Origin of the sequence: Halomonas flagellata, from assembly GCF_022487945.1 — a bacterium.
Taxonomy (GTDB): Bacteria; Pseudomonadota; Gammaproteobacteria; order Pseudomonadales; family Halomonadaceae; genus Halomonas; species Halomonas flagellata.
Genome location: NZ_JAKVPY010000009.1, coordinates 57672 through 110688, shown reverse-complemented (window position 1 = coordinate 110688; position 53017 = coordinate 57672). Strand labels below are relative to the sequence as shown.

69 protein-coding genes (2 of these 69 only partly in view) are annotated in these 53017 nt (G+C 67.0%); 46 read left to right on the top strand and 23 right to left on the bottom strand.

What is annotated here, in order from left to right; translation table 11 throughout:
* The 3 genes from parE to serB all read left to right on the top strand — a co-directional run.
* Positions 1 to 878: the 3' portion of a DNA topoisomerase IV subunit B gene (gene parE, locus MKP05_RS09635; RefSeq protein WP_240568097.1), read on the top strand. The gene continues 1003 nt to the left of window position 1, outside the view; only the last 878 of its 1881 coding nucleotides appear in the window; its start codon lies beyond the left edge, outside the window; the stop codon is at positions 876 to 878.
* A gap of 282 nt (positions 879 to 1160) precedes the next feature.
* Entirely contained in the window at positions 1161 to 3422 is a 2262-nt protein-coding gene (gene parC, locus MKP05_RS09630) for a DNA topoisomerase IV subunit A (RefSeq protein WP_240568096.1), read from the top strand.
* A gap of 172 nt (positions 3423 to 3594) precedes the next feature.
* Positions 3595 to 4815, top strand: coding sequence for a phosphoserine phosphatase SerB (gene serB / locus MKP05_RS09625; protein ID WP_110282137.1), 1221 nt, complete (start codon positions 3595 to 3597; stop codon positions 4813 to 4815).
* 168 nt (positions 4816 to 4983) lie between these two features.
* Here the strand turns inward: serB and MKP05_RS09620 are convergent, their stop codons facing one another.
* Positions 4984 to 6144, bottom strand: coding sequence for a site-specific integrase (locus MKP05_RS09620; RefSeq protein WP_240568095.1), 1161 nt, complete (start codon positions 6142 to 6144; stop codon positions 4984 to 4986).
* Positions 6141 to 6353: a DUF4224 domain-containing protein gene (locus MKP05_RS09615; protein WP_240568094.1), complete on the bottom strand. Its 213-nt coding sequence runs from the start codon at positions 6351 to 6353 to the stop codon at positions 6141 to 6143. The genes MKP05_RS09620 and MKP05_RS09615 overlap by 4 nt, the downstream gene beginning before the upstream one ends.
* Between MKP05_RS09615 and MKP05_RS09610 the strand changes: the two genes are divergently transcribed.
* A complete protein-coding gene (locus MKP05_RS09610) occupies positions 6352 to 6564 on the top strand; it encodes a hypothetical protein (RefSeq protein ID WP_240568093.1) in 213 nt (70 codons plus the stop codon). The two genes, MKP05_RS09615 and MKP05_RS09610, sit on opposite strands and share 2 nt — an antisense overlap.
* Before the next feature lie 91 nt (positions 6565 to 6655).
* Here MKP05_RS09610 and MKP05_RS09605 read toward each other — a convergent pair whose 3' ends face one another.
* From MKP05_RS09605 to MKP05_RS09530, 16 genes are all read right to left on the bottom strand, one after another.
* On the bottom strand, positions 6656 to 8176 hold the full coding sequence (locus MKP05_RS09605; protein ID WP_240568153.1) for a DNA cytosine methyltransferase: 1521 nt from the start codon (positions 8174 to 8176) through the stop codon (positions 6656 to 6658).
* 5 nt (positions 8177 to 8181) lie between these two features.
* On the bottom strand, positions 8182 to 8925 hold the full coding sequence (locus tag MKP05_RS09600; RefSeq protein ID WP_240568092.1) for a 3'-5' exonuclease: 744 nt from the start codon (positions 8923 to 8925) through the stop codon (positions 8182 to 8184).
* Positions 8922 to 9446: a hypothetical protein gene (locus MKP05_RS09595; protein ID WP_240568091.1), complete on the bottom strand. Its 525-nt coding sequence runs from the start codon at positions 9444 to 9446 to the stop codon at positions 8922 to 8924. The genes MKP05_RS09600 and MKP05_RS09595 overlap by 4 nt, the downstream gene beginning before the upstream one ends.
* Positions 9443 to 9973 carry a hypothetical protein gene (locus MKP05_RS09590; RefSeq protein WP_240568090.1) on the bottom strand — a complete coding sequence of 177 codons (531 nt, stop codon included), beginning with the start codon at positions 9971 to 9973 and terminating at the stop codon, positions 9443 to 9445. Before MKP05_RS09590 ends, MKP05_RS09595 begins: the two co-directional genes overlap by 4 nt.
* Positions 9973 to 10596 carry a hypothetical protein gene (locus MKP05_RS09585; RefSeq protein WP_240568089.1) on the bottom strand — a complete coding sequence of 208 codons (624 nt, stop codon included), beginning with the start codon at positions 10594 to 10596 and terminating at the stop codon, positions 9973 to 9975. Before MKP05_RS09585 ends, MKP05_RS09590 begins: the two co-directional genes overlap by 1 nt.
* Before the next feature lie 33 nt (positions 10597 to 10629).
* A complete protein-coding gene (locus MKP05_RS09580; protein ID WP_240568088.1) occupies positions 10630 to 10956 on the bottom strand; it encodes a hypothetical protein in 327 nt (108 codons plus the stop codon).
* Positions 10953 to 11150: a hypothetical protein gene (locus MKP05_RS09575; RefSeq protein ID WP_240568087.1), complete on the bottom strand. Its 198-nt coding sequence runs from the start codon at positions 11148 to 11150 to the stop codon at positions 10953 to 10955. Before MKP05_RS09575 ends, MKP05_RS09580 begins: the two co-directional genes overlap by 4 nt.
* 117 nt (positions 11151 to 11267) lie before the next feature.
* Positions 11268 to 12068: a DUF2303 family protein gene (locus tag MKP05_RS09570; RefSeq protein WP_240568086.1), complete on the bottom strand. Its 801-nt coding sequence runs from the start codon at positions 12066 to 12068 to the stop codon at positions 11268 to 11270.
* A gap of 47 nt (positions 12069 to 12115) precedes the next feature.
* A complete protein-coding gene (locus tag MKP05_RS09565) occupies positions 12116 to 12475 on the bottom strand; it encodes a YfdP family phage-associated protein (protein ID WP_240568085.1) in 360 nt (119 codons plus the stop codon).
* 40 nt (positions 12476 to 12515) lie between these two features.
* Positions 12516 to 12929 (bottom strand): pyocin activator PrtN family protein, encoded by a 414-nt coding sequence (locus tag MKP05_RS09560; protein WP_276316578.1) that lies wholly within the window; start codon positions 12927 to 12929, stop codon positions 12516 to 12518.
* A complete protein-coding gene (locus MKP05_RS09555; RefSeq protein ID WP_240568084.1) occupies positions 12916 to 13203 on the bottom strand; it encodes a phage antirepressor KilAC domain-containing protein in 288 nt (95 codons plus the stop codon). The genes MKP05_RS09560 and MKP05_RS09555 overlap by 14 nt, the downstream gene beginning before the upstream one ends.
* A complete protein-coding gene (locus tag MKP05_RS09550; protein WP_240568083.1) occupies positions 13200 to 13784 on the bottom strand; it encodes a deoxynucleotide monophosphate kinase family protein in 585 nt (194 codons plus the stop codon). Before MKP05_RS09550 ends, MKP05_RS09555 begins: the two co-directional genes overlap by 4 nt.
* Positions 13784 to 13972, bottom strand: a complete 189-nt coding sequence (locus tag MKP05_RS09545; protein ID WP_240568082.1) for a hypothetical protein — start codon at positions 13970 to 13972, stop codon at positions 13784 to 13786. Before MKP05_RS09545 ends, MKP05_RS09550 begins: the two co-directional genes overlap by 1 nt.
* Positions 13969 to 14295, bottom strand: coding sequence for a hypothetical protein (locus MKP05_RS09540; protein WP_240568081.1), 327 nt, complete (start codon positions 14293 to 14295; stop codon positions 13969 to 13971). The genes MKP05_RS09545 and MKP05_RS09540 overlap by 4 nt, the downstream gene beginning before the upstream one ends.
* Entirely contained in the window at positions 14292 to 14498 is a 207-nt protein-coding gene (locus tag MKP05_RS09535) for a hypothetical protein (protein ID WP_240568080.1), read from the bottom strand. The genes MKP05_RS09540 and MKP05_RS09535 overlap by 4 nt, the downstream gene beginning before the upstream one ends.
* A 99-nt stretch (positions 14499 to 14597) precedes the next feature.
* Positions 14598 to 15341, bottom strand: coding sequence for an XRE family transcriptional regulator (locus tag MKP05_RS09530; RefSeq protein WP_240568079.1), 744 nt, complete (start codon positions 15339 to 15341; stop codon positions 14598 to 14600).
* 114 nt (positions 15342 to 15455) lie between these two features.
* Here MKP05_RS09530 and MKP05_RS09525 point away from each other — a divergent pair, with 114 nt between their 5' ends.
* The 29 genes from MKP05_RS09525 to MKP05_RS09385 all read left to right on the top strand — a co-directional run bounded on the left by MKP05_RS09525 (position 15456) and on the right by MKP05_RS09385 (position 34883).
* Positions 15456 to 15656 carry a Cro/CI family transcriptional regulator gene (locus MKP05_RS09525; RefSeq protein ID WP_240568078.1) on the top strand — a complete coding sequence of 67 codons (201 nt, stop codon included), beginning with the start codon at positions 15456 to 15458 and terminating at the stop codon, positions 15654 to 15656.
* Positions 15657 to 15837: 181 nt separating this feature from the next.
* Positions 15838 to 16353 carry a phage regulatory CII family protein gene (locus MKP05_RS09520; RefSeq protein WP_240568077.1) on the top strand — a complete coding sequence of 172 codons (516 nt, stop codon included), beginning with the start codon at positions 15838 to 15840 and terminating at the stop codon, positions 16351 to 16353.
* On the top strand, positions 16346 to 16555 hold the full coding sequence (locus MKP05_RS09515) for a TraR/DksA family transcriptional regulator (RefSeq protein ID WP_240568076.1): 210 nt from the start codon (positions 16346 to 16348) through the stop codon (positions 16553 to 16555). The genes MKP05_RS09520 and MKP05_RS09515 overlap by 8 nt, the downstream gene beginning before the upstream one ends.
* On the top strand, positions 16555 to 17589 hold the full coding sequence (locus MKP05_RS09510) for a PriCT-2 domain-containing protein (RefSeq protein ID WP_240568075.1): 1035 nt from the start codon (positions 16555 to 16557) through the stop codon (positions 17587 to 17589). Before MKP05_RS09515 ends, MKP05_RS09510 begins: the two co-directional genes overlap by 1 nt.
* Positions 17589 to 19304 (top strand): primase-helicase family protein, encoded by a 1716-nt coding sequence (locus MKP05_RS09505; protein WP_240568074.1) that lies wholly within the window; start codon positions 17589 to 17591, stop codon positions 19302 to 19304. Before MKP05_RS09510 ends, MKP05_RS09505 begins: the two co-directional genes overlap by 1 nt.
* A 351-nt stretch (positions 19305 to 19655) precedes the next feature.
* The gene (locus MKP05_RS09500; protein ID WP_240568073.1) at positions 19656 to 20036 is read left to right on the top strand and encodes a hypothetical protein; all 381 of its coding nucleotides are present in this window, start codon (positions 19656 to 19658) and stop codon (positions 20034 to 20036) included.
* Positions 20037 to 20308: 272 nt separating this feature from the next.
* Positions 20309 to 20881 carry an N-acetylmuramoyl-L-alanine amidase gene (locus tag MKP05_RS09495; protein WP_240568072.1) on the top strand — a complete coding sequence of 191 codons (573 nt, stop codon included), beginning with the start codon at positions 20309 to 20311 and terminating at the stop codon, positions 20879 to 20881.
* 35 nt (positions 20882 to 20916) lie between these two features.
* Positions 20917 to 21192, top strand: a complete 276-nt coding sequence (locus MKP05_RS09490; RefSeq protein ID WP_240568071.1) for a hypothetical protein — start codon at positions 20917 to 20919, stop codon at positions 21190 to 21192.
* Between the two features lies 1 nt (position 21193).
* Positions 21194 to 21394: a DUF7940 domain-containing protein gene (locus MKP05_RS09485; RefSeq protein ID WP_240568070.1), complete on the top strand. Its 201-nt coding sequence runs from the start codon at positions 21194 to 21196 to the stop codon at positions 21392 to 21394.
* 313 nt (positions 21395 to 21707) lie between these two features.
* Positions 21708 to 22016 (top strand): hypothetical protein, encoded by a 309-nt coding sequence (locus MKP05_RS09480; RefSeq protein ID WP_240568069.1) that lies wholly within the window; start codon positions 21708 to 21710, stop codon positions 22014 to 22016.
* A 1-nt stretch (position 22017) separates the two neighbouring features.
* A complete protein-coding gene (locus MKP05_RS09475) occupies positions 22018 to 22326 on the top strand; it encodes an HNH endonuclease (protein ID WP_240568068.1) in 309 nt (102 codons plus the stop codon).
* Positions 22327 to 22530: 204 nt separating this feature from the next.
* On the top strand, positions 22531 to 23046 hold the full coding sequence (locus MKP05_RS09470; protein ID WP_240568067.1) for a phage terminase small subunit P27 family: 516 nt from the start codon (positions 22531 to 22533) through the stop codon (positions 23044 to 23046).
* Positions 23009 to 24742, top strand: a complete 1734-nt coding sequence (locus MKP05_RS09465; RefSeq protein ID WP_240568066.1) for a terminase large subunit — start codon at positions 23009 to 23011, stop codon at positions 24740 to 24742. The genes MKP05_RS09470 and MKP05_RS09465 overlap by 38 nt, the downstream gene beginning before the upstream one ends.
* Entirely contained in the window at positions 24739 to 26043 is a 1305-nt protein-coding gene (locus tag MKP05_RS09460) for a phage portal protein (protein ID WP_240568065.1), read from the top strand. The genes MKP05_RS09465 and MKP05_RS09460 overlap by 4 nt, the downstream gene beginning before the upstream one ends.
* Before the next feature lie 12 nt (positions 26044 to 26055).
* Positions 26056 to 26931 carry a head maturation protease, ClpP-related gene (locus MKP05_RS09455; RefSeq protein ID WP_240568064.1) on the top strand — a complete coding sequence of 292 codons (876 nt, stop codon included), beginning with the start codon at positions 26056 to 26058 and terminating at the stop codon, positions 26929 to 26931.
* A complete protein-coding gene (locus tag MKP05_RS09450) occupies positions 26924 to 28318 on the top strand; it encodes a phage major capsid protein (protein WP_240568063.1) in 1395 nt (464 codons plus the stop codon). Before MKP05_RS09455 ends, MKP05_RS09450 begins: the two co-directional genes overlap by 8 nt.
* A 318-nt stretch (positions 28319 to 28636) precedes the next feature.
* Positions 28637 to 29098, top strand: coding sequence for a hypothetical protein (locus tag MKP05_RS09445; protein WP_240568062.1), 462 nt, complete (start codon positions 28637 to 28639; stop codon positions 29096 to 29098).
* Positions 29085 to 29600 carry a class I SAM-dependent methyltransferase gene (locus tag MKP05_RS09440; RefSeq protein ID WP_240568061.1) on the top strand — a complete coding sequence of 172 codons (516 nt, stop codon included), beginning with the start codon at positions 29085 to 29087 and terminating at the stop codon, positions 29598 to 29600. The genes MKP05_RS09445 and MKP05_RS09440 overlap by 14 nt, the downstream gene beginning before the upstream one ends.
* Entirely contained in the window at positions 29594 to 30229 is a 636-nt protein-coding gene (locus MKP05_RS09435; RefSeq protein WP_240568060.1) for a hypothetical protein, read from the top strand. The genes MKP05_RS09440 and MKP05_RS09435 overlap by 7 nt, the downstream gene beginning before the upstream one ends.
* Entirely contained in the window at positions 30226 to 30684 is a 459-nt protein-coding gene (locus MKP05_RS09430; RefSeq protein WP_240568059.1) for an endonuclease VII domain-containing protein, read from the top strand. Before MKP05_RS09435 ends, MKP05_RS09430 begins: the two co-directional genes overlap by 4 nt.
* Positions 30677 to 31006 (top strand): head-tail connector protein, encoded by a 330-nt coding sequence (locus tag MKP05_RS09425; protein WP_240568058.1) that lies wholly within the window; start codon positions 30677 to 30679, stop codon positions 31004 to 31006. The genes MKP05_RS09430 and MKP05_RS09425 overlap by 8 nt, the downstream gene beginning before the upstream one ends.
* Entirely contained in the window at positions 31007 to 31339 is a 333-nt protein-coding gene (locus tag MKP05_RS09420; protein ID WP_240568057.1) for a phage head closure protein, read from the top strand.
* Complete coding sequence (locus MKP05_RS09415) at positions 31332 to 31838, top strand: HK97-gp10 family putative phage morphogenesis protein (RefSeq protein ID WP_240568056.1); 507 nt, start codon at positions 31332 to 31334, stop codon at positions 31836 to 31838. The genes MKP05_RS09420 and MKP05_RS09415 overlap by 8 nt, the downstream gene beginning before the upstream one ends.
* A gap of 2 nt (positions 31839 to 31840) precedes the next feature.
* On the top strand, positions 31841 to 32038 hold the full coding sequence (locus tag MKP05_RS09410) for a hypothetical protein (protein WP_240568055.1): 198 nt from the start codon (positions 31841 to 31843) through the stop codon (positions 32036 to 32038).
* Positions 32038 to 32403 (top strand): DUF3168 domain-containing protein, encoded by a 366-nt coding sequence (locus MKP05_RS09405; RefSeq protein ID WP_240568054.1) that lies wholly within the window; start codon positions 32038 to 32040, stop codon positions 32401 to 32403. The genes MKP05_RS09410 and MKP05_RS09405 overlap by 1 nt, the downstream gene beginning before the upstream one ends.
* Positions 32404 to 32476: 73 nt before the next feature.
* Complete coding sequence (locus MKP05_RS09400; protein ID WP_240568053.1) at positions 32477 to 32956, top strand: phage tail tube protein; 480 nt, start codon at positions 32477 to 32479, stop codon at positions 32954 to 32956.
* A 9-nt stretch (positions 32957 to 32965) separates the two neighbouring features.
* On the top strand, positions 32966 to 33319 hold the full coding sequence (locus MKP05_RS09395; protein WP_240568052.1) for a phage tail assembly chaperone family protein, TAC: 354 nt from the start codon (positions 32966 to 32968) through the stop codon (positions 33317 to 33319).
* A 14-nt stretch (positions 33320 to 33333) separates the two neighbouring features.
* Entirely contained in the window at positions 33334 to 33615 is a 282-nt protein-coding gene (locus tag MKP05_RS09390; protein WP_240568051.1) for a phage tail assembly protein T, read from the top strand.
* A 293-nt stretch (positions 33616 to 33908) separates the two neighbouring features.
* Complete coding sequence (locus MKP05_RS09385; RefSeq protein WP_240568050.1) at positions 33909 to 34883, top strand: phage antirepressor N-terminal domain-containing protein; 975 nt, start codon at positions 33909 to 33911, stop codon at positions 34881 to 34883.
* A 45-nt stretch (positions 34884 to 34928) separates the two neighbouring features.
* Here MKP05_RS09385 and MKP05_RS09380 read toward each other — a convergent pair whose 3' ends face one another.
* A complete protein-coding gene (locus tag MKP05_RS09380) occupies positions 34929 to 35237 on the bottom strand; it encodes a hypothetical protein (RefSeq protein WP_240568049.1) in 309 nt (102 codons plus the stop codon).
* 121 nt (positions 35238 to 35358) lie between these two features.
* Here MKP05_RS09380 and MKP05_RS09375 point away from each other — a divergent pair, with 121 nt between their 5' ends.
* The 10 genes from MKP05_RS09375 to leuA all read left to right on the top strand — a co-directional run bounded on the left by MKP05_RS09375 (position 35359) and on the right by leuA (position 46817).
* On the top strand, positions 35359 to 35691 hold the full coding sequence (locus tag MKP05_RS09375) for an HIRAN domain-containing protein (protein ID WP_240568048.1): 333 nt from the start codon (positions 35359 to 35361) through the stop codon (positions 35689 to 35691).
* 76 nt (positions 35692 to 35767) lie between these two features.
* A complete protein-coding gene (locus MKP05_RS09370) occupies positions 35768 to 37501 on the top strand; it encodes a hypothetical protein (protein WP_240568047.1) in 1734 nt (577 codons plus the stop codon).
* 8 nt (positions 37502 to 37509) lie between these two features.
* Positions 37510 to 37827 (top strand): hypothetical protein, encoded by a 318-nt coding sequence (locus MKP05_RS09365; protein WP_240568046.1) that lies wholly within the window; start codon positions 37510 to 37512, stop codon positions 37825 to 37827.
* Positions 37828 to 37913: 86 nt separating this feature from the next.
* Positions 37914 to 38384: a hypothetical protein gene (locus MKP05_RS09360; protein ID WP_240568045.1), complete on the top strand. Its 471-nt coding sequence runs from the start codon at positions 37914 to 37916 to the stop codon at positions 38382 to 38384.
* A 12-nt stretch (positions 38385 to 38396) separates the two neighbouring features.
* Complete coding sequence (locus MKP05_RS09355; protein ID WP_240568044.1) at positions 38397 to 40424, top strand: hypothetical protein; 2028 nt, start codon at positions 38397 to 38399, stop codon at positions 40422 to 40424.
* A complete protein-coding gene (locus tag MKP05_RS09350) occupies positions 40417 to 41328 on the top strand; it encodes a hypothetical protein (RefSeq protein ID WP_240568043.1) in 912 nt (303 codons plus the stop codon). Before MKP05_RS09355 ends, MKP05_RS09350 begins: the two co-directional genes overlap by 8 nt.
* 581 nt (positions 41329 to 41909) lie before the next feature.
* A complete protein-coding gene (locus MKP05_RS09345) occupies positions 41910 to 42275 on the top strand; it encodes a hypothetical protein (protein ID WP_240568042.1) in 366 nt (121 codons plus the stop codon).
* 61 nt (positions 42276 to 42336) lie between these two features.
* Positions 42337 to 43002, top strand: a complete 666-nt coding sequence (locus tag MKP05_RS09340) for an SOS response-associated peptidase (RefSeq protein ID WP_240568041.1) — start codon at positions 42337 to 42339, stop codon at positions 43000 to 43002.
* A gap of 740 nt (positions 43003 to 43742) precedes the next feature.
* Positions 43743 to 44576, top strand: a complete 834-nt coding sequence (locus MKP05_RS09335; RefSeq protein ID WP_240568040.1) for an ion transporter — start codon at positions 43743 to 43745, stop codon at positions 44574 to 44576.
* A gap of 534 nt (positions 44577 to 45110) precedes the next feature.
* Positions 45111 to 46817: a 2-isopropylmalate synthase gene (gene leuA, locus MKP05_RS09330; RefSeq protein ID WP_240568039.1), complete on the top strand. Its 1707-nt coding sequence runs from the start codon at positions 45111 to 45113 to the stop codon at positions 46815 to 46817.
* 211 nt (positions 46818 to 47028) lie between these two features.
* Here the strand turns inward: leuA and epmB are convergent, their stop codons facing one another.
* On the bottom strand, positions 47029 to 48066 hold the full coding sequence (gene epmB, locus MKP05_RS09325) for an EF-P beta-lysylation protein EpmB (protein ID WP_240568038.1): 1038 nt from the start codon (positions 48064 to 48066) through the stop codon (positions 47029 to 47031).
* A gap of 108 nt (positions 48067 to 48174) precedes the next feature.
* Between epmB and efp the strand changes: the two genes are divergently transcribed.
* Together efp and epmA are read left to right on the top strand one after the other, a co-directional pair.
* Positions 48175 to 48741 carry an elongation factor P gene (efp, locus tag MKP05_RS09320; protein ID WP_110282132.1) on the top strand — a complete coding sequence of 189 codons (567 nt, stop codon included), beginning with the start codon at positions 48175 to 48177 and terminating at the stop codon, positions 48739 to 48741.
* Between the two features lie 215 nt (positions 48742 to 48956).
* Positions 48957 to 49931: an EF-P lysine aminoacylase EpmA gene (gene epmA, locus MKP05_RS09315; RefSeq protein ID WP_240568037.1), complete on the top strand. Its 975-nt coding sequence runs from the start codon at positions 48957 to 48959 to the stop codon at positions 49929 to 49931.
* Here epmA and asd read toward each other — a convergent pair.
* The 3 genes from asd to rsgA form a co-directional block, all read right to left on the bottom strand.
* Positions 49928 to 50773: an archaetidylserine decarboxylase gene (gene asd / locus MKP05_RS09310; protein WP_240568036.1), complete on the bottom strand. Its 846-nt coding sequence runs from the start codon at positions 50771 to 50773 to the stop codon at positions 49928 to 49930. The two genes, epmA and asd, sit on opposite strands and share 4 nt — an antisense overlap.
* A 206-nt stretch (positions 50774 to 50979) precedes the next feature.
* Complete coding sequence (locus tag MKP05_RS09305) at positions 50980 to 51810, bottom strand: sulfurtransferase (RefSeq protein WP_240568035.1); 831 nt, start codon at positions 51808 to 51810, stop codon at positions 50980 to 50982.
* A 57-nt stretch (positions 51811 to 51867) separates the two neighbouring features.
* Positions 51868 to 52887 carry a small ribosomal subunit biogenesis GTPase RsgA gene (rsgA, locus tag MKP05_RS09300; protein ID WP_240568034.1) on the bottom strand — a complete coding sequence of 340 codons (1020 nt, stop codon included), beginning with the start codon at positions 52885 to 52887 and terminating at the stop codon, positions 51868 to 51870.
* 98 nt (positions 52888 to 52985) lie between these two features.
* On the opposite strand from rsgA, the gene orn reads away from it, so the two are divergent.
* Positions 52986 to 53017: the 5' portion of an oligoribonuclease gene (gene orn / locus MKP05_RS09295; protein ID WP_240568033.1), read on the top strand. 562 nt of this gene lie beyond the right edge of the window; the window shows 32 of its 594 coding nt (coding positions 1–32); it begins with the start codon at positions 52986 to 52988; the stop codon falls past the right edge of the window.

The window sequence follows — 53017 nt, the reverse complement described above, 5'->3', positions numbered from 1 at the left end:
TGTCGTCGCGCACCGTGGCCGGGTTCGTCTCCGGGGTGGTCAAGGACGCCTTCTCGCTGTGGCTGAACCACCACGTCGACCAGGCCGAGGCGCTGGCCGAGCTGGTGATCAGCGTCGCCCAGCGCCGCCAGAAGAGCGCCAAGAAGGTGGCGCGCAAGAAGGTCACCTCGGGGCCGGCGCTGCCCGGCAAGCTGGCCGACTGCTCGGGCCAGGACCCGGCCGGCAGCGAGCTGTTCCTGGTGGAGGGTGACTCGGCCGGTGGCAGCGCCAAGCAGGCACGCAACCGCGAGACCCAGGCGATCCTGCCGCTGCGCGGCAAGATCCTCAACACCTGGGAGGTGGAGGCCCACGACATCTACGGCTCCCAGGAGGTCCACGACATCGCCGTGGCGATCGGCATGGACCCGGGCAGCGACGACCTCTCCAAGCTGCGCTACCACCGCATCTGCATCCTCGCCGACGCCGACTCCGACGGGCTGCACATCGCCACCCTGCTGTGCGCGCTCTTCGTGCGCCACTTTCCGGCGCTGGTGGACGCGGGCCATGTCTACGTCGCCATGCCGCCGCTCTACCGCATCGATCTCGGCAAGGAGGTGCACTACGCCCTGGACGAGAGCGAGAAGGCAGCGACCCTGCGCAAGCTCGAGGGCAAGCGCGGCACCCCCAATGTCCAGCGCTTCAAGGGCCTGGGCGAGATGAGCCCGCTGCAGCTGCGCGAGACCACCATGGCCCCCGAGACGCGGCGCCTGGTGCAACTGACCCGCGAGGTCGGCGACGGCACTATGGAGATGATGGACATGCTGCTGGCGAAGAAGCGCTCCGCCGACCGCAAGAGCTGGCTGGAAGATTACGGCAACCTGGCCGACATAGAGGTATAGCGCCGAGCGGTTGGTCGCCAGCGCTGGCGGTCCCTTTGGGGTCAGACCCCGGCGGAGGGATATTCCGCTAGCAACGTGCACCATGACGGGCTGGATGGTCTTGGCCGGGGTCTGACCCCAAAGGGGCCATGCCGCCGACATGGGAAGGCCAGTACCGCAGCAGCACCAAGCGGATTCGCCCCCTGCCGGGGTCTGACCCCAAGGGCGCGGCCTCGGCGGCTGGATCGAATGGGCTCTGGTGCTGCACGGCAACGGCCATGAAATCATGAAAGGGGTCAATCGATGACCATGGATATCCAGGTGGCGGAGGGCGATGTCGAGCGCCTCTCGCTGCGCGAGTACACCGAGAAGGCGTACCTCGACTACTCGATGTACGTCATCCTCGACCGGGCGCTGCCGCACATCGGCGACGGCATGAAGCCGGTGCAACGGCGCATCGTCTACGCCATGCGCGAACTGGCGCTCTCCGCCAGCGCCAAGTACAAGAAGTCGGCGCGTACCGTCGGCGACGTGCTCGGCAAGTTCCACCCCCACGGCGACAGCGCCTGCTACGAGGCGATGGTGCTGATGGCCCAGCCGTTCAGCTACCGCTACCCGCTGGTCGACGGCCAGGGCAACTGGGGCAGCCCCGACGATCCCAAGTCGTTCGCCGCCATGCGCTACACCGAGGCACGGCTGTCGAAGTTCGCCGAGGTGCTGCTCTCGGAACTCGGCCAGGGCACCGTCGACTGGACCCCCAACTTCGACGGCACCATGAACGAGCCGGTGGTGCTGCCGGCACGGCTGCCCCATGTGCTGCTCAACGGCGGCACCGGCATCGCCGTGGGCATGGCCACCGACATCCCGCCGCATAACGTGAACGAGGTGGTCGAGGCCACCTGTCACTTGCTGCGCCACCCCGAGGCGACCACGGCGGATCTCGGCCAGTACCTGCCGGCGCCGGACTTCCCCACCGAGGCCGAGATCATCACGCCGCGGGCCGACCTGCGCAAGCTCTACGAGAGCGGCCGCGGTTCGGTGAAGCTGCGTGCCCGCTACGTCATGGAGGAGGGCAGCATCGTGATCACCGCGCTGCCCTACCAGGTCAGCGGCGCCAAGGTGCTCGAGCAGATCGCCGCCCAGATGCAGGCCAAGAAGCTGCCCATGGTGGCCGACCTGCGCGACGAGTCGACCCACGAGGAGCCGACCCGTCTGGTGATCGAGCCTCGCTCCAACCGGGTCGACATCGAGGCGCTGATGGCGCACCTGTTCGCCACCACCGATCTCGAGAAGAACATCCGCGTCAACATGAATGTGATCGGCCTCGACGGCCGCCCGCGGGTGCTGCCGCTGCCCGACATGCTCGGCGAATGGCTGCGCTTCCGCCGCACCACCGTGCGCCGGCGCCTCGAACATCGCCTGGGCAAGGTGCAGGACCGCCTGCATATCCTCGAGGGTCTGCTGATCGCCTACCTCAACATCGACGAGGTGATCCGCATCATCCGCGAGGAGGACGAGCCCAAGCCCGCGCTGATGGCGGCCTTCGGGCTCAGCGACCGCCAGGCCGAGGCGATCCTCGAGCTGCGCTTGCGCCACCTGGCCAAGCTCGAGGAGATGAAGATTCGCGGCGAGCAGGACGAGCTCGAGGCCGAACGCCAGCACCTCGAGGCGCTGCTCGGCAGCGAGGCCAGGCTCACCGACCTGATCGAGGAGGAGCTGCGCGCCGCCGGCAAGGAGTACGGCGACGCCCGCCGTTCGCCGATCGTCGAGCGCGAGGAGGCCCGGGCGCTCTCCGAGGTCGAGCTGGTCGGCGCCGACCCCGTCACCGTGGTGCTCTCCGAGAAGGGCTGGATCCGTAGTGCCAAGGGTCACGAGATCGACCCCGCCGGGCTCTCCTACAAGGCCGGCGACCGCTTCGCCCTGGCGGCCCGGGGCAAGACCAACCAGCCCTTGGTGCTGCTCGACGACACCGGCCGTGCCTATACCCTGGCCGCCCACAACCTGCCCAGCGCCCGCGGCCAGGGCGAGCCGGTCACCAGCCGGGTCAACGTGGTGGCCGGGGCGCACATGGCGGGGCTGATGCTGGCACCGCCCACGGCGCGCTTCCTGCTCGCCTCCGACGGCGGCTACGGCTTCGTGGCCCGCCTCGAGGAACTGGTGGGCAAGAACAAGTCGGGCAAGGGGGTGCTCAGCGTGCCCAAGGGCTGCAACGTGCTGCCCCCCTGCGCGGTGCCCGACGAGGAGGGCGCCAGCGTGGCCGCGGTCTCCAACGAGGGGCGGCTGCTGGTCTTCCCCCTCGAGCAGCTGCCCGAGATGGCCAAGGGCAAGGGCAACAAGATGATCGACATCCCGGGCGCGCGAGCCGCCCGGCGCGAGGAGTTCGTGCGCAGCCTGGTGATACTGCCCGCCGGGGGCGCGCTGGTGGTGCATGCCGGCAAGCGTCACCTGACCCTCAAGGCCGCCGATCTGGATTACTATCGTGGCGAGCGCGGTCGGCGCGGCAGCAAACTGCCCCGCGGCCTGCAGAAGGTCGACCGGCTGGAAAGCTTGATGCCGGAAGTTTGAAGAATGGCAGCAGCCATGTAGGCGGCGCCGGGGACAGGTCGAAGCGGAGGTCCTTTTCCAGGGAAGGAAAAGGTAGCGCCCAGGGAGGGGGCCACAGCGCCTCCGCGCAGGCCTGTCCCCGGAAAAGCCGCCTCAATCAGCGTATTGGGTACGCTCGGATTTTGAGGCAACCATGACACGACGAGTACTGATTCGCGCCACCGGCACGGCGCGTCCCGGCCAGCTGGCCGGCCTGGGCAAGGCCCTTGCCACCAGCGGCGCCCGCCTGCTGGACATCAACCAGAGCGTGACCTTCGACATGCTCTCCCTGGAGGCCCTGGTGGGGCTCGGCCAGGACAACGACCTGGAGGGCGCCCTGACCGCCGCCGGCGACGCCCTGGGCCTCGACGTCCAGGCGATCCAGGTCAGCGCCGAGGACTATCAGCGCTGGAGTGCCCACGCCAGCCAGCCGCGGTTGATCCTGACGCTACTGGCGCCGCACCTGCCGGCGGGGATCCTCGCCGAGGTGGGGGCGCTGACCGCCGAGCATGGCCTGACCGTGGAACTGATCCATCGCCTCTCCGGCCGCGAGCCGCTGGACGGCGGCGTGCCCCACGAACACGCGAGCATCAGTGGTGCCTGCGTGGAATGCTGGCTGCGCGGCGAGGAGATCGACCTCGATGCCCTGCGCGAGAAGGCCCTGGCGCTGGGCGCCATGCATGGCGTCGACATCGCCATCCAGGAGGACTCCATCTGGCGTCGCCACCGTCGCCTGGTCTGCTTCGACATGGACTCCACCCTGATCAAGACCGAGGTGATCGACGAGCTCGCGCGGCGTCACGGCGTCGGCGACGAGGTCGCCGCGGTCACCGAGCGGGCCATGCGCGGCGAGCTGGATTTCCAGCAGAGCTTCCGCGAGCGCATGAGCAAGCTGAAGGGACTCGACGAGTCGGTGCTCGCCGAGATCGCCGAGGAGCTGCCGCTGATGGATGGCGTCGAGCGGCTGATGACGCAGCTCAAGCGGCTGGGCTATCGCACCGCGATCCTCTCCGGGGGCTTCACCTACTTCGCCCGCCACCTGCAGGAGCGGCTCGGTTTCGACGAGATCCATGCCAACGAGCTGGTGATCGAGAACGGCAAGGTCACCGGCGAGGTGCGCGAGCCGATCCTCGACGCCGACCGCAAGGCGGCGCTGCTGCGCGAGATCGCCGCGCGCGAGGGGTTCGCCATGGAGCAGACCATCGCCGTGGGCGACGGTGCCAACGACCTCAAGATGCTGGCCGCCGCCGGGCTCGGCATCGCCTTCCGTGCCAAGCCGCTGGTGCGCAGCCAGGCCCGCCACTCCATTTCGACCCTGGGCCTCGATGCGGTGCTCTACCTGATCGGCTATCGCCAGGTGGACCTGGAGGAGTAGGGCCGTGAGCACGACCTTCGAGACCTGGCGCGGCCGCTTCGAGCGGCTGCGCGCCCATCAGACATTTCTTTCTTAGAAAAACAACCGCTTAGGCTCGTTCAATGTACGTAGCCTAGGCGGTTGCTATCCCGTTATTTCAATTACTTGCGAGCGACTTGTACGCGATTTTCAGCGGCTTGAAGGGTCAACTTCCGGCACGCTGAGGTCGTAGACATCGAGCATGCGCTCGCTGCGGTGGCCGCTGGCTTCCTGCTTGTCGTGGCGGTTGCCTTCGGTGTCGGTGATGCCGCGGCGCTTGAGGTCGTGGAGGCCGAATTTCTCCTCCTGGGTGATCACCTCGGCATCGACGGCGGCGAGCATCATGCGGTACCAGGCGCTGTCGAGCCCGTGGCGGGTGAGGGCGTCGCCGCCGGTGCCGACGAACAGCGGACGGCGAGCCGGGTCGAGAGGTACCGCTCTCCCTTTCTTCTTCCAACGAGCGTTGCGCACAGCGATGGCGGCCTGCCAGGCGTTGCGCAGCCTCTCGTTCCAGCGCACCAGGTTGTCGCGGCTGCCCTTGCGGCGGTTGGTGCGGATCCCGGCGTCGATGGCGTTGACCTCGGTGAGGGTGAGCACTTCCACCGCGCGCAGGCGGCAGAGGTAGGCGATCTCGATCAGGGCCCAGAGGTAGGGGGCGACGGCGCCGGGCGCGGTCGTGCTGCCCTGCCCGCGTTCCTGGCAGAACTGGGTAACGCGGGCGAGGATGTGGCGTTCAGGCAGGCGATGGCGGCCGCGCTCCTTGGCGGGCTCGATCGTCCAGGCGGGGTTGGCGGTGCAGTGCCCGCGGTTCATGCCCCAACGGTAGATGCGCCGCAGGTATGCGACGACGTGATTCGCCTTGGCGGGGGTGCCTGCCTGGGCGATGCGGTCCACCAGCCGTTGGACGATGGCGGGGGTGATGCGGTGCCGGTTTAGATCGATGACCGCCGACCCGGCCCGCGTGCTGGTGCGCTCGAGGACCAGGCGCGCGTAGCCGTAGCTTTCCTGGGTCTTGCTGGCCAGGCGCGTGAACTGGTCGCTGGCGTGGAATTGGTCGGAGAGCCAGCGCAGGCTGTGCCGATCGCTGGCGTGCAGGTCCTGGGCGATATGGTGCAGCTCCGCCAGGGTGGCCCGGGCGCTGGCGATGTTCTTGCGCCGGCGCTTGTCGCCGTCCTGATAGAGGGTGTACCAGCTGCCGCGCCCGCGCTGGTCGTAGTAGACGTTGTCGGGGAGCTTGGCCTGGTCGATGTGCCGGGGGACGTTCGGGTTGTGGCCGCGCTTGCGGCCACGCTTGGCGGGTGGTGGGCTCATAGGATGTCGGGATCGTAGCTGTCGTCGTTGTCGGCGTTGGGTCGCAGGCCGCCGGCCTGGTTGACCAGGTCGATGGTGGTCCACGGCCCGGTCCGACCCCGGAACACCTTGACGCCCTGATCCACGAGGCACCGCTCGATGTCGGCCGGGCGCTTGTAGCCGGTGATCGCCCGCAGGTCTTCGCAGGATAGTACGTTGGAGCTAGCCATGGCGTGGCGATCTCCTGCCGGTAAAGCCTGCGGGCGGCTGCCAGCCCGTGGTGGCGACGAGACGCTCGCGGCGATCCTGGGCGATGACATGGGATGCGCGTCTACGCAGCTGGGTGCGGCGGGCTCGTTTCAGGTGTTCGTCGAGCCCGTCCAGGAGCAGAATCAAGCGCTCACCCTCGCGCTGCAACAGGCCATGGATGCGTCCGAATAGCGGCATGGTCAGCACTCCTCGATGCGTCTGAACTCCACCACCCAGACCCACGGGTTGGCAGCCCAGCAGGTGGGGCAGTAGCGGAAGTCGTTCACGCGGCACCTCCGGCGCAGTGCGCTGCGATCACCTGGTGGTCGTTGGCGGCGGCGGTGGCGGCCATGGGTAGGGGGCTGACACTGTTGCCGCACATGCGGGTCTGGGCCGTGGCGGTGAAGCGCCGGCCGTCGTGGCCTCGATCGATGATGTACGAGTCCGGAAACCCCTGGGCGCGGTAGAGCTCGCGGGGCTTGAGCATGCGCAGGGCGATGTCGACGATCACGTAGTGGGTGCCCTGGATCGTGACGGTGACCAGCGCCAGGCGGTCGCGGGTGGTCAGTGTGTCCATGGGCTCGCGCAGGTCACGCGGGCCGCCCTTGCCGTAGTAGCTGATCAGGAAGGCGGCGACGCGCAGGGCGCCGACCTGGTCATCCGGTGATAGGCGACATTCGACCAGCTGCTGCTGGCTACCCCGCGCGGCGATGGTGCTGAGTGGCTCGCGAAGGTCGCGCCCGGGGCTCTCGTTGAAGCCGCCGTTCATCTGGGCCATGTAGGCAGTGCACAGGGCGAAGGCCCCGCCTCGTGGCCAGGCGGTGATGGAGCGAAGCGGCTCGTCGGTCGAGTGGACCACCTCGCCACGGCCATAGTTGGCGATGGGCACGATGAATGGCTCGGCGGCGTCGATCACGAACTTCTGAATGCCCTTGGCGATGCGTCGCAGGGTGTTCTCGGCGAGTGGCCGGGGGCGGTCGAAGATCGAGCGCCCCGGGATCGACCAGTCGATGCACTCGGCAGCAGACCGCCAGCGCTTCTGCCCGCGCTTCGGGTGCTTGTGATGGGTCGGCTTGGGCCAGGCGATGGGCTGTCCGTCGCAGCGGGCGACGAGGAACAGGCGCTCACGGGTGGTGGGGGCGCCGAAGTCGCAGGCCCGCAGGGTGCGCCACTCGACACGGTAGCCGAGGCGGCGCAGGCCCTCGACGAAGTGGCGCCAGTTGTGGCCGCGTCGCCGCCGGTCGGGAACCAGGAACTGTTCCTGCACCGGCACCCTTTCGCCGGGGTCGGCCACGCGATGGGTCTTCCGGCCGGTCTCTGGGCACACGACGGTGTCGACCGTGATGACGCGCCCGGTCTTCGGGCAGCGCTTGGCGATCAGCGGCGACCATTGGAGGATCTGCTCGACGTTCTCCAGCGAGATCACCCGGGGGCGCACCAGACCGGCCCACTTGTGGACGACCCAGCTGAGCGAGCGGATCACGCGCTTGCGCGGCTGGCCACCCCTGGCCTGGCTGTGGTGCGTGCAATCGGGGCTGGCGTGGAGCCAGCCGATCGGGCGGCCCGCGGCGGCCTCGATGGGATCGACCTCGTAGACGTCGCTGAGGTAGTGCACCGCGCCCGGGTGGTTGGCCTGGTGCATGCTGATGGCGTCGGGGTCGTGGTTGATGGCCACGTGCACCGGCCGTTGCAGGCCCATCTCCAGCCCGGTGCTGGCCCCGCCACCGCCGGCGAACAGGTCGACGTTGATCTCGCCCTGGTAGTCGAGGGCAAACTGGGTGCGCCATGCCAGCGCGGGGGGCATGGTGGTCACTCGCCACCTCCCGCCGCGATGATCACGGCTTGCAGGCTGCCCAGGGTGTCGGTGGAGATGCCGCCGCCGGTGCGGCGCATCTCCTCGCGAATCTGAAACAGGACCTTTCTCTGTTCGCGGATGTGTTCGACGAGTTCGCCCGGCATCATCTTGCCGAGAGGGTCGCCGGCGGCGGTATGGATGCGATCAACCAGGCCAAGCAGGGAGGAGTTGTCGATAGTCGCATCGCCGGCGACAGGCGCCACCAGTTCACGGTAGCGCCGCACGTCCTCCAGCTGGGCCTCGGCATCGGACAGGGCGCTATGGGCGACCCGGGGCTGGGTGCGTTCGTCGAGGATCTCGCGGGCGGTGCGGACGTCGCGCTCCTGGTAAAAGCGCCAGGGCTTACCGCCTATAAAGTCGCCGAGGATCTCGCAATCGAAGCCGGGGGAATTGCCCCAGACGAGATAGTCGCCGTACTCGTCGGCGGCCTCGCGGAAGAAGTCGTGTAGGATCTCGCGGGCCTTAGCCACGCTGATCAGCTTGCCGATCAGGGCGTCGCGGGCGGCATCATCCTGGCGTAACCACCAGTGCAGAGTGTTGTCGTCGATGACGCGGCCCTCGGCCACTTGCTCGGCGACACTGGGGGTGATGGAGAACGCCACGCCGTTGCTGTCGGCGATGCCGATGGCGAGGATCACGGCGTCGGGGCCCATGGCCAGGGTCTCCAGGTCGATGCTGATATCGATGACTTGGCTCATGACGGCTGGCCCTCCCCGCGGGTCTGCTGCAGCTTGGCGATCCGCCGGGTGATCTCCTGGCGGGCGCTGTGGCGGTCCATGGTCATGAAGAGGGTGCTGGCCAGGCTCAGGGCCTTGGCCTGGATCTCGGCGTCGTGGCGGGTGAGAGAGATGGTGGAGGCTTCGGCCAGAATGACGTGCAGGTCCCGCGCCCATTGCGCGTGCCAGGTCTTGCTCCCTGTGCGCGCCGCCAGACAAGGGCCACCGTCCTCGTCCACATGATCCGAGTGGTCCACCAGCTGGGAATCGGCCATCGCCTGGGCCTTGGCCAATACCGACGCCAGGGCATCGCGCTCGTCCTCGGCCTTACGTAGGGCCATGACCAGCCCGCGCTCGTCGCCGAGCTTGATCAGGCACGCGGGCTGGCGGTCGGGGGTGGTGCCGAAGTGGTCGGCGGCGGCGCCCACCGTGGTGAATAGCTCGCCGCAGTGGAAGCAGACCCAACCCTCGAGGGGACAGCCATGGACTTGGGCGTTATTCATCCCTGGCCCCCTTGCTCGCTGAGCTCGACTATGCGGCGATGGATCGCCTTGATGGTGTCCCACTCGACGGGCACTCGCTGTAGGTAGGTGCCTCCGCCACCGCAGATCTCGCAGCCGTCCTCCTCGTCGCACTCCAGGCACTCCGGGCAGGTCAGCTCGATGGTCTCGTGGAAATCGCCCAGCATGCCGGCCTTGTGGCCGGTCTCGGCGGTGATCTCCCGAGGCACCAGGGCCATGAGGCGGTCGAGAGAGGCAGTAGGCGCCTGACTGCGTGCTAAGTCCCACAGCTTCATCGCCGCCACGCTCTCCGGATCGCCCTCCGTCAGCGACCACTGCAACAGTTCGTGGTAGAGCGCGTGACCGGCGGAGTCCAGCCGCGCCACATGCGCCGCCTGGGCGTCGCGCTTCGCTTCGCCTTCCTCTAGCCGGTCGAGAAGTTCGATCAGAGCCTCGGTCGGAACCTGAGTGGGCCCCTTGTGGCACAAGTCGAACTGCGCCTGGGCGCGTAGCTTCTCCACATCAACCATCACTCACCTCCCTGCCGCTCGGCGGCACGGTCGAGGCGCTCGATCTCGGCGAGGATCAGGGCGCCGGCCTTGACCAAATCGCGGCGGGGATCGGTCGGCTTCCACCACTTCTTGTCCCACGGCCAGATGGCGGGGGCGTTGTCGACGACGCGTGAGGCGGCGTGATGGGCATAGCTGGCGGCGGCGTAAGCCAGCTCGCCGTGCTGGTACTCGTCATCGCGCTCCCGGCTGAATCCCTCGGTGGAGAGCTGCCGCATCCGCTCGCGGTAGACGGCGATGTATGAGGCGCTGCTGGTGTTGTTGGGGCCGGCAAACGATGAATCGGCGCAGAGCAGCAGCTGGGCAAACACCGTCTTGGCGCGCACGGCGACGCTGATGATGTCGCCGTCCTCGTCCTCGTCGCGATAGACCTCGGTGAAGCCGGCGGGGTGCGGGAATTCGAGCGAGTCGATGTAGGTCCGGGGGTCCGCGGCGTAGGCATCCATGACGTCCTCGTCGTCGACCGCCGGGTCGATGGGGGACTCGATGGCATGGATGTTGATCTCGAAGCCGAAGGGCTCGAGCACGTGCCGGATGGGGCGCTCATCGAACAGCGGGTGGTCGAGCAGTTGGTGCGGGTGCATGTGGTGTGACTCCTGTGGTGGGCAGGGTGTGGCTCAGGCGGCGTAGTCGCCCAGTCGCCGCGAGGCGAGCCGGCCTTCGCGGGTGGCGAGGACAGCGTCGGCGAGTTCGCGGCGGCTGGGGGCGGGTACCTTCACGGCCTTGCGGCCTTCGCGCTGACGGGTGGTGGCGGCCTCGCGGCCCGCGCGGCGCCGGGTCTCGGCGACACTCTCGACCAGCAGCGCGCCGCGCTTGCCGTTGCGGTACCGGGTGAGCACGCAGTCGGGCTTGAGGTCATGCCGCTCGGCGAGCTGCTCGAGGGTGACGGTGTCCCCGGTGGCCGGGTCTAGCGTGAGGGTGCGGAGCGTGAGGGCTGAGCTCATGATGGCGTCTCCATGCGGTTGACCTCACGCAGGTACTGGCGGGCCTGGTATCCGGCGCTCCGCATCCTGTCCCATGCCTGCCCGGCGGCGAGGCTGCCGGTGCCGTGGGTGTCATGGGCCGTGCGATAGGTCTGCTCGGCCTGGGCCAGGTTGGCGAGCAGGCGGAGCGGTTTGCTGGTGTCGGTGGTGTGCATAGCGGGCTCCTTTCAGTGCCAGACCAGCCAGCCCGTGGCCAGGCCGGCGGCGAAGACGAAGCCGAGTTCCAGTCCAGTTCCGAGCAGGCCGATCAGTTCCATGGGAGGCTCCTCTGGTTAGCGCTTGAAGTTGCCGAGCAGCAGGGTGGCGTGGTCGCCGAGGTGGGCGTGGAGCACCTGCTTGAACTCGGCGCCGATCTCTTCCTGGATGCCCTCGAGGCCCATGATGCGCAGCTTGATGCGCGGCTTCTCGTCGTCGGTGAGGATCGAGACGCGGAGGTCGAAGGTGCGCAGCTGCAGGCCCTCGTAGGGCAGGCAGGTGAAGCGGATCACCGCGGGGGTGTCGGTGCCGGTGCTGGCATCCAGGGCGTCGAGGCCGGTGCGCTTGGCGTTCCAGTCGCCCTCCTCGTGGGTGCGCTCGGCGGTGGCCTTGATCTCGATCTTGCGCACCAGGTTGGCGAGCTGCTTGGGCGACAGTTCATGGCCCTGGCTGCTCTCGCCCTCGATGTGGCTGTGCCAGTCCTCGATCCAGTGGGCCAGTTCCTTCTGGCCGAAGGCGCGTTCGTGGGCCTGCAGCGCTGCCTGGTAGGGGGCGGTCTTCTGCAGGGCGAGGCGGGCCCGGTGCTCGGCGTGGCCAGGGGCGGCGGGATCGCCCAGGTCGAAGAAGGCCAGGGCGTCCATGTCGTCGATGTCGACGAACACCTGGGGCGCGGTCTGAGCGTGGATGTAGGCGGCGAAGTCCTCGATCGAGCGGGTCGCGTAGGTACCGCGGAAGCGGCTCGGCGCCTGCTGGTAGCGCTCCAACGATTCGAGACTGTAGCCGGCCGGCACCAGCATGGTGGGTACGTCGGTACCGGGGTTGCCGATGGCGGCGGCGTGAACGAGGCTCTCGATTTTCTCGATGGCTTGGGAATCCATGGTGTCGTGGTCCTATGTGGTGTGCGTGGGTGGGTGATGCGCGCCGATCAGGCGCGCTGGGTGGAGTCCTGCGCCTGGGCGTCGAATTCGAACTTGTGCTGGTTCTCGGGGAACAGCGTGAGCTTGCCGCCGCGGCCCACGTAGAGCGGGGTCTTGGTGGTGTTCTCTTCGCTGCGCTTGCCCTTGGCGGTGGGCACCGTGTAGCTGAGCCGGTGGGCGCAATCGACCTGCGAGCTGTCGGCGATCTGCTTGAGGCTGAATTTCACGGTGACGTCACCGGCCTTGCCGGTGGCCACGACGCCGGCGGCCGCATCGCTGAGGGCGCGGGCGAGTTTCTCGCGGAACACGCCGGCATCCAGGTCGTCGAGCAGGGCGTTGATGTCGGTGCTGGTGGGTTGGTCTGACATGATCCGTCTCCTTTTCGTAGTGGTGGCCCGGGTGGGCCGGTCATTCCGCGGCGGTGGCCGGGCGGAAGTCGGTAACGGGCACGGCGTCGGTCAGGGCGCGATTGAGCCGGGCCTGATGCGAGTAGGGATGCGCCGTTTCGCGCTCGTCGGCCGCCGCCCGGCTGCGGTGCTCGATATAGGCGGCGAGCTGGTACAGGCAGATGTACCGGGGGCTCTTGTTCGAGTCGTCGAGCGTGACCACCGGCAGCGGGATGTCGCCCTCGCGCAGGGCGCGGCGGAAGGTCTCGCTGTTGCGGTTGCGGAAGTAGCGCAAACGGACGGCCTCCAGCGGGATCAGCACGTCGCCGAACTCCCGGTAGAGCAGCGCGACGGTGGTGTCGCCGTCGGCGGCCGGCTCCAGGGCGCCGGGGATCTCCTCGAAGCGCACGCCGGTGAGGCGGTCAGAGCACGGCATCGTTGGCGGCCTCCCGGTGGATGCGCACGCCGAGGCGGGTGGCGATGTAGAGCAGGCCGCGCTCGGTGACGAAGGTCTTGCCGTAGGGGCGGGCGGCGCCGAGGCCGCAATGCTCGTACTCACGCAGCTCGACCACCATCCGCCCGGTGCTGGTGTGGGGGCGCGTGCCCAGGTTGCGGCTATCGAGCATGCCGATCTCGCGCAGCTGCTGGCACAGCGTGGTGCGCCCGGTACCGAGCAGGGCGGCGGCTTCCTTGAGGGAATAGCGCTTCATGAGCGGCCCTCCCTGGTGGTGGCCTGGTCGATCAACTCGTCCATGGCCAGGGTCAGGCGGGCGTTGAGCTCGTCGAGGTCGCCGCCGTTGGTGATCACCCGATCGAGGCGGTGCAGGGCCACGCCCAGCTCAGTGGCGTGAGGGCGCACCGGGGCGGTGCCGGGGCGGTAGAGGTGGATCACCGTGCCGCCGTGGGTGCGGATCCACTCGGCCTCCTGGGGGGTACGCACGTCGCTGAACACCGCGCCCTGGAAGGCGTCGCCCTCGGCGTCCTCCAGCTGGGCGAGCCGCTGGCGGGCCACGCGAGTCCATAGGTCGGGAGCCACCAGGTCGCGGCCCCACTCGGTGCCGAGGGTCTGCATCAGTTCGCGAGGGCTCTTGCCCAGCCACGGCAGCGGCTGTTCCTTGAGCTCGCCATTCAGGTGGCGGTCGTCCAGGTCGAGCATGGCGCCCAGGGCGTCCTTGATCGGGTCGGCGAAGTTGATGCGGGCCAGGCCGTAGCGGTCGGCGATGATGCGCTGCGCGGTGCTCTTGCCGCAGCGCGCGGCACCGGTCAGGCCGATCAGTAGCTTGAGGGTCATCAGAGCCTCCCGAAGTAGCGTTCGATGGCGGCGCCGGCCAGGCAGATCGGCAGCACGATCGCCATCAGCACCAGGAAGATGCCGAGCAGGGCGGCGCTGCCGGTGGCGAGGCTGCCCGAGCCGGCCGGCAGCAGGCCGACAAGCCAGGCGGCCAGGGTGTGGAAGGGGTTGGTCAGGGCGACGATCATGCGGCACCCCCGGGGGCAGGCAGCAGGCTCTCCAAGTGGTCGATGATGTCGGTCAGGTCGGCCAGTACGACGTCGGCGTGCACGTGGGGCTTGGGCGGGAGGCGTACATGGCCCGTCCAGACGGCGTCATGGCTGCCGTCGGTGGGCACGACGCGTACGTCGAGGGTGTGGACGTGACCGGCATAATGGCAGGTGGCGTAGAGATCATCGCGCTGCAGGCTGACGGTGATGCAGAGATCCTGGATGCGGGCGATCAGGGCGCGGTGGTCGCTGGTGAAGCCCTGACCGCCGGCGGCGGTGGGCAGGCGGGTGATGTTGCTCATGCCGCACCTCCCGCGCCGGGCAGGCGCAGGACGGTGGCGAGCTCAGTGAGTTCGACGAGGCGGATGCGGCGGTTGCCGGCGGAGACGTCGGGGCAGGCGAGGCGCTGGGTGGTGCGCTCGATGGCCCGGATGGTCCGCGCGTCGGAAGCGGCGGCCGGGTGCAGATAGACCGCGGCCGGGGTGATGCATGTGGTGTGACTCATCTTCGGTACTCCGTGGTGGGCGGAATACCGATGAGATTAGTAGGGCTGTTTTTTCAAGTCAACAGTAAAGCTAATTTTTAGGAGTCGGCGGGCTAATTTTTAGAGGTCGGTCAGCTTCCACCGGGCTTTCCCGACGACGACCCAGTCGTGGTCGATCCTGGTGTAGCGGGGGCTGAAGTGTTCATTCACAGCGCACAGGTACAGGTCATCGCCTTCTCGCCTGATCTGCTTGAAGGTGCCGGTGTTGTCGGAGACGCGGCGGGCAAACACGTAATCGCCCAGGCACCAATCCAGGTCGGGGTCGATGATCACCTTTTCACCGTCCAGGAACCGGGGTTCCATCGAGATGCCCTCGATGCGCAGTGCAAAGGCCTTAGGGCCTGTCGGGCCTGGTGCTGACACCCATTCCTCGATTTCTTGTCTTTCAATGATTTCTTCGAGATGGCCGGCAGAGGCCTGGCCAATTACCGGTAGCCGGGCGCGGGTGCCAGCCATTGGGGTGGCGTCAGATTCACGAATGTGATGCTTCGAGTCGCCTGGGTCGCTGCCAGCGAGGTAGATCGTGGGGATTTCCTTGGCAAGTCTAGGACTCACCTCGGAAGGCATGAATCGGAGTGCTTTGGATAGCTTGAGGAGTGCTTCGAGATTGAGGGGCATCCTGCCTGTCATGTACTGGCTGACAGCGCTCTGACCAGCCCACCCGCAGCGCTCGGCGACAGTATCCTGATTGAGCTTCTGCCCGATCGCTTGAGCCTCACGCTTGCGGTCCTGGTATATGGCCTTGAGCTTGTCAGCCTCGGCCTGAACCGCTTCTGGGCTTGGTTCGTTGTGGGTCTCGTCCATGAGCCAAGCTTATATTCATGACGGCGTCATGCAATGCGTCTGACTAATATCTGGTTGCGCCTGAAAATTAGCTAGGCTACTGTTTGGGTCATGCGTCCTGTGAGGTGACACGCCATGGGTAAAGAAATGACCTTGAAAGAATTTGTTGCGCAGCGGTCGCAAGCCGAGGTCGCGCTCATGATGGGTGTGACGCAGGGCGCCGTGTCGCAAATGCTTAAATCTCAAAGGGATATCCGTGTCAGGCCCGACCCTGATAGCGAGACGGGCTTCCGGTTTTACGAGGTAAGGCCGATAGGAAAAAACCAGGCCGCCTGACGGCGGCCTGGGGGGATTGCCGGGGGACCTTCCCACCACAGGTCCTTCCCCCGGCAGGTTGCAGAGAGGTTGAATGCCCACCACAGGCCCTCTCTGCTGTGCGCACACCACATGCTGCACGGCTTTAGGATAAGGCATCTTCTGGCCGGCTGCATGGCAACGTGAAGGGAGTAACGCCACCATGTCGAAACGCTGGATGTCTTCCGTGGACCGCGCGCAACGCGAGGTCCTGCCGCTGCACCTGGCGTTGTACCACGCCGCCAGGGCCTATCCCGGCGGCGTGAAGGCGATTGCCGCCGTCTATGGATTCAACCCCACCACCCTGCAGCACAAGCTGAGCCCCACCGAAGAGCGCCACCGGGCCAACATCGATGACCTCGAGGCGGTGCTGGCCACCACCCGCGACACTCGGATCCTCGACAGCCTCGGCGAGATCGCCGGCGGTTGCCTGTGGGTCATGCCGGTGGAGCGCCGCCGGGCACCGAGAGGCGATGACCAGCACGACGTGCTGGAGACGCTCGCGACGCTGCACGACCACCTGGGCGAGATGATCACCAGCATCCGCACGAGCCTCAGGGATGGGGTGGTGGATGACCGCGAGAGGGCCGAGCTGCGCCTGCGCTCGCGGCGCCTGCTGGAGGCGGTGCTGCTGCTCGAGCAGGCGGCCACCGAGGCGGGGGAGGTGAGCCATGGATAAGGCCGACATCGCGCAGGACTACATCGAGTGGCGCACCGAGCAGGCCCTGGCCGCCCGCCGGGCCATGCAGGTTCCCGCCTCCATGCTGTGCCGCGCCGAATGCGAGGACTGCGGCGAGGAGATCCCCGCCGCTCGCCGCGAGCGCCTGCCGGGCGTGACCACCTGCGTGGCCTGCCAGACGATCAGGGAGGGGCGGCGGTGATGACGGAACGCGACCTCCTGACCCTGGACGAGCTGCGCCTGGCCCTACAGCACATCCCCGCCGACGACCGCGAGACCTGGGTCAGCATCGGCAACGCCTGCAAGACCGAGTACGGCGACGAAGGCTTCGCGATCTGGGACGAGTGGAGCCAGGGCGGGCAGAACTACAAGGCCGCCGATGCCAAGAGCGTGTGGCGCAGCCTGACTCCTGGGCACGTGCGTTTGGGCACCATCATCAAACTGGCCACCGACGGCGGCTGGCGGCGTGAACGCCGCGAGATGAGCGCCGAGGATCGCCGCCGGATGAAGGCCGAGGCCGAGGAGCGGCGCCGGAAAGCGGCCGAGCAGGTGGAAGCCGACCAGGCCAAGCTGGAGCGCATGCAGCTTGCCGTGGCCAGTGCCTGCCAGCGGGTGCTCGAGCAGCACCTGGCCCCGCAGGGGCGATCGCCGTACCTGGAGCGCAAGGGCGTGGCCGGGCATGGCGTGCTTTTCCCGCGGCGGGCGGTGCTGATCAGCATCGACAGCCAGCGCGAGCGGGCGGATGTGTGGGCCGGGTTGGAGGTGCGTGACTGGTTTCGCGACCTGCCCAAGCCGAGGCCGGACCATCTGCACATGTTCCAGATCCGACAGGGCGACGTGGTGGTGCCGCTGCGCGATGCCAGCGGCACGCTGTGGGCCCTGCAGACGATCAATGCCAAGGGCACCAAGCTGTTTCCCCGGTTCGGGCGCAAGGCGGGCAACTGGCACTGGATCGGCTGGCAGCAGTCCCCGGAGTACATCGCTATCACCGAGGGCTATGCCACCGGGGCCAGCGTGCACGAGGCGATGGGCTGGCCGGTGGTGGTGGCGCTGGACGTGGGCAACATGGCCCGCGTGTTGCCGGCGCTGCGCGAGGCGTTTCCCGCAGCCCACCTGGTGCTGTGCGGCGACGATGACCCCGACACCACGGGCAATCCTGGCCGTCAGAAGGCGGAAGCCCTGGCCCGAGAGCATGGCTGCGTGGCGGTGTTCCCCGAGCTGGGCGAGGTGGCCTGATGGCGGACTGGAATGATCTGCACGTGGCCCATGGCCTGGCCGCCGTGCGCGAGCAGATTGCCTCGGCGGTGTCGGTGCGCGCGGCGAACGATGAACCTCTCCCCCGTGCCCCCTCTGGTTGGCAGCCGCCCGACCCTGGCGCTGCTGCAGCCCCGGGGGGCGCGGGGGAGGGCCAGGAATGGTCCGACGAGAAGGTGCGCCGGCGCTTTGCGCTGCTCGAGGGTGAGAAGAAGGTGTTCGATACCCTGCGGCGCAAGATAGTGAACTGGGGCGCGTTCGAGGCGCTGGTGACCAAGGCGGCGGCGAAGGCGTGGCTGGAGAGCCCCGAGAAGAAGGTGATCGATGCCGACCAGGCCCGCCAGCAGGTGGCCGACGTGAAGCTGGCCAGCAAGCTGAAGGGCGAGCGCGGCAAGATCGGCATGGCGCCCACCGAGCGCTACGTGTACCTGGACGGCACCCAGGACATCTGGGATCGCCAGCTCAAGCAGCGCCTTCCGGCCAGGGCCGTGCAACTGGCCCTCGGCGACGCCTGGTCGCTGTGGGTGAACTCGCCGGAGCGCCGGCAGGTGCCGCACGACCGCCTGGTGTTCGATCCGCGCATGACGAAGGACCCGAGCGAGTACATCAACACCTTCGAGGGGCTGCCGTTGGAACCGGTGGACGATCTCGACGCCTGCAAGTCGATACGCTACCTGATCCACTGGCTGTGCGGCGGCGACAAGGATGCCATGCACTGGCTGACCTGCTGGCTGGCCTACCCGCTGCAGCACCTCGGGGCGAAGCTGGATACCGCGGTGCTGGCTCACTCGACGATCGAAGGCTCGGGCAAGTCGCTGCTGCTCTCGGACATCATGGGGGCGATCTATGGCGCCTATGCCGCCACGGTGGGCCAGGCCCAGCTCGAGATGAACTGGAACCAGTGGCAGGAAAGCAAGCTGTATGGCGTGTTCGAGGAGGTGGTCTCGCGCGACCAGCGCTACAACCAGGTCGGCAAGATCAAGCACATGATCACCGGCAAGACGATGCGGGTGGAAGCCAAGTTCATGAACGGCTGGGAGCAGGCCAACTTCATGAATGCCGCGTTTCTCTCCAACGAGATCATGCCCTGGCCGATCAGCGAGCACGACCGGCGCATGCTTGTCATCTGGCCCGAGAAGACCCTGCCGGCCGAGGCGACGGTGGCGCTGGGCAAGGAGCTCGCCGGCAACGGGATCGCGGCGTTCTTCCACTACCTGCTGAACTACGACACCGGCGACTTCAACGAGCGAACGCGACCCCCCAAGACGGCGGCGCGCGAGCAGCTGGTGGCGCTCAGCCGCAGCGCCTGGGAAACCTTCGTGGTGGCCTGGCGCGGGGGCATCCTCGGCGTGCCGTTCACCGTGGCGCGCACCCAGGACGTGCACGACCTCTTCCTCGAGTGGTGCAGTAAGAACCGCGAGCACACCATGAGCGAGACGAAGTTCTCGCTGTTCGTTGGCACGCAGGTGACCAAGAGCCAGCAGCAGATGGGCTGGTACGACATGGAGGACAAGCGCGTGCGCTCGATGTTCTTCCTCCCCGACCCTCCACCCGGGGTGGATCTCTCCGATGGCAAGAAGCTGGGCATGCTGGTGAAGCAATTCCGCGATGCCGCGTTCGAGGCGGGCTGGAACCCGCTGAGCTGGGACAAGTGCCGCGGCTGGCAGAAGCCGTATGGCGGCTCACCGATGGACTAGCGGCCCTGCTGTCTAGGGTTGCTAGGGTCTGTCTAGGGTCGTTTTCCAAGGGGTAGACAATGCAAGTTTCTGAAACCAAAGGCGTTATGTATGCCTGTCTAGGGTGTCTAGGGTTTGTCGCGCGCGCACGCGCATGCGCGTCACTTTCTCGGAGTTATTCACAACCGGTCGATAAAATTCCCCTACATGCGCGGTAACCCTAGCAACCCTAGACACCCTAGACACCAGTAAATAGAAAACTGTTTTTAATAGGTTTTTTGTGTCTAGGGTCTGACTAGGGTTGGGCGATATCTGTCTAGGGTTCGAAATGGCCACCCACCGGGCCGACCACCACGACGAGGAGCACACCACATGATCACTGAGATGGACGAGCTGCTGAAGCACTGGGCCGACCAGCACCGAGGGCCGGGACTGCGCCAGTGCAGCCCCCTGGGCCGCATGGTGGAGTTCGGCGGGATCCCGCCCCGCGGGGCAGCGCCTCACGGCAGCCGCGACCCGTTGGGCCTGGGCGAGCTGGATGATCTGTCCTGGCAGGTGGAGCAGGCGCTGGGCAAGCTGGACGCCCAGCATCAGGTGCTGGCACATGAGCACTACCGCGGGGGTGGCTATAGCGACGAGAAGGCCCGGCGCTTGGGTCTTCCGCGTCAGACCTACTATGACCGCCTGGATCGGCTGCATGAGGCACTGATGGCCGAGTTGAGGTCCGAACATCGGCGCGAGCAGCGTGCATGAACCTGTGATATTGCGGGGTCTGGCCGGGACATTCCCGGGACATTGCCCGTGTGGCATTACCGGGCGGTTGATGCCACCGGAATCGGCGACCATCATTCACGTACCGTCAGATAGCTGCGCCTGATGGGTCTTCGACTCCCGGTTGTTCTCTCGACTTCGCCCCGGCCTTCGCGCCGGGGCGCTTGTTTCCGGCGCACCTGACGCACCGAGTTACTCCCGCCGTGGTGGGCGGCGCCGCCTACGGGCGGCACTTTCATTTCTGGAGGTGTGCGATGGGGTGGATCACCGAGGTGAAGACGGTTCCCCAGGCAGCTCCCCAGCGCCATACCGTGGTGATCTGCGCCGGGCACAGCAACCGCGACCCGGGCGCCGTGGCCCACGGCTACACCGAGGCCGGGATCGTCGCCGAGTTCCGCAACCTGGTGAGTGATGAGCTCGCCGAGCTGGGCATCCGCCACCTGACCGATGGCGAGGGCGTGGATAACTGGCCACTGAGTGACGCGGTGCAGATCGCCGCCGAGGCTTCGCTCGCGGTGGAGTTCCACTGCAATGCGGCGTCACCCGCAGCGACCGGCGTCGAGACGCTCTCGCGCTCGCACAATCAGCGGCTGGGCTCTCGGCTCTGCCATGCCATCGCCGATACCCTGGGCATCCCCAATCGTGGGGCCAAGCCCGAGACCGCAGGCCAGCACCACCGTCTGGCGTTCGTCAGCGACGGCGGTGGCATCATCGTCGAGCTGTTCTTCCTGACCCATAAGCAGGACCTCGCGGCTTACCTGGCCGGAAAGCGTGGACTGGCCAAAGAGGTGGCACGGGTGTTGGCCGATGCCGCCCGAGCCTCATAGGCAGCCATCCATAATCCCGGCCAGGGAGTCGGTTGATGAAATCGATATTGGAGAGCCGCGTGAGTGACCCGAAATTGCCGGACGTGTGGCAGATGATATTCGAGCAAACTCCTGCCGTGCTCCGCTGGGCGCTGGGCATTCTGACCCTTGGGATTTTTTCCCTTGCCGGCTTGCTGTACCGCTGGCATCGCGACGATCTGCGGGCCGTGCATCGCCGCATCGATCGCCTGGAGCAAACCATGCACGAGCGGCACGAGGAATCGAACCGCTTGCTGTTCCAGATCGCACGTAACACCAGCAAAGGTGAGTGACATGAAGCTCGTCAAGAACGCCAACGCGGCGCTGCGGATGTGGAGCAACCAGAGCGCCGCCACCGCCGCCGTGCTGGCGCTCCAGGAAGTGGTGCCGCTATGGGAGCCATTCGTCCCGGACAACGTTTTCGCCATGATGAGCGCCGCCGCCGCCACCGCCGCGGTATTCCTGCGCGTCATCGATCAGGGCCTCGACAACTGATCCGCGACACCGCAGCTCGCTGGATCCTGTGCGGCTATGTGCTGCACTACCTGGCCGCACTGATCTATCACCGAGGCAACCGATGACCGAAGCTCAGCGCCGGGCAGTCAACGCCCGCCATCAGCAGTCGCACACCCAGCGGCCCCAGCACCGAGGCTGACTGCCTCTTACTGGCCGGCAGCTGGATCGGAAACCCAGCGGGGGCCGAGGAGGTGATCCGCTATCTCCGCGCCGGGCTCCGGTGACCCCGGCACGCCGGCAGCTCCCCGCGAGGGGACGCGCCGGCCTCATTCATTCATTCGAGGTGGTGACGATGACCGATGTGCTGCTGGTCCATGTCGAGAAGGCGCTGGGCGCCGATAAGTCGGCGAAGCTGCAGGAGCAGCTCAGGGCCGTCTGCAAGGGTACAGGCTTGCGGCCTGTCTTGTTCGATCAGGGCATCGGCGGTGAGGTGCACCGCGACCTGGATGGGCTGGTCTCTGCCATCGAGGCACAGACTCAGGCGATCAACGCCCTCGCCGAGTCCAACCGCGCGGTGGTCGACTACCTGCTCGCCCAGGAAGCCGAGGAGCATGACGAGGCGCCTGACCTCCGCTACCTGGATGGCTCGCCCAAGGACTGACATGAACAATCGGCCCTGGCGCCGGCTGTACAACACCCGGCGCTGGCACCGCATGCGCACTGCCCAGCTGCGTGACGAGCCGCTGTGCCGGTACTGCAAGGCCCTAGGCCATGTGACGCCGGCGGTCATCGTCGACCACATCGTCCCGCATAAGGGCGATGAGGATTTGTTCTTCGACGCCGACAACCTGCAGTCGCTGTGCAAGACGTGCCACGACTCGGCCAAGCAGAGCTACGAGCGCACCGGCAAGCTGCCGGGCTGCCGCGAGGACGGCTGGCCGATCGACCCCAACCACCACTGGTCCCGCTAGGGCAGGGGGTGGGTCGAAACCTCAGGCCGCCCCCGCGAAGACCGCCGCCATATCTTTCCGTGTTAAAGCGGGAAAAATGGGAGGGGGGTACCTCGCCCCGTGGGGCCTGGATCTCGGTTTCGCGGGTTCCTCTCACTGGCTGAATACAACATCTAGTGTCGCTTCCCTCCTGGAAGTGCACCACATCTAGTATCGGAGGTTCGCATGGCAGGCAACCGCAATAGCGGGCGTAAGCCATTGCCGGCGAACGTCCATGCCCTGCGGGGCAACCCGAGCAAGAAGAGCGCCGCTGATCTCGACCCGGGCCGGGGCGAGGTGCAGGTCGAGGCCAAGATCCCGCCGTGTCCGGCGTTCCTGACCAAGGACGCGCGGGCCGAGTGGAAGCGGATCGCCAAGGACCTGCAGGTCCTGGGGCTGATCAGCGAGCTGGACCGCGGCGAGCTAGCCGTCTACTGCCAGGCCTGGGCCGACTGGAAGCTGGCTCGGGAGAAGATCACCGCCCTCGAGGAGGCCGGCTTCGTGGAGGTCACGCCCAGCGGCTACAAGCAGATGAGCGCCTGGATGCAACTGGCCAACCGGGCCGAGGAGCGCATGCGCAAGGCGGGCAGCAGCTTCGGCCTGAACCCGTCGGCCCGCGCGAGCCTCGGCGCCGGCACGGTGAAACAGGGAGAGCTGTTCCCCAATGAGCAAGCGGAGACCGCCCGAAAGTACGGCCTGTGACGATCGCGCCACAGCCTACGCCCGGGCGGTGGTGGCCGGTGACCTGATCGCCGGCCCCCAGGTCCGCCACGCCTGCGCGCGTCACCTGCGCGACCTGGAGGCCGGCCCGGCCCGCGGTCTGCGCTGGGACCTCGAGGCGGCCAATCACGCCATCGACTATTTCGAGGACGTGCTGCGCCTCAACGGCGGGCGTTTCGAGGGACAGCCGTTCAAGGTGCTGCCCTGGCAGGCCTTCATCGTCGGCAGCCTGTTCGGCTGGAAGGGGGAGGACGGCTTTCGCCGCTTCCGCGTCGCCTATGTGGAGACCGCCAAGGGCAGCGGCAAGAGCCCGCTGGCCGCCGGGATTGGGCTCTATGGCCTGACATCCGATGGTGAGAGCCGCGCCGAGATCTACGCCGCGGCGACCAAGAAGGACCAGGCCCAGATCCTGTTCCGCGACGCCGTGGCCATGGTGGATCAGTCGCCGCTCCTGGCGCCGGTGATCCCCAAGAGCGGGGCGCCGGGCAAGGAGTACAACCTGGCGTACCACCGTACCGGCAGCTTCTTCCGCACGGTGAGCGCCGACGACGGCCAGTCCGGACCGCGGCCACACATCGCGCTGCTCGACGAGATCCACGAGCACAAGACGCCGTTGGTGGTGGAGATGATGCGCGCCGGCACCAAAAGCCGCGAGCAGGCGCTGATCTTCATGATCACCAACAGCGGCACCGACCGGCTGACGGTGTGCTGGGACTACCATGACTACGCCGTGAAGATCGCCAGCGGGGCGCTGGAGGACGACAGCTTCTTCGGCTTCGTGTGTGGCCTGGACGATGGCGACGATCCCTTCGCCGACGAGGCCTGCTGGGTGAAGGCGAACCCCAGCCTGCCCTACGGCATCCCGGGCATGAAGTACCTGCGCGAGCAGGTCACCCAGGCGCGCGGCATGCCGTCGAAGGAGGCCACGGTCCGGCGGCTGAACTTCTGCCAATGGGTGGCGGCCGACAACCCGGCGATCAGCCGTGACGCCTGGCTCGCCACCCAGGACGACGACTTCGACCTGGAGCGGCTGCTGGGCCGGCGCTGCGTGGCGGGGCTCGACCTCTCCAGCACCCAGGACCTGACCGCCCTGGTGCTGCTGTTCGAGCCGGCCGAGGACGACCCGGTGTGGCGGATGATGGCGTGGTTCTGGTTGCCCAAGGAGGGCCTGCAGAAGAAGGGCGAGCGCGACCGGGTGCCCTACCTGGCCTGGGAGAAGGCCGGCCACCTGGAGACCACCCCGGGCGCGGCGATCAACAAGCGCTACGTGCTGCACCGCCTGGTGGAGATCACCGAGCTCTACGACCTGCAGGGCGTCGGCTACGACCGCTGGCGGATCGAGGACCTGACCTCGCTGATCGACGACGACGGCCTGAGCCTGCCGCCGCTGACCCCGGTGGGCCAGGGCTTCAAGGACATGAGCCCGGCGGTGGACGAATTCGAGCGCCGGCTGATCAACGCCGAGATGCGTCATCAGGGCCACCCGGTGCTGACCTGGTGCGCCGCCAACGCCGTGTACAACGAGGATCCGGCCGGCAACCGCAAGATCGACAAGAAGCGCTCCACGGGGCGCGTGGACGGCATCGTCGCCGCGGTCATGGCCAGCTCGCTGACACTGGGCGAGCTCGCCGACAACGACGACATCACCGACTTCTTAAGGGCCCCGATCATCGCATGAGCATTCAGACGAAAAAGCCGGGCCGTGTGAAGGCGGCGATACTCAACTGGCTGGGCGTACCGCTCGACCTCACCAGCTCGGAGTTCTGGGCGGCGTGGGGCTCGAGCGTGAACAGCGCCGGCCAGCGGGTGGATCAGAATACCGTGATGTCGCTCTCGGCGGCCTGGGCCTGCACCCGGCTGATCTCGGAGGCCGTGGCCACGTTGCCGCTGCACCTTTACGAGCGCACCCCGGACGGGCGACGCCGGGCGGTGAATCACCCGCTGTACCCGATCATAAACCGCAGCCCCAACGCCGAATCGACCGCGGCGACCTACTGGGAGGCGAACACGGCGGCGATCCTGCTGCGCGGCAACGGCTTCAGCGAGAAGCAATATTTCAACGGCCGGATGGTCGGGATCAAGTTCCTGGCCCCGCACCGCCTGGGCGCCCGGCGCCTGGCCAACGGCGACGTCCAACTGATGTACACCGAGGAGGGTGGCCGCCAGCGCCCGGTGCGCGACCGCGACCTCTTCCACATCCCGGGTTTCTCGATGGACGGCAAGTGGGGACTGTCGACGATCCAGTACGGCGCCGCGGTGTTTGGCTCGGCCTTGGCGGCCAGCAACGCCGCCAACGGCACCTTCGAGCGCGGCCTGGCGCCCACCGTGGCGTTCACCCTGGACAAGGTGCTGAAGAAGGAACAGCGCGACGAGTTCCGCGAGAACCTGAAGAAGATCAGCGGCGCATTGAATGCCGGCGAGTCGCCGCTGCTCGAGGGCGGCATGGACGCCAAGACCATCGGCATAAAGCCCAGCGACGCCCAGCTCCTCGAGAGCCGGGCGTTCTCGGTCGAGGAGGTCTGCCGCTGGTTCCGGGTCGACCCCTCGATGGTCGGCCACGGCAACAAGGACAGCAACTGGGGCACCGGCCTCGAGCAGAAACTGATCGGCTTCCTGACCTTCACGCTGCGGCCCTGGCTGACGCGCATGGAGCAGGCCATCAACAAGCACCTGCTCAGCCCCCAGGACCAGCTGCGCTACTACGCCGAGTTCTCGATCGAGGGCCTGCTGCGCGCCGACAGCGCCGCCCGGGCCGCGTTCTTCTCGGTCATGGTCAACAACGGGATCATGACCCGCGACGAGGTCCGCCAGCTGGAGAACCTGCCGGCGCGGGGCGGCAACGCCGACGTGCTCACCGTACAGAGCGCCATGGTGCCGATCGACAGCCTCGGCCAGGCCAGCGACGGCGACACCGCTCGCGCGGCCCTGGCCGCCTGGCTCAACCAGGGCCAGCAGCAACCGCCCCCGGACAACGACTGAACGGAGCCACCCATGACCATCAAGACGCTGCCCGCCTTGCCGGCGGCTCGCCCGCGGGCGAACGTCCAGTTCGACCTGTCGCCGCGCGCGCTGCAGGCCTGGAACCCCGGCATCCGCTCCGCGACGGATGACGACGAGAGCACCATCACCGTCTACGACCCCATCGGCGAAGACATGTGGGGTGAGGGTGTCACCGCCAAGAGCATCGGCGCCGCCCTGCGGCGGATCGGCAGCGGCAACGACGTCACCGTCAATATCAACAGCCCCGGCGGTAACTACTTCGAGGGGCTGGCGATCTTCAACCTGCTGCGCGAGCACCAGGGCCGGGTGCGGGTCAACGTCATGGGCATCGCCGCCTCGGCGGCCTCGGTGATCGCCATGGGCAGCGACGAGCTACGCATCGGCCGGGCCGCCTTCCTGATGGTGCACAACGCCTGGGTGCTGGTCATGGGCAATCGCCTCGAGCTACGTGAAGTGGCCGACTGGCTGGAGCCTTTCGACGGTGCCGCCGCCGATCTCTATCACATCCGCACCGGCATCGAGCGCGACAGCATCGTCGCCCAACTGGATGCCGAGACCTGGATCGGCGGCAGCGAGGCCGTGACCAGCGGCTGGGCCGACGCCCTGCTGGCCGCCGACGAGGTGGAGGAGGGCGGCGCCCACGCCCAGCACCGCCTGGCCGCCAAGGAGCTGGACCTGGCCATGGCCAAGGCCGGCATCCCGCGCAGCCGCCGCCGCGAGCTGATGAACGAATTCAAGACCGGCACGCCCAGCGCTGCCGGCGGGGGTACGCCCAGCGCTGCCCCGACCGGTACGCCCAGCGCTATCGAGCTCGACCTGGAGCCACTCCCGAAACTGCAATTCCCTGGAGGAATTTCCCATGCGTAAGCTGCAACTCACCCCGGCTCTGGTGCTGGGTATCCTCGCGCTGGCCGCCGGCATCCCCCTGGTGGCCGGCCTCTCGCTGGGGTCGGTGGCCGGTGCCGCCGCCCTGGTGCTGCTCTCGACGCTGCTGGTCGAGCCCGGACAGACCCGCTACCGCGGCATGCACGGCCAGCTCGGCAAGGTCGGTGCCGAGGATCTCGAGCAGGAGTACAAGAAGACCCAGGAGAACCTCAAGCAGGTCAGCGACGACCTGAAGCGGTTCGCCGAGCAGTCGCAAGAGGACCTCAAGCAACACCGCCAGCTCTCCGACGAGGCCAAGGCCAAGGTCGACGAGCTGCTGGTCCAGCAGGGCGAGCTCAACGCCCGCCTGCAGGCGGCCGAGCAGGCCCTGGCCGACAACCGGCCCGGCCGCGCCCAGGCCGCGCTGACCATGGGCGCCCACGTGGCGCAGTCCGAGGAGTTCTCGACGCGTGGCGCCCAGCTGGCCCAGGGCGGCAAGGGGTCGTTCACCGTGGGCGTGCAGCAGGCGCTGACCACCGCCGACGCCGGCGGCGAGATCGCCGCGCCGGAGCGCCAGGCCGGCATCGTCGCCCCCGGCCAGCAGCGGCTGTTCATCCGCGACCTGCTCAACTGGGGCCGCGTCCAGTCGAACTCCATCGAGTACGTGCGCGAGACGGGCTTCACCAACGCCGCCGACGTGGTCTCGGAGAACCCCGCCTCCGGCAAGCCGGAGAGCGACCTCACCTTCGAGCTGACCTCGGCGAACGTGGCGACCATCGCCCACTGGATCCACGCCTCGCGGCAGGTGCTCAGCGACGCCGGCATGCTGCAGAGCTACATCGACGGCCGCCTGCGCTACGGCCTCAAGCTCAAGGAGGAGACCCAGCTGCTCAAGGGGTCCGGCGTGGGGCTCAACATCAACGGCCTGTACACCCAGGCGTCCAACTACGCCAACCCCGGCGTGGAGGTCGAGAGCGACACCAAGATCGACAGGCTGCGCATCGCCATGCTGCAGGTGCAGCTGGCCGAGTACGCCGCCGACGGCCTGGTGCTCAACCCGATCGACTGGACCAGCATCGAGCTGACCAAAGACAGCCAGGGCCGCTACATCTGGGCCAACCCCAACGGCGTGAACGGCCCGACCCTGTGGGGCCTGCCGGTGGTGTCCACCAAGTCGCTGGACCAGGACGAGTTCCTGACCGGCGCATTCCAGATGGGCGCCCAGGGCTGGGACCGCGAGGACGCCTCGGTGACCGTCTCCACCGAGGACCGGGACAACTTCATCAAGAACATGGTCACCATCCTCTGCGAGGAGCGCGTGGCGCTGACCGTGTACCGTCCCGAGGCCTTCGTGAAGGGCGACTTCGTGATCGGCTCCTCCGGCGCCTGATCCGGGGGTGGGTGAACCAACGGGGCCCGGCTGAAGTCGGGCCCCGTTCTTTGAGGGCTGATAGATGCCAACCCAAGTAGAAGCACTGACCGGATTCGACCACCACGGCCCTCGCCGGCGTGGTGCCAAGTTCGCGGTCTCCGAGCAGACCGCCAAGGAGCTGGCGCGAGCCGGGCTGGTGAGGATCCTGCCGGACCCCGCCAAGGCCCCGGCGCAACCTACGTCTGCATCGCCTCAGGGCCCAGCCTCACCGCAGACGACTGCCGGCGCGTCCAAGCGTGGCGGAAAGCGGAAGACCCCCAAGGCCACCAGCGGCGAGTGATCGTCACCAACAACACCTATCAACTGTGCCCCTGGGCCGATGTGCTGTACGCCATGGACCGCAAGTGGTGGACGGTGATGACGCCGAGCTTCTCCGGCGAATGCCTGACGGCGGCCGGCAACGTGCCCGGCGCCACCCGCACCGCCGCGCCCAAGGGCGGCAACTCCGGCGCCGGGGCGCTGCTGCTGGCCCGGCACCGCGGCGCCACGCGCATCCTGATGCTGGGCTACGACTGCCAGGTGGGCGATGACGGCCAGCGCCACTGGCACGGCGCCCACCGTCAGGGGCTCGGCAACGCCGTAAGCCTGCCCAAGTTCTACGGGCAGTTCGCGCAGGCGGCCGAGCAGCTGCTCGACGTCGAGGTGATCAACTGCAGCCGCGCCACGGCGCTGGATATGTGGCCGCGGGGCGACCTGGCCCAGGCATTGAGCGACGAGGTGCTGCGTGACGCCGGATGACTACTGGAGAGGTAACGCCCGCCTCGAGCACCTGACCCCCATCGGGCAGCGCTTCCCCGAGGTGGGGCTGTTCGATGCGCTGCGCCAGGCCTGCCGCGGCAGCGTGTTCGAGCTGGGCTGCGGCGATGGCCGCCTGTCGGCGGCCTTCGATCCGGAGCGCTACACCGGCATGGACATCAACCCGGCCGCCCTGGTGCGGGCGCGGCAGTCCAACCCCGGCCACCGCTTCACCACCGAGTGGCAGCCGGCCGACACCGTGATGGCTTATACCGTGCTGCTGCATGTGCCGGATGACGAACTGCCGGCGATGATGCGCCGCCTGCAGGCGTATCCGCGCATCGTCATCGGCGAGATCATGGGCCGCCGCTGGCGCACCCCCGGCTTGCCGCCGGTGTTCAACCGCGAGAGGGCGGAGTACGAGGCGTTCCTCGGCCCGGCCCGCGAGGTGATCCAAGTGCCGTACCCGTACTACGGCACCGACCTGGAGCTATGCGCATGGTGAGACGAGTGTGCGTGCTGCGCAGCGGCGGCGACTACGGGCCCGAGCATGTGCAGTGGTTGGCCGGGAGGGTCGACCTTCTGCAGTGGTTGGTCGGAAAGTCCGGCGTGCTGCAGTGCCTCAGCGACGTGCCGGTGCGTGGCGTGCCCACGCTGCCGCTAGCCCACGGCTGGCCCGGCTGGTGGAGCAAGCTAGAGCTGTTCCGCCCCGACATCGGCGGCGACCTGCTGTACATGGATCTCGACACCGTGGTGCTCGGCGATCTGCAGCAGTTGATCGATGCCGCTGGCGGTAGGACGACGATGCTCTCGGATTTCTACTGGCCGGAGCGCCCGGCCAGCGGGCTGATGTATATCGCCGAGCGTGACAAGGCGCGGGTCTGGGAGGCCTGGCGCCGCGATCCCGCCGGCCATATGCGCCGCCGGGGTGGCCGCGGCACCCTAGGCGACCAGGGCTTCCTGGGCCGGGTGCTGGGCGATGGCGTGCAGCGCTGGCAGGACGTGGCCCCGGGCCAGGTGGTCAGCTACAAGGCGCACTGCAGGCAGGGCGTGCCGCCCGGCGCGCGGGTCTGCTGTTTTCATGGGCAACCACGTCCCTGGGATGTGCGAGCAGAATGGGTGCCTGAGCTATGAGTTCATGCGCGGAGAAGAACGCGAGATACCGTGAGCGATACCCTGATAGAGCGAAGGCAGCCCAGAAGGCGTGGCGCGCCAAAAACCCCGACAAGGTTAAGGCTCGCAACGACTACTACAACAGGAAGCGAACCAAGGAAGAGCATAGCCAGTACATGCGGGAATGGAGGAAGAGACAGCCAGACCTTGCAAAGAACACGGACCTGAAGAAGCGCTTCGGCATCACACTGGGTCAGTACCAGGAGAAACTAGAAGCGCAGGGTGGTGTTTGTGCTGCTTGTGGTAGCAAGCCAGGGAAGCGCTCGCTGGCTGTTGATCACGATCACAGCACAGGCATGATCCGCGACCTGTTGTGTGATAGTTGCAATACATCGCTTGGGCTTCTTGTAGAGAGCAAGGCTCGCTTATTGGCCCTCATAGAGTATCTGGACAAATGGGGTGCCCAGGATGAGTGAACCGCTGATCCCGCTCGAGACCATCAAGCTGCATCTTCGCCTGGACACCGAGCCCGATTCCGAGCTCGACCCCGAGCTGGAGCGGCTGCTCGAGGTCGCCGTGGACCACGCCGCGCAGTACCTGGGCCGCTCGATCCCCTGGGACGACGAGGACACCAGCAGCAGCGAAGCGATCCTCCCGGCCTCGGTGCAGCAGGCGATCTTGATCCTGATCGGCGAGTACTTCGAGAACCGCGAGCAGCACGTGATCGGCTCGATCATCACCGAGAACCAGACCGTGCAGCACCTGCTGCACTTCTACCGCGTGGGGCTGGGGGTCTGAATGCAGATCGGCAAGCTGCGCCACCGGGTGCGCCTCGAGCGTCCCGCCGAGGTCCAGGACCCGGACAGCGGCGAGATGGTGCCCGGCTGGGAACTGGTGGCCACCGTGTGGGCCAGCGTCGAGCCGCTCAGCGCCCGGGAGTTCATTGCCGCCCAGGCCGGGCAGAGCGAGGTGACCGCGCGCATCGGGATGCGCCACCGCGACGACATCGCCCCCACCTGGCGCGCCGTGCACCGCGGCCAGGTCTACAACATCGAGGGCGTGCTGCCCGATCCCAAGAGCGGCCTGCACTACATCACCCTGCCCGTCTCGGAGGGCGTCAACGATGGCTGACTCCATCGGTGGCGAGATCCAGGGCCTCGAGTCGGTCATCGGCAAGCTCAAGTCGCTGGAGCAGCTGCCGCGCGAGAAGAGCACCCGCTTCGCCCTGCGCAAGGCCGCCAACCTGGTGCGCGACGCCGCCCAGGCCAACGCCGCGCGGCTCGACGACCCGCAGACCAGCGAGAACATCGCCGAGAACATCGTCGTCCGCCAGGACAAGAAGCGCTACCGGCGGGGCGACGAGATCAAGATGCGGGTCGGGGTGATGGGCGGCGCCACGCACGTCGCCGCCGCGGTGGGCGAGGTGGCCGGCCAGGGCAAGGGCAACCCCGGCGGCGATACGTACTACTGGAGATTCCTGGAGTTCGGCACCGAGAAGATGGCCGCCCAGCCCTTCATGCGCCCGGCGCTCGAGAGCAACCAGGGCGCCGCCACGAATGAATTCGTGACGCACTTCGACAAGGCGATCGTCCGCGCGATCAAGCGGGCCAACAAGGCGAAAGCGAGGTAACGATGATCTACACCGTCGAGAACAGGGGCCGGCCGGTGCGCGTGTTCGTCAACGGCAACGAGGTCCGCAAGGCCATCTACGCGGATACCGAGCGCGGCATCGTGCGCTACTACCCGGAGCCGATTCGGATCAAGCGTGGTACCGACGAGGTGTATACCCGCACCCTGCGCGGCCAGGTCACCGTGGAGCCGATGCACTGATGCAACCCCCCATCTTCCCGATCTGCGCCGCGGTGCCGGCGGTGACGGCCCTGCTGGGCAGCGGCCCCACGCGCCTCTACCCCTTCGGCGAGGCACCGCAGGGGGTGGCGCTGCCCTATGCGGTGTGGCGCATCATCAACGGCGCGCCCGAGAACTACGTCGACGGCCCGCCGGACATCGATCGCTGGAGCGTGCAGGTGGACGTCTACGCGCGCACCGTCAGCGACGTCACTGCCGTGGCCGAGGCGCTGCGCGACGCCATCGAGCCCCACGCCCATGTGGTGCGTTGGGGCGACCAGGACACCGATCCCGACACCAACAATCGCCACATCGGTTTCGACGTGAGCTGGTGGCACCCCCGCTAACGCCAGCCAACCCGAGCCCATCCGCCCGCCGCCGTGCGGGCTTTTCATTGCCCGCAAGCAGGAGCTGCACACCATGTCCAAGCTGACGCAAGGCACGCACATCTATTTCGTCGACGACAGCGGATCCACGCCCGAGGTGGTGCGGCTGACCAAGGTCGTCGCGCTCAACCCGGGCACGGCGCCGGCCGCGCAGATCAACGAGACCACCCTCGAGGACCTGCTGTATCGCCAGTACCGCGCCGGCCTGCGCGACCCCGGCCAGGGCAACATGACCGCCAACGTCGATCCCAACGAGGACAGCCACGTCGCCCTGCACGGCCTCTCCGAGACCAGCCCGCCGCCGACCATCAAGTGGGCAGTGGGCTGGAGCGACGGCACCGATGCACCCACGCTGGACAGCTCCGGAGAATGGGATCTTCCCACCACCCGCACCTGGTGCACCTATGACGCCTACGTGGCCGACTTCCCGTTCGACTTCCAGACCGACACCATCGTGCTCACCGAGATCACCATCCAGCGCGCCGGCGGGCTCGCCTGGCAGCGCAAGGCGTAAGGAGCAACCATGAATCTCAGTCTGGACAGCCTGAAGAGCATGGGCGCCTTCACCGGTGCCCCGGTGGCCAAGGAGATCACCTGGAAGATCGACGGCGAGGAATACACCGCCACGGTCTATGTCCGCCGGCTCAGCTACCTGGCCGCGGTGAACGACGTGCGGGCCAGCCAGGGCCAGGTGGACGGCATCGCCGGCCGCATCGCCGCCACCATCTGCGACGAAGCCGGCAAGCCGCTCTTCCAGCCCGAAGACATCACCGGCGAGGCCGACCCCGAACGCGGGGCCCTGCATCGCAACCTGACGCTAGCGATGCTTGGTGCAATCGGCGAGGTGAATGCCACGCCGGGAAAGACGACGAGCTGACGGCAGAGGAGGAGGTGTGGCACGAGCTGGTGATGCACGGCATCGGCGGGCGCACGGTTGCCGAGGCGCAATCGCGCATGAGCTACACTGAGTTCTGTCGTTGGCTCGCTTATCGTCGCAAGCGCGGAAGCCTGCACCCCGGGCTGCGCGCCGATCGCGGTGCGGCTATGCTGGCCACCCTGTACGCCAACGCCCATCGAAAGAAGAGCGACACCCCGCTCAGCCTGTACACCTTCCTGCCTTTCGAGGAGGAACCGCCCATCACGCTCGAGCGGGCAATGGAGCTGTGGCATTAACTTTGGCTTGATGCCACCTCGCGAGACGACCATAATGGAGGCACTCTCGAAACCAGTAGCGGCTCGCCGCTCCCAGCCCCGTTAGCGCTGGATTTTTTGTGCCCGTTCAGCCGGCACACCGCATGCAACGTCCGTGGTGGGCGACCGGTTCTATGCCGGGTGGACAACGGGGAATACAAGACCAGCGCAAGCTGGGAATATCCGTGGCGGTTCTACTGGACCGAGAGTGACACCCGGCACCCTCTCAAGGTGCCCGATGCTCGAAACTCGAAACCAGTAGCGAGGGCCAGACCATGGCGACCCCGAACCCGATGCCGGTAGCGTTCCACGGCAGCACCCTTTACGTGATCGACCACCAGGGCGAGCCATTCGTCCCGATGAAGCCTGTAGTCGAAGGCATGGGCCTAGCGTGGCAGACGCAACATCGCAAGTTCACTGAAAACGCACAGCGCTGGGGAACCGTCACCATAATGGCGACAGTCGGTGGTGATGGTAAGAAGCGCGACCTTATTAGCGTCCCGTTGCGCAAGCTGCCCGGCTGGTTGATGTCGATTCACCCCAACAAGGTGAAGGCGGCGATCCGGGAAAAGGTCATCGAATTCCAGAACGAATGCGACGACGTGCTGTGGCAACACTGGCAGAAGCGCCACCCCCAGGCCACGCCGATGGTGCGCCCCGAGGTGGGCCCCGAGGACAGCCAGTGGGTGGAAGGCCTTTTCAACGGCCAGCGCATCCGCGCCTTAGTCGGCTTTACCTGCTGGGAAGTGTGCCTTGAGGATTGCGCCGCCGCGCTGGGCTACCGCAGCCCGGTGGACCTGTACAAGCTCACCCCGGGCGGCATGTGGCGCAAGCTGCCGCCGGCGATGGGGGAGTCACAGGATCCCGACCCGATCACGCTGGTACGGCCGACGGCGATTCTCTCGGCGCTGACTCGTAGCCAGCGCCAGGCGGCCCCGGCACTGGCCGAGTACCTGGAACGCGAGTTGTTCTTCGAGGGGCGCATCGCCGCTGAGGTGTCGCCGACCCGGGCCGACCTGGATCACGCGCGGCAGCTGTTCGAGGAGGATCCCGGGGCGTTCCTGGGGCGGCGGGTTTGGCTGTTGTGCGCCGATCCGGCCGGCCACCTGCAGGCGCGCCCCCTGCGCGATGGCGAAGTGCTCATGGAGATGAGCGAGCTGGAGCACGTGAAGCGCGCCTACGATACCCTGGATGACCTGGTGCGCCGCCGCGAGTTGGAGCTGGCGTTTCCCAGACAGCCGCGGCAGTAGACATGCGCTACGAGACTTGGCGATAGCGGTCGGTGGTGTCAGGGATCATTCACTGGCCGCTTGGTGGCAGGCGAGCTGCATGGCATCAGCAACAGACGAGATGGGTATGGAGCTTGAATAGATCTCGTCGACTGCTGCTAGAAGTGAAGCACGGAAGGGTTGGCCCTCTTGCTGGAGGAATAACTCAATCAGGCTTCGTTCGGTAACGCCTCTATCTTTGGCGTCCATAACTTCCATGGCCGTCGTGATCATCGCCTCGCGGCTTTCATGCGTCATGCAGTCAAAGCGCGTCATGTCGGCGGCGCTGAGTGAGGTGCTGGTGAGCAGCATCAGGGTAGCCAACAGCTTGCGCATAGTATTCTCCTCGTTTCTCACGAGCCTAGCATAGCGGCCAAGCTGAAACTTGCCGGAGACGCCGTGCCCGCGGCCATGCGCTACAGTGTTTCTTGTCCACCACCTGACAGGGAGCACTGCCATGGGATTCAGCGCAATTGTGGCCGGTACCGGGTTCGAGGGACGAGCGGCCCGAATACGGATGTTCGCCCATCCAGGTGATGCCGTGGAGTTGCGGCGCGAACCCGACAACCCCTACGACGAGAACGCCGTCGCGGTGTACTTGCGGGTGCGGCGCTGGTACACGCTGTTCCGACCAGTGCCGCTGCAGATCGGCTACCTCAAGAAGGCGCGTGCGGCTTCGCTGTCGAAGAAGATGGCCGAAGGCGTGAGCATCCGCGAGGCCGTTATCGTCTCGACGTACAAGGCCGACAAACACCCCAGGGTGTCGCTCAAGATCACGACCGACGAGTAACGCCTGCCGCTCTTAGCGGCTGACACCTTTATCCAGGCCCGCCCACTAGGCGGGCTTTTTCATGCCGGGAGGCCACATGGCCAGTTCATCTCTGGGCACGCTCACGCTGGATCTGATCGCCCGCACCGGCGGTTTCGTCAAGGGCATGAGCAAGGCAGAGCGTAGCTCCAAGAAGTGGCGCCGCCAAGTGGAGCGCGACCTCAAGAAGCTGCGCGGGCAGTTCGGCAAGTTCGCCAAAATCGCAGCAGGGGCCGGCGTGGCCGCGGCGGGCGCCTTCACCATCCTGGCCAAGGAGGGCCTGCAGTTCGTCGACGCTCAGGCCAAGATGGCGACCCGGCTGGGCTCGACCATCGACGACCTGCGTGCGGTGCAGATCGCCGCGAGTGACTTCGGTATCGAGCAGGGCCGGCTCACACGCAGCCTGGCCTCCTACACCAAGCGCCTGGGCGATGCGGCCCGCGGCACCGGTGAGGCGCAGAAGGCCTACGAGGCGTTGGGCCTCGAGGCGTCCGAGCTGGTCAACCTGCCGCTGCCCGAACAGCTGGCGCTGATCGCCGAGCGCATCTCGGAGGTTGACTCCGCCGCCGAGCGAACCTCGATTGCCGACCGCCTGATGTCGGGCGGACGCAACATGGTCAACCTGTTCGAGGAAGGTGGCGGCGCCATCCGCGCCGCTGTGCAGGAGGTGGACGACTTCGGCCTCAGCCTGAACGAGATCGATACCAAAAGGGTTGAGAAAGCAAACGATGTCATTGGGCGCATCCCTCGCGCCTTGGAGCCGATCAGGAACCAGATCGCCATCAACCTCGCCGAGCCGCTGATCGATGTCGCGGAGCTGTTCAACGACGCGGCCAAGGCGTCCAACGGCTTTGCCGCCGAGGTCACCGAAGGCATGGCGATCGCCGTCGAGACCATCGGGGAAATGATCTCGGGGGTGGATGACCTGCGAATCTCGCTGATGAAGATTCAGCGCTTCCAGCTCGGCGTCTCCGCCTTTGCCGAGCAGGCCCGTCTCAATGTTGTGGGCCAGGGCATGGGGCGGATGCAGGATTATGGGGCAGACAACCCGCCCCCCGAAACCGGCCCGGCCACGGCGGAATACAACCGGTTGGATGCCGAGATCAGGGCGCTGGAGAACGGCAGCAATGCCTTTCAGAAGGCCGCCGACTTCGCCCTCGATCAGGCGGAAAGAATCAGGAGCGGGCCCGAGAGGCGCGCACGACTTCAGGAGGGCTTCGACGCCGGTCTCGGCGACACCATCAGCAACGACGCCATCGCCGCCGCCGAGGCCGTGGCCGATGCGATGAGCCGCGCCAGTGAGGCCGCCAACGACAGCGCCGATGCCGACGAGGACAAGGCCGACAAGAGCGATACCGCCGCCAAGGCGATAGAAGACCTGGGCAACGCCAGTGATGGTGCGAGCCGTGCGCTGGCCTCCATTGCTGGCGGTATGGCCGGGAGCGCAGACCCCCGCTACAACATCAAGGCCGGTGGCGACACGCTGGAGGATCGCGCCCGTGCTCGCTTCGAGGCGTCGGCGTTCCGCCCCGGCGACCCCAGCGTCATCAACTACGCCCCGAACCCCACCGCTCGGCCCACCTGGTCGACCGATTACCTGGACGCTGGCGTCCAGAAGGTCAACCAGGCGGTCGCCACCACCGCTCGCGAACAACAGAGCGGCGGCAACCGCGTGCCGATTCATCTGACCGTCACCGGCAAGGACGGTGGCGAGGCCAGCGGCGAAGGCGAGGTCGAGGCCAAGCTGGTCGAGATCCTGACGGCTGCCTCCGCCTCCGTCTCGCCCGTCTAGGAGCACCCATGGCCATCCCCCTGAAACAACGCCTGAAGCTCAAGCCCGTGCCCAACACCCCCGAGGAGCAGGCTCGGCGCCTGGCCATCTGCCAGGGCTGCGAGTGGGTGCGGGCGAAGGTGACGGGCTGGTGCAAGGACTGCAAGAGGCCGTTCATCGAGGACATCTACTACGACCACGAAGTGGTGTGCCGCTGTGGCGGCGAGATCCACGTGGTCAAGGATTATGCCAAGTGTGGTGACTGCAGCTGCCCACTGGCCAGCCGCACCCATTACCACCGACTGCCGGGCTATGGCCCAGTGCACTGCCCGAAGGGCAAATGGTAATCCACTGATCCCACGCCCCGCCCCGCGCGGGGCATCGTTTTCCCAGGCTCGCTACGGCGGGCCTTTTTCATGCCCGGAGACATCCCATGGCCTGGAAGTGGTACACCGACTCTGGACTCACGACCGAGTTCAGCGGCATCAAGCAGCTCGTCCACCTGGCGGACCTGAGCGATAACCCGCAGGACTTCATCCTCTACTACGCCGAGATCGAGGAGGACGTCGGCGATAACGGCATCCTGGTTCAGCAGGCCTACTCCAACCCCGGCACCGACCCGATCAATACCAGCATCGTCGACGACGCGCCGAGCAGCGGCCATGCCGCCGACGAGGTGACCCTGGCGCTGACAGCCGCCGAGTTGGACACCAACACCGCCGGGGCCAGCCTGACGATCAGCAGCGTGGACTCCGATTATGGGGAAAGCCTGTTCTCCGGCGCGAGCAACGTCGTGGAGGTGCACGTGCGGGTCGAGAACGCGGTCACCGCGGTGAGCGACTCCACCGAGCTCAAGCTGCACATCGTCGACGTCGTCGACTCCGAAGTCTCCAGCGGCTCGTAACCAGGGGGCAGCATGACGCTCGCCAAACCCACCGGGCTCATCGTCCAGGGCCTTAACGAATTCGCGACCCTGGAGCAGAGCGTGCAGCGGGTGACCCCGGCGCACGATTTCGCCACGCTGGAGCAGTGGACCGGCGGCGCCCGCCCCGGCGGGGTGTTCGCCACTCTGGAGCAGAGCGTCCAGCGGGTCACTGCGGCGCATGACTTCGCCACGCTCCGCCAGCGCACCGGCTACCGGCTCACCCCGGCGCACGATTTCGCCACGCTTCGCCAGCGCGTGGTGTTCCTGCGCGTCACCCTGGCCCACGACTTCGCGGTGCTCGATCAGCGGGTGCAGCGCGTCACCCCGGCGCACGATTTCGCCGCCCTGCGCCAACTGGTCACCGCCGAGACCCAGGGTCAGACGCCGCGGCCGCGCTTCCTGATCCGCCTGGACGGCGTGGACATCACCGCGCGCTGCCGCTACGACATCACCATCTCGGCCAGCGAGGGCGACAACCGCACTTGCCAGGTCATCCTGCGCGCCCAGCCCGGGCCGCTGAACATCCCCGGCTTCAAGGGCAAGGCGCTGCACATCGACCGCCTGCAGGGCGGCGAGCTGGTGCCGCTGTTCCGCGGATGGGTCGACGTGCCGACCTACGACCGCGTGGCCCGCACCGTCACCCTGCGTGGCTCCGACCTGCGCGGCGAGCGCCTCGGCCGCGAGGATCGTGCCCGGCTGCGCTCGCTCACCGGCGGCCTCTACTCGCCGGTCACCCAGCGCGAGGACGCCACCGGCGAGGCCTGGGTGCGCGAGCTGCTGCGCACCGTTCCCGGCTCGCTCGACTACACCTCGGCCGGCACCCTGCGCTATCGCCCCTGGGCGCTGGCCACGCCGCGCTACACCCTGGCCGCCGGGCAGATCAACGCCGACCGGGTCAACGTAGTGTTCGACACCCGCTCGGAGAGCGTCAACACCGTGCGCGCCACCCTCGAGTACCGCTACTACCAGCGCAATACGTTCACTCAGTCGGTGACGATGGGGATGCGAAAGGCGCTAAAAGGTATCCCTCTTCCTGGTGATACGATACCTACAAGAGATGCCCTAAGGTCGGCAATATTTGGTGTTCCTAACTGGCATCCCGTGTCCTACACCATCCTCGGCATCACGGCGAACGGATGGTATAAATCTTCGCCCACTGATATAAACCCACTCCACTTCTTTGCCAGCGACGCCCTCAGAAAGACACATGCCACAGGGGTTGACGCCACCCTCGAGCGCTACATCAGCCAGCCCAAGCGCGAGCGCTATGAGCTGACCTTCAGTGCCCCGGAGAGCGTTGACCAGTTCGGCGAGATCGCCGGGAGCGATATGCGCTTCTCGCTCGAGACGCGCGTCGACCCTGCCGTCTTCGAGGAGCGCGGCTGCACCGTCGTCGCCGATCCTGACGACCGCCGCGCCGACCTCGAGGCGGCGATCGAGGCGGTGCAGCGCATGGTCGAGAAGATGATCCTGGAGGGCCACCGCCGCAACTACGCCACCTTCCTCTACAAGCCCAAGACCGGCAGGGCGGGGCATCGCGAGCTGCTGCCGGTGGAGATCGGCGACACCCTGGCCGCGCCCACCACCGAGGTCGACGTCACCGGCTGGGTGTCCGCGTTCACGCACCGCCAGGACGACAAGGGCGACATCTGGACCGAGATCCGCCTGGCCATGAGCCGTGTGGACAGCGAGGTCAGCGTCACCGAGGACTGGAGCCTGCCGGCCCCGCCGAGCAAATACGCCCTCAACCCCGACAGCGCCGCGATCCAGGACGAACCGACCTGCCCGGTTATCGAGGACGATGAGACGATCGATCTCGTGTCGCAGGATCTGCCCCGTGTTGATCTCGTCACGGGGGAGCCAGTCTCTCCATCACATATCTCTCCTGACGGCAGCGTGGTGGTGGTGATGCCCGAGATCGGCCGCAGCCAGGTGGACGAGATCATCGGCCAGCGCACCCATCAATACGACATCGCGATACCCACCGACCCCATCAGCGTCGAGGTACCCAATGACTAGGCTCGTCACCTGGATCAACCAATCCACCGACTATCTCGGCAGCGAGATATTCCGCGACACGACCCTCGATCCGCAGAACCTCCCCGCGCCCGTCGCCACCGTGGGCCCCGTGGGCCAGGGCGCCCGCGCGGAGTGGAACGACCGCGACGGCAGCGGTGACCAGTGCTACCTGGTGCGCGACTTCGACGACCAGGGCGTGGGGGAGGTGAGCGAGGCGTATTGTTTTGAAGTAGATACTATAGACAGAGGGTCTGTCACTATTGCCTTGGTGGCTGACAACACGACCCACGCCTCCGCAACTAACACCAAGCAGGCGCTGCTTGATGCTGGGTTCCTTGACGGAAATCTCAACATCGTCAACGACGATTCAGCGCCCCCGTCCGCTGACATCGTGGTGGTGTGTCGCGCCTGCGCCACGCAGACCGAGACCGACAATGTGCTGAGCGCGTTTTCCGCTGGCACGCCCGTGGTGTGGGGTTCGGCACCAACGACCGCCGGAACGGGGCGTTCCATGGGATCAACATTCGCAAATCTAACAGGCACCATAACCGTAGCCCAAGATACTGACGGATATGATGGCGGCGACGTTATAGATGCCGACCACCACATTACCAGCCCGTTCGGCCTCGGTCAGACCGTATGGTACAGTGGAGCCAACTGGGGGTTTGTCGTCGATAACGGCGCATCATTTGTTGGCACGCTTCTCGCCAACGGCGACCCCGATGTGCTGGCCCTGGCTGACAACGCTGCGCTGATCGCCATCGAGGCAGGCACCAACGACCTGCTTGGCAACCCCACTCCGGCGCGGGCAGTCGTATGGACTAACCTCTACGGCGGGCAGACAGCCTACACCGCAGACGGCGCCGAGCTACTCGCCAGATCAATTGAGTGGTGTTTAATGTGAGCACAGGACGCAGCGTCGTTGTCAGATCCATTCGACGAATCGTATTGCAGGCCCCGGCGCTACGCCAGGCAATGAAATCTCTACAGAATAGGGGCGACCAGGCCGCATCCGTCGGCATAGGCACCTCGGACGCCGATCGCGACCGCATCTGCTGCGATGGCTCGACGAGCGGCAATCCGAATCCCGGGGCCGAGACGCGAGACACCAGCGAGGGCGGAGAAGACGGGCTTGATTCGGACGACCCCGCCGACCTATCCATGGGGCCTGGGTCGCTTACAGGAGTCACAGACTGCGCCACGGGCGAGCCGATTTGTTTTGATGGTAGCGACTGGCTGCCGCCTGATGGCTGGGACGACCCTCAATCACCTCCCATAGATGACTTTTATGAGGAAGGTTTTTTTTGGAAACACAACTCGCATGCTGGCGGGTCTCCCGAGAGAGCTATTAGGGATTATTTGGAATCGTCTGAGACTGTCAATAGCATTTCCTGCGACTGCGTGGAGGTGAGCGAAGTATCAGTTGAGTGCGATTGCACGTATGTGGATGGCAATGATGTCACAAAAAATTATAATGATGCCACTGTGGCAAAAGACGAGTGCGAGGGAAGCTCCTTCGAAGACAGCGACATATGCACAACCGTGGCTGCCCCCGATTCATGGCCAGAAGATTCCTGCGCGAACGTCGTCATCAAGGGCGGCAAGATCGTCGGCTCCCAATACGACCCCGAGAACGATGGCAGCTACTCCAAGCCCCGCGACGAGATCGAGCTGTGCGACGACGCCGGAAACCGCATCCTGCTGCGCGGCTCGCCGACCGGCGGGTGGAAGTCGATCAAGAGCCTCGATGGCGACATCGACCCCGACACCGGCAATGGCTACCTCTACGGACCCAGCGGCAAGAAGATCCGCCAGATCAGCCCGAGTGAGTTCCGGGACGATACGGTGTGAGCTCGGCCGGCGGGGCTTCCGGCGCAGTGTCCTGTGACACATAGGGCGCTATGCTCATGTCATGTGCGGACGCTTCGCTCTCTTCACCGATCCCCCGCCGGTCACCATCCGGCTGGGCCTGCCCGATCCGGAAACAGGTTGGGCGCCTCGCTACAACGTCGCGCCGGGCACCTGGATCACCGGTGTTCGGCGGACCGTGTTTGATGCCGAGCCCACGATCGGAGATCTCTGGTGGGGATACCGGCCGGCGTGGGCCGGCTCCAAAGCGCCCCAGCCGATCAATGCCAAGGTGGAGACAGTCGCTACCAGCCGTTACTTCCAGGCTGCTTTCAAGCGCCACCGCTGCCTGGTCCCGGCCGATGGCTGGTACGAGTGGCTGCCCACCGTCAGCGGCAAGCAGCCGTACTACCTCTGCAGAGAGGACCGCGAGCCGCTGTTCCTGGCCGGGATCTGTGCCGAGCGTGCCGACGGCTCGTTTGGCTGCGCCATCGTCACCGAGCCAGCCCGCGGCATCGCCCGTAACATTCACGACCGGATGCCGCTGGCGCTGGATGACGAGAGCCTGGCGCCCTGGCTGGATCCCGATCTCACCGACCGCGATGCCATCAGTAGTGTCGTCCGCCACCTCGACGCCGCCCTGGTGACGCATTGGCCCGTCAGCACCCGGGTCAACCGTCCGGCCAATGATGACCCCTCGCTGATCGAGCCGGACCCCGCGAATGGCTGATTTCCTACATGGCTATGCTCCGATGTCTCACGGCATCGGGCAGGGCGGGGCGGTATGGTGGGGGTGTGACGCCGAGATCTTGCGCGCCATTGATGGGCCCGCCTTCCAACCGCGTCACGAGGGATATGGCCAGTGACGGCCGCCATGGATGGCTATTGATGAATTCCCTACCGTGACTCCACGGCGCCCACCGGGGTTTTCTACCTCAGGGGATAGGTCGCCTCACCTGCCCCACCGGTGCCGCCTGGTCCCGGGCCACCCGCCACACCCCCTCGACTACCCCATGCCGACGCTCGAGCAGATACACGGGCGTCCCTGGCTCCCAGTACCCCTCGTTCGAATCCAGTGCCCTGAGCTGCACCCGCCCGCTAAGCAGCTGGCCCTGCCAGATGACGTGATACTCGATCAGCCGATCCCGCGGCGGCATCCCCCGCCGCAGGCTGATCCACCCGCGGCGCTCGAGGCGCTTGCGCCAGGTGGTGATACGGTAGAGGGTCGCGTCGTCTATGGGCCTGCTCCTTGAAAACTAGCGGCGTCACCCCTGCTCAATGCTCCAGATTTCACGGAGAGGCGCCATCCCGAAAGGTGCTGTCGTGGTAACATCGCGCGACCCACGGGGTGCTAATTGTACGTCGAATTGTACGTAACGCCCCGCTCTGGCCGCTTGCAGCCGGTGAACCTCTTTCGATGCTTTCGGTCAATCACCAGCCTTATCAGTAAGTTGTGAGATGACAAGCAACATGAGCACGACCTTCGAGACCTGGCGCGGCCGCTTCGAGCGGCTGCGCGCCCACAAGGCCTTCGAGCTGACGGTGATCACCATCATCGTCGTCTCGGCGCTGCTGATCGGCGCCAAGACCTACGAGGAGGAGGTCAGCCCCTTCCAGGAGTGGCTGCTGCTGCTCGACACGGCGGTGACGGTGTTCTTCCTGGTGGAGATCCTGATCCGCATGGCGGCGGAGAAGCGCCTGCGCGACTTCTTCAAGCGGGGCTGGAACGTCTTCGACTTCCTGATCGTCACCGCCAGCCTGGTTCCCCTGGACGACTCGGAGATGGTGTTGCTGGCACGCCTGCTGCGGATCTTCCGGGTGCTGCGCCTGGTATCGATGATCCCCGAGCTGCGCATGCTGATCGCGGCGCTGTTCAAGTCGATCCCGCGCATGGGCTACGTGGCGCTGCTGATGTTCATCATCTTCTACATCTACGGCGCCATCGGCAGTTTCCTGTTCGCCAGCGTCGACGAGCAGCTGTGGGGCAACATCTCGCTGGCCATGCTGACGCTGTTCCAGGTCGCCACCTTCGAGAGCTGGGCCACCGCGGTGCTCTACCCCATCATGGAGCACTACCCCTACGCCTGGATCTACTTCCTGACCTTCATCTTCCTCAACGCCTTCATCTTCCTCAACATGATGATCGGTATCGTGCTCGACGTGATGCAGAAGGAGAGCCTACAGATCGAGCTCGAGAGCGGCACGGGGGAGGCCGCCGAGCTGCACGGCCTGCGCAGCGACGTGCGTCAGATGCGCGACCAGCTCTCGCGGATGGAGGCGCTGCTCGAGCGGCGGGGCGAATAGGGGACCATTCCCGCGCCGCCTGTGCCTGACAAGGAGTCATCCGGCCTCGATGCCCGCGACAGCGACATCGCGGCCTTCGCCGAGCTGGCCCTGGACAACGCCGGCCGTCGCTTCGGGGCCGCGAGCCGGAGGCCCTGTTCCACTGGTGGCGCCATGCCGAAGCCGAGGCGCCATGAGGACAGAAATGGCGGCCCGGCTTGACAAGGGCGTCGCATGCTGATTCTCTAGGGGGCATGAACACTGAATTTCGTCACCCCAGCCTGGACCTACGACTACTAACCGGCCTTTGATCGTGCCGGGTGATGCGCTGCGCATCGCATTTTTGAGTCCAGGTCAGTCGAGGTGTCGAAATGTCTTCCGTCCGAATTCTTGTCCGCAGTAGTCGCGGTTCTCGCATGGTCGTCGTTGGCCGCGCGAATCGTTTTGCTGCGTGCCCCGGCGCCCCGGTATGCTCGATGCATCCGGGGCGTTGCCGTTTCTGAATGCCGCCCGACTTCCGAACACCAGCGTCGCCAGCCCAGGGAGAATGCCACCATGATGCTCGACAACCCCGCCACCAAGTATCGCCCCTTCGTCGCCGTCGATCTGCCGGACCGCCAGTGGCCGAACCGCCGCATCGAGACTCCCCCGCTGTGGTGTAGCGTCGACCTGCGCGATGGCAACCAGTCGCTGATCGACCCCATGGACCATGAGCGCAAGCAGCGCTTCTTCGACCTGCTGGTGAAGGTCGGCTTCAAGCAGATCGAGGTGGGCTTCCCCTCGGCCTCCCAGACCGATTTCGACTTCGTGCGTGCGCTGATCGAGCAGGACAAGGTGCCCGATGACGTCACCATCCAGGTGCTGACCCAGGCCCGCCCCCACCTGATCGACCGCACCTTCGAGGCGCTGCAGGGGGCGAAGAACGCCATCGTCCACGTCTACAACGCCACCGACCCGGTGTTCCGCCGCGTGGTGTTCAACGTCAGCAAGCCCGAGTGCATCCAGATCGCCGTGGACGCCACCGCGCAGATTCGAAGCCGCATGGAGGCGGCCCCGGAGACGAACTGGACCTTCCAGTACTCGCCGGAGCTGTTCACCACCACCGAGATGGACTTCGCCAGGGAGATCGTCGAGGCCGTCATGGAGGCCTACGGCGCCACACCCGACAAGCGCATGATCGTCAACCTGCCGGCCACCGTGGAAGTGGCCACCCCCAACAACTACGCCGACCAGGTCGAATGGTTCTGCCGCAACGTCAAGGGCCGCGACGGCCTGATCGTCAGCGTGCATCCGCACAACGACCGCGGTTCCGGCGTGGCCGCCGCCGAGCTCACCGTGATGGCCGGCGCCGACCGCGTCGAGGGTACCCTGTTCGGCAACGGCGAGCGCACCGGCAACGTCGACATCGTCACCCTCGCCATGAACCTCTACACCCAGGGCGTGCACCCGGGGCTCGACTTCTCCAACATCACGCCGATCATGCGCGAGGTGGAGTACTGCAACCAGTTGCCGGTGCACCCGCGCCACCCCTATGTGGGCGACCTGGTCTTCACCGCCTTCTCCGGCTCCCACCAGGATGCCATCAAGAAGGGCATGACCGAGCGGCGCGCCAACCCCGATGCGGTCTGGGAGGTGCCCTACCTGCCCATCGATCCGCTCGACGTGGGGCGCAGCTACGAGGCGGTGATCCGGGTCAACAGCCAGTCGGGCAAGGGCGGGGTCTCCTACCTGCTCGAGCAGGAGCACGGCATCGAGCTGCCGCGTCGGCTCTCCATCGAGTTCAGCCAGGTGGTGCAGGAGGTCGCCGACCGCACGGGCAAGGAGATCACCTCGCAGATGATCTACCAGGCCTTCGCCGACGAATACCTGGAGCGGCGCGCGCCCTTCGCGCTGATCAACCACCGGCTCTCCTCCGAGCCCGACAGCCCCCGGGTGAGCCTGGAGGCGAGCATCGAGGCGAACGGCGAGCGCCAGGCGATCCACGGCGAGGGCAACGGCCCGCTGGCGGCCTTCATCAAGGCCCTGGCGGCGGCCGGCCATGACGTCGAGATCATCGACTACCACGAGCACTCCCGCGGCCAGGGCGCGGACGCCGAGGCGATCGCCTATGTGGAGGTGCGCATCGACGGCAAGGCGGTGTTCGGCGTGGGCACCGACGAGAGCATCACCAGCGCCTCCATGAAGGCGGTGATGAGCGCCATCAACCGCCACGTTTCCACCGCGGAACCGGCGGCCAATGTGACCGCGGCCACCTTGGCGTAACCCTGCAGGAGGCCGGCTCCGCCGGGCGCCCGGCGGAGTGCATGGAACTTGCGGCTTAGCCGGCGACAGGCCTCCGCGGAGGCGCTGTAAACCCATCCCTGGGCGCTACATTCATCTTCCCTGAAGACTGACCTCCGCTACGACCTGTCCCCGGCGCCGCTCGCCTTGCCAACGATTTGAAAGGCACGCATCGCTGCTGGGCGCTGGGCGCTTACAGCGGCGTCTTGCTCGCCTCGCCGGGGATCTCCCGCACCAGCCGCGGCATCAGGAAACCCGGCAGTACCTCACGCAGGCCCGCGACCAGCTCGCGGGCCTCGTCATCCGGCACGTCGAAATGGGCGGCACCGGCCACCGGGTCGAGCACATGCAGGTAGTAGGGCAGCACCCCCGCCTCGAACAGCCGCTCGGAGAGCGCGGCCAGGGTGCCGACGTCGTCGTTGACGCCGCGCAGCAGCACGCTCTGGTTGAGCAGTGTCACGCCGATCTGCTTCAGTCGTTCACAGGCGGCGACCACGGCGTCGTCGATCTCGCCGGGGTGATTGATATGCAGCACCATCACCCTCTGCAATCGGGTGGCCGCGAGCCAGTCGAGCAGGGCGCCGTCGATGCGGTCGGGGATCACCACCGGCAGCCGGGTGTGAATGCGCAACCGCTTCAGGTGGGGGATGGCCTCGAGCCGCTCCACCAGCCAGGCGAGCCGGCGGTCGCTGGCGGCCAGGGGGTCGCCGCCGGAAAGGATCGCTTCCCGTATCGAGGCGTCCTCGCGCAGATAGCCCAGTGACTGCTGCCACTGGGCCCGGGAGGGCGAGTTGTCCTCATAGGGGAAGTGGCGGCGGAAGCAGTAGCGGCAGTTCACCGCACAGGCGGGGCTGGCGATCAGCAGCACGCGTCCCCGGTACTTGTGGATCAGCCCCGGCGCCGGGGCGTGGTCGGCCTCGGCCAGGGGGTCGGCCACATAGCCCGGTGTCGGCCGGGACTCGTCCATCAGCGGCAACACCTGGCGCAGCAGCGGGTCGTGGGGATCGCCGGGGCGGATGCGGGCGAGATAGGCCTCCGGCACCCGCACCTCGAAGAGGCCGTGCCCGGCCTCGGCGCCCGGCAGCCAGGCGTCATCCAGGCCGAGGCGCCGGCACAGTTCGTGCGGGTCGCGGATCGCCCGGGACAGCTGGGTCTGCCAGGGGGCGGCGATGGCCAGCGGCCGGGCCTCCCGGCCGGGACGCTGCAAAAGGGCGGGGCTTCGGGTTATCATGCGGCACACCAGTCAATGCGGGCGAGGGGCGAGCCCTCGTCGAACTTCGTTTGCTTGGGTGCGCCACCGGCACTGGCCGGCGGCGCGCCCGAATATGGGTGAGAGATCATGGCGAACTATTCTACCAACGAATTCAAGGGCGGTCTGAAGGTGATGCTGGACGGCGATCCCTGCACCATCGTCGAGAACGAATTCGTCAAGCCCGGCAAGGGGCAGGCGTTCAACCGCGTCAAGCTGCGCAACCTGATCACCGGCCGCGTCTGGGAGCGGACCTTCAAGTCCGGCGAATCCCTCGAAGGCGCCGATGTCCTCGAGCTGGAGATGGAGTACCTCTATACCGACGGCGACATGTGGCACTTCATGAAGACCGACGGCTCCTTCGAGCAGTACGCCGTGGAGAAGAAGGCCCTGGGCGACACCGAGAAGTGGCTCAAGGAGCAGGTGCCCTACACCGTGACCCTGTGGAACGATAACGCCATCGCCGTCAGCCCGCCCAATTTCATCGAGCTGGAGGTGGTCGAGACCGACCCGGGCCTCAAGGGCGACACCGCCCAGGGCGGCTCCAAGCCGGCGACCCTCTCCTCCGGTGCCGTGGTCCGCGTGCCGCTGTTCATCAACCAGGGCGAGGTGCTGAAGGTCGATACGCGCTCCGGCGAGTACGTCTCTCGCGCCTGATTGCATTGAGCTACGAGCTACGAGCTACGAGCTACGAGCTACGAGCTACGAGCGGCGCCGGGGACAGGGCGAAGCGGAGGTCATTTGTCAGGGATGACAAAGGTAGCGCCCAGGCAAGGGTTCTCAGCGCCTCCGCGACGGCCTGTCGCCGGGCAAGGCGCGGCTCCTGAAGGCCACGCTTCGGCGTGGCCTTCGCGTTGGTAGAGGATGGTGCTATGGCAAGCGACTGGCAACCCACGGCGACAATCGAGACCCTGCGCGAGCGGGCGCGGTTGCTCGCCGGGGTGCGGGCCTTCTTCGCCAGCCGCGGGGTGCTCGAGGTGGAGACCCCGGTGCTGGGCCACGGCGGCAGCACCGACGTGCATCTGACCTCGCTGTGCACCGAGGCCACCACGCCGGCCGGCCGTGAGCGACTCTGGCTGCAGACCTCGCCGGAATTCCACATGAAGCGGCTGCTGGCCGCCGGCAGCGGCCCCATCTTCCAGCTGGCGCGCAGTTTCCGCGACGGCGAGGTGGGGCGGCGCCACAATCTCGAATTCACCATGCTGGAGTGGTACCGGCCGGGGTTCGCCCTCGACGAGCTGATCGAGGAGACCGCCGAGCTGATCCGTGCCGTGCTGGGGCGAGAGCCGGGCCCGTTGCGGCGGCGTCGCTACCGCGAGCTGTTCCGCGAGGCGCTGGGGCGCGACCCGTTCACGACCCCGCTCGCCGAACTGCAGCGGCTGGCCGGCGACGCGGGTGGGCTCGAGATGGGCGATGCCCCCCGCGACAGCTGCCTGGACCTGCTGATGAGCCTTGCCATCGAGCCGACCCTCGGCCGGGGCGGGCTGGACGTGGTGGTGGACTACCCGGCGAGCCAGGCGGCCCTGGCCCGGCGCCATCGCGACCCGGAGGATGGCGAGTGGGTGGCGTCGCGTTTCGAGGTCTACCTGGGCGGGCTGGAACTCGCCAACGGTTACGACGAGCTCACCGATGCCCGGGAGCAGCGCGCCCGCTTCGCCGAGGACAACGCCGCCCGCCATCGGCTGGGCCTGCCCGAGGTGGATGTCGACGAGCGGCTGCTGACGGCGCTTGCGCACGGCATGCCGGCCGGCAGCGGGGTGGCCCTGGGCATCGACCGGCTGGTCCAGCTGGCGCTGGGCAAGGCCGGCGTGGCGGAGGTGATGGCCTTCGCCACGCCGCGTTGCTAGCCCTCGCAGGGGGGCAGACTACCGAGCGACTGCCCCATCCGCACCTTGGCGCCGGGGTCGAGATCGGCGAAGGTGGCCGATTCGGCGAAGCCCATCACCACGGTGGAGCCGAGCTTGAAGCGGCCCATCTCCTCGCCCCTCGCGAGCCGCACCGGGGTGTCGAAGCGGATGCGCCGCACCTCGCCGGAGAGCGGCGTGATCTGTCCGGCCCACACCGTCTCGATGGCGGCGACGATCATCGCGCCGACCAATACCACCGCCATGGGCCCATACTCGGTGTCGAAGTGGCACACCAGGCGCTCGTTGCGGGCGAAGAGGTTGGGCACGTGCTCGGTGGTGGCGGCGTTCACCGAGAACAGCCGGCCCGGTACATAGACCATCTCGGTCAGGGAGCCGGCCAGTGGCATGTGCACCCGGTGGTAGTCCCGCGGCGAGAGATAGACGGTGGCGAAGCTGCCGCCCAGGTAGCGCCTGGCCGCTTCGCCGTCGCCGCCGAAGAGCTCCATGGCCGAGAAGCGGTGCCCCTTGGCCTGGAACAGCTGGCCGGCCTCGATGGCGCCGAACTGCGAGAGGGTGCCGTCGGCGGGGCTGACCACGCCCTCGCCGAGGGGGCGGGCCTCCGGCTTGAGCTCGCGGGTGAAGAAGTCGTTGAAGGTGGCATAGGCGGTCGGGTCGGGCTCGGCGGCCTCGGTCATGTCGACCTTGAACTGCTTGATGAAGGCGCGGACCAGGACGTTCTTCAGCCACGGCAGGCGGCATTCGGCGAACCGGCCCACCAGCCGCGAGAGCAGGTGGTGGGGCAGGGGGTACTGGATCAGGGCGAAGAGCTTGGCAAGTGACAAGACAGGGATTCTCTTGAACTGAATTCGGACCGGGGTGAGCTTGCAGGTTCACCCCATGGTTGGTTGATGGACAGACAGCGGCGCAGGGACGAGGCCGCTTCCGTAGGCACCGATGGCCGGCTTGATCCCGGCGCCGAGGGCTACACCGGCGCTGGTGAATACGCCTCCCCATCGGCAGGCCGCATGGTGCCTCCTCTTCTTCGGGCCTATTTCTCGATCGGCGTATCGTCGCGGTTGCCCCACTCCTTCCAGGAGCCGGCATAGCCACGGATCTTCTCGAAGCCCAGTGCCTTGCCCACCAGCCAGGTGAAGCCGCTGCGGTGGTGGCTCTGGCAGTGGGTGACCACCTCCATGTCCGGGGTCAGGCCCAGGGCCTCGAGCTCGGTGATCAGCTCGGCATAGTCGCGGATGCGCAGGGCGCGCTCACGGTCCATGGCCTCGGTCCACTCCATGTTGACCGCGCCGGGGATATGGCCGAGGTGCCTGTTGTCGCCCTTCTCGCCGTCGTACTCGGCCCGTGAGCGGGCGTCCCAGACGGCGAAGCCCTTCTCGCCCAGGCGCTCCATGATCTCGAGGCGATCGATGGCCACCTCGGGATGCAGGATCTCGGCCTCGTAGTCGCTGGGCGCGGGGGCGTGGGGCTCGGTGGAGACCGGCAGCCCGGCCTCCCGCCAGGCGTGGATGCCGCCGTTGAGGTAGGAGTAGCGGGTGTGGCCGATCAGCTCCAGGGTCCAGAGCAGGCGTCCGGCCCAGCCGCCGCCCTCGTCGTCGTAGGCGACCACATGGGTGTCGCGGGTCAGGCCGAGCGAGGAGAACAGCCGCGAGAGCGCCTCGGTGGAGGGCACCTTGCAGGGCACCTCCCCCTCGCCGCTCAGCAGCAGGCGATGATCCAGGAAGACGGCGCCGGGCACATGGCCCTGGCCATAGCTCTCGGCCTTGAGCGGCACGTCGATGATCAGCAGCGACGGCTCGTCCAGGTGTTCGGCGAGCCGCTCGGGCTCGACGATCAGCGGCAACAGGTTGTCTTCTGAACTCATGGCACTCTCTCCTAACCTCAGGCCCGAATCGGGGGCGTCGACGTTGACGTTCTTGTCTCAGCTCTCGTCGAGAGTGTCGACGATGCGTCGATAGCTGGCAAAGCGTTCGGGGTGGATCTCGCCGCGCTCCACGGCCGCCAGCAGGGCACAACCCGGCTCATGGCGGTGGCGGCAATCGCGGAAACGGCAGCGACCCAGATGGTCGTGGAACTCGATGAAGCCCTCGGCGACCTGCTGTTCGTCCAGGTGGACCAGGCCGAACTCGCGGATCCCCGGCGAGTCGATCAGTTCGCCACCAGCGGAGGCGGGCAGCCGGTAGAGGCGCGCCGTGGTGGTGGTGTGGGTGCCCTTGCGCGAGTCCTTCGACAGTGCGCCGATGCGAAGTTCCTCGTCCGGCAGCAGACGATCGATCAGCGAGGACTTGCCCACCCCGCTCTGGCCGACGAACACCGAGGTGCGACCGGCCAGCCGGGCGAGCAGGGCCGCCAGGCCACCCTCGCGCGCCGTGGTGGTGGTCACCACCGGGTAGCCCAGCGCCTCGTAACGGCCGAGCAGCTCGCGCAGCTCGCCACCGTCCTCCGGCAGCAGGTCGATCTTGTTGAGCACCAGCACCGGGGCGATGCCGGTGGCCTCGGCGGCCACCAGATAGCGGTCGATCAGGTTGGCGTGGGGCGCCGGTTCCACGGCGAAGACGATCAGGATCTGGTCGATGTTGGCCGCCACCGGCTTGAGCTGGCCGCGGGCGTCGGGGCGTTCGAGCACGTTGTCGCGTTCGGCCCTCGCCACCACCACGCCGCTGCCGTCCCGGGCGGCGCGCCAGATCACCCGGTCGCCGGTGACCAGCCCCTCGAGGTTGGCGCGCAGATGGCAGCGCACGGCATCGCCACCACCTTCGGGAGCGACGTCCAGGGTGCGGCCGAAGTGGGCGATCACCCGGCCCCGCTGCTCGGGGCCATATTCACCGGCGGCCAGCCTGTCGGCGTCCCGGGCGTCGAGCTGCTCGGCGCGCCGGGCGCGCTCGGCCTGGATCTTCTCGATGCGCCAGCGCTGCTGGCGGCTCAACTTGCGTTTGCTCATGGGGGCCCGAAGCTCGGTACAATGGCGGTATTGTACTCACCCAGGGTGCCCGCTGTCGTCAACCATGCCGCAGCGCCGCCCAGCAAGGAACCCCCCGCATGTCCGAGACGAGCGAAAAGCGTGACCCGCG

Bases quoted from the DNA above. Each gene is read 5' to 3' on its own strand.
- parC (WP_240568096.1), top strand. From the start codon at position 1,161: ATGACCATGGATATCCAGGTGGCGGAGGGCGATGTCGAGCGCCTCTCG.
- serB (WP_110282137.1), top strand. From the start codon at position 3,595: ATGACACGACGAGTACTGATTCGCGCCACCGGCACGGCGCGTCCCGGC.
- MKP05_RS09620 (WP_240568095.1), bottom strand. From the start codon at position 6,144: ATGAGCCCACCACCCGCCAAGCGTGGCCGCAAGCGCGGCCACAACCCG.
- MKP05_RS09610 (WP_240568093.1), top strand. From the start codon at position 6,352: ATGGCGTGGCGATCTCCTGCCGGTAAAGCCTGCGGGCGGCTGCCAGCC.
- MKP05_RS09615 (WP_240568094.1), bottom strand. From the start codon at position 6,353: ATGGCTAGCTCCAACGTACTATCCTGCGAAGACCTGCGGGCGATCACC.
- MKP05_RS09605 (WP_240568153.1), bottom strand. From the start codon at position 8,176: ATGCCCCCCGCGCTGGCATGGCGCACCCAGTTTGCCCTCGACTACCAG.
- MKP05_RS09600 (WP_240568092.1), bottom strand. From the start codon at position 8,925: ATGAGCCAAGTCATCGATATCAGCATCGACCTGGAGACCCTGGCCATG.
- MKP05_RS09595 (WP_240568091.1), bottom strand. From the start codon at position 9,446: ATGAATAACGCCCAAGTCCATGGCTGTCCCCTCGAGGGTTGGGTCTGC.
- MKP05_RS09590 (WP_240568090.1), bottom strand. From the start codon at position 9,973: ATGGTTGATGTGGAGAAGCTACGCGCCCAGGCGCAGTTCGACTTGTGC.
- MKP05_RS09585 (WP_240568089.1), bottom strand. From the start codon at position 10,596: ATGCACCCGCACCAACTGCTCGACCACCCGCTGTTCGATGAGCGCCCC.
- MKP05_RS09580 (WP_240568088.1), bottom strand. From the start codon at position 10,956: ATGAGCTCAGCCCTCACGCTCCGCACCCTCACGCTAGACCCGGCCACC.
- MKP05_RS09575 (WP_240568087.1), bottom strand. From the start codon at position 11,150: ATGCACACCACCGACACCAGCAAACCGCTCCGCCTGCTCGCCAACCTG.
- MKP05_RS09570 (WP_240568086.1), bottom strand. From the start codon at position 12,068: ATGGATTCCCAAGCCATCGAGAAAATCGAGAGCCTCGTTCACGCCGCC.
- MKP05_RS09565 (WP_240568085.1), bottom strand. From the start codon at position 12,475: ATGTCAGACCAACCCACCAGCACCGACATCAACGCCCTGCTCGACGAC.
- MKP05_RS09560 (WP_276316578.1), bottom strand. From the start codon at position 12,929: ATGCCGTGCTCTGACCGCCTCACCGGCGTGCGCTTCGAGGAGATCCCC.
- MKP05_RS09555 (WP_240568084.1), bottom strand. From the start codon at position 13,203: ATGAAGCGCTATTCCCTCAAGGAAGCCGCCGCCCTGCTCGGTACCGGG.
- MKP05_RS09550 (WP_240568083.1), bottom strand. From the start codon at position 13,784: ATGACCCTCAAGCTACTGATCGGCCTGACCGGTGCCGCGCGCTGCGGC.
- MKP05_RS09545 (WP_240568082.1), bottom strand. From the start codon at position 13,972: ATGATCGTCGCCCTGACCAACCCCTTCCACACCCTGGCCGCCTGGCTT.
- MKP05_RS09540 (WP_240568081.1), bottom strand. From the start codon at position 14,295: ATGAGCAACATCACCCGCCTGCCCACCGCCGCCGGCGGTCAGGGCTTC.
- MKP05_RS09535 (WP_240568080.1), bottom strand. From the start codon at position 14,498: ATGAGTCACACCACATGCATCACCCCGGCCGCGGTCTATCTGCACCCG.
- MKP05_RS09530 (WP_240568079.1), bottom strand. From the start codon at position 15,341: ATGGACGAGACCCACAACGAACCAAGCCCAGAAGCGGTTCAGGCCGAG.
- MKP05_RS09525 (WP_240568078.1), top strand. From the start codon at position 15,456: ATGGGTAAAGAAATGACCTTGAAAGAATTTGTTGCGCAGCGGTCGCAA.
- MKP05_RS09520 (WP_240568077.1), top strand. From the start codon at position 15,838: ATGTCGAAACGCTGGATGTCTTCCGTGGACCGCGCGCAACGCGAGGTC.
- MKP05_RS09515 (WP_240568076.1), top strand. From the start codon at position 16,346: ATGGATAAGGCCGACATCGCGCAGGACTACATCGAGTGGCGCACCGAG.
- MKP05_RS09510 (WP_240568075.1), top strand. From the start codon at position 16,555: ATGACGGAACGCGACCTCCTGACCCTGGACGAGCTGCGCCTGGCCCTA.
- MKP05_RS09505 (WP_240568074.1), top strand. From the start codon at position 17,589: ATGGCGGACTGGAATGATCTGCACGTGGCCCATGGCCTGGCCGCCGTG.
- MKP05_RS09500 (WP_240568073.1), top strand. From the start codon at position 19,656: ATGATCACTGAGATGGACGAGCTGCTGAAGCACTGGGCCGACCAGCAC.
- MKP05_RS09495 (WP_240568072.1), top strand. From the start codon at position 20,309: ATGGGGTGGATCACCGAGGTGAAGACGGTTCCCCAGGCAGCTCCCCAG.
- MKP05_RS09490 (WP_240568071.1), top strand. From the start codon at position 20,917: ATGAAATCGATATTGGAGAGCCGCGTGAGTGACCCGAAATTGCCGGAC.
- MKP05_RS09485 (WP_240568070.1), top strand. From the start codon at position 21,194: ATGAAGCTCGTCAAGAACGCCAACGCGGCGCTGCGGATGTGGAGCAAC.
- MKP05_RS09480 (WP_240568069.1), top strand. From the start codon at position 21,708: ATGACCGATGTGCTGCTGGTCCATGTCGAGAAGGCGCTGGGCGCCGAT.
- MKP05_RS09475 (WP_240568068.1), top strand. From the start codon at position 22,018: ATGAACAATCGGCCCTGGCGCCGGCTGTACAACACCCGGCGCTGGCAC.
- MKP05_RS09470 (WP_240568067.1), top strand. From the start codon at position 22,531: ATGGCAGGCAACCGCAATAGCGGGCGTAAGCCATTGCCGGCGAACGTC.
- MKP05_RS09465 (WP_240568066.1), top strand. From the start codon at position 23,009: ATGAGCAAGCGGAGACCGCCCGAAAGTACGGCCTGTGACGATCGCGCC.
- MKP05_RS09460 (WP_240568065.1), top strand. From the start codon at position 24,739: ATGAGCATTCAGACGAAAAAGCCGGGCCGTGTGAAGGCGGCGATACTC.
- MKP05_RS09455 (WP_240568064.1), top strand. From the start codon at position 26,056: ATGACCATCAAGACGCTGCCCGCCTTGCCGGCGGCTCGCCCGCGGGCG.
- MKP05_RS09450 (WP_240568063.1), top strand. From the start codon at position 26,924: ATGCGTAAGCTGCAACTCACCCCGGCTCTGGTGCTGGGTATCCTCGCG.
- MKP05_RS09435 (WP_240568060.1), top strand. From the start codon at position 29,594: ATGGTGAGACGAGTGTGCGTGCTGCGCAGCGGCGGCGACTACGGGCCC.
- MKP05_RS09430 (WP_240568059.1), top strand. From the start codon at position 30,226: ATGAGTTCATGCGCGGAGAAGAACGCGAGATACCGTGAGCGATACCCT.
- MKP05_RS09425 (WP_240568058.1), top strand. From the start codon at position 30,677: ATGAGTGAACCGCTGATCCCGCTCGAGACCATCAAGCTGCATCTTCGC.
- MKP05_RS09420 (WP_240568057.1), top strand. From the start codon at position 31,007: ATGCAGATCGGCAAGCTGCGCCACCGGGTGCGCCTCGAGCGTCCCGCC.
- MKP05_RS09415 (WP_240568056.1), top strand. From the start codon at position 31,332: ATGGCTGACTCCATCGGTGGCGAGATCCAGGGCCTCGAGTCGGTCATC.
- MKP05_RS09410 (WP_240568055.1), top strand. From the start codon at position 31,841: ATGATCTACACCGTCGAGAACAGGGGCCGGCCGGTGCGCGTGTTCGTC.
- MKP05_RS09405 (WP_240568054.1), top strand. From the start codon at position 32,038: ATGCAACCCCCCATCTTCCCGATCTGCGCCGCGGTGCCGGCGGTGACG.
- MKP05_RS09400 (WP_240568053.1), top strand. From the start codon at position 32,477: ATGTCCAAGCTGACGCAAGGCACGCACATCTATTTCGTCGACGACAGC.
- MKP05_RS09395 (WP_240568052.1), top strand. From the start codon at position 32,966: ATGAATCTCAGTCTGGACAGCCTGAAGAGCATGGGCGCCTTCACCGGT.
- MKP05_RS09385 (WP_240568050.1), top strand. From the start codon at position 33,909: ATGGCGACCCCGAACCCGATGCCGGTAGCGTTCCACGGCAGCACCCTT.
- MKP05_RS09380 (WP_240568049.1), bottom strand. From the start codon at position 35,237: ATGCGCAAGCTGTTGGCTACCCTGATGCTGCTCACCAGCACCTCACTC.
- MKP05_RS09375 (WP_240568048.1), top strand. From the start codon at position 35,359: ATGGGATTCAGCGCAATTGTGGCCGGTACCGGGTTCGAGGGACGAGCG.
- MKP05_RS09370 (WP_240568047.1), top strand. From the start codon at position 35,768: ATGGCCAGTTCATCTCTGGGCACGCTCACGCTGGATCTGATCGCCCGC.
- MKP05_RS09365 (WP_240568046.1), top strand. From the start codon at position 37,510: ATGGCCATCCCCCTGAAACAACGCCTGAAGCTCAAGCCCGTGCCCAAC.
- MKP05_RS09360 (WP_240568045.1), top strand. From the start codon at position 37,914: ATGGCCTGGAAGTGGTACACCGACTCTGGACTCACGACCGAGTTCAGC.
- MKP05_RS09355 (WP_240568044.1), top strand. From the start codon at position 38,397: ATGACGCTCGCCAAACCCACCGGGCTCATCGTCCAGGGCCTTAACGAA.
- MKP05_RS09350 (WP_240568043.1), top strand. From the start codon at position 40,417: ATGACTAGGCTCGTCACCTGGATCAACCAATCCACCGACTATCTCGGC.
- MKP05_RS09340 (WP_240568041.1), top strand. From the start codon at position 42,337: ATGTGCGGACGCTTCGCTCTCTTCACCGATCCCCCGCCGGTCACCATC.
- MKP05_RS09335 (WP_240568040.1), top strand. From the start codon at position 43,743: ATGAGCACGACCTTCGAGACCTGGCGCGGCCGCTTCGAGCGGCTGCGC.
- leuA (WP_240568039.1), top strand. From the start codon at position 45,111: ATGATGCTCGACAACCCCGCCACCAAGTATCGCCCCTTCGTCGCCGTC.
- epmB (WP_240568038.1), bottom strand. From the start codon at position 48,066: ATGATAACCCGAAGCCCCGCCCTTTTGCAGCGTCCCGGCCGGGAGGCC.
- efp (WP_110282132.1), top strand. From the start codon at position 48,175: ATGGCGAACTATTCTACCAACGAATTCAAGGGCGGTCTGAAGGTGATG.
- epmA (WP_240568037.1), top strand. From the start codon at position 48,957: ATGGCAAGCGACTGGCAACCCACGGCGACAATCGAGACCCTGCGCGAG.
- MKP05_RS09305 (WP_240568035.1), bottom strand. From the start codon at position 51,810: ATGAGTTCAGAAGACAACCTGTTGCCGCTGATCGTCGAGCCCGAGCGG.
- rsgA (WP_240568034.1), bottom strand. From the start codon at position 52,887: ATGAGCAAACGCAAGTTGAGCCGCCAGCAGCGCTGGCGCATCGAGAAG.